Annotated in this window: 55 protein-coding genes and 1 tRNA gene (1 of these 56 cut by a window edge); 24 read left to right on the top strand and 32 right to left on the bottom strand. The window is 63.8% G+C overall.

The window, feature by feature from the left end; genetic code table 11:
* The 3 genes from AWB67_RS16930 to AWB67_RS16940 all read left to right on the top strand — a co-directional run.
* Nucleotides 1-25, top strand: the end of a protein-coding gene (locus AWB67_RS16930; RefSeq protein ID WP_087657404.1) for an ATPase domain-containing protein. The gene continues 1487 nt to the left of window position 1, outside the view; only the last 25 of its 1512 coding nucleotides appear in the window; the start codon falls outside the window, past its left edge; the stop codon is at nt 23-25.
* Nucleotides 22-378: a response regulator gene (locus AWB67_RS16935; RefSeq protein ID WP_087657405.1), complete on the top strand. Its 357-nt coding sequence runs from the start codon at nt 22-24 to the stop codon at nt 376-378. The genes AWB67_RS16930 and AWB67_RS16935 overlap by 4 nt, the downstream gene beginning before the upstream one ends.
* Before the next feature lie 106 nt (nt 379-484).
* Nucleotides 485-739 carry a CsbD family protein gene (locus tag AWB67_RS16940; RefSeq protein WP_087657406.1) on the top strand — a complete coding sequence of 85 codons (255 nt, stop codon included), beginning with the start codon at nt 485-487 and terminating at the stop codon, nt 737-739.
* A 60-nt stretch (nt 740-799) separates the two neighbouring features.
* Here AWB67_RS16940 and AWB67_RS16945 read toward each other — a convergent pair whose 3' ends face one another.
* Genes AWB67_RS16945 through frc form a run of 3 tightly spaced genes read right to left on the bottom strand, consistent with a single transcriptional unit; the run spans nt 800 to nt 3574 of the window.
* Nucleotides 800-1510: a hypothetical protein gene (locus AWB67_RS16945; protein WP_087657407.1), complete on the bottom strand. Its 711-nt coding sequence runs from the start codon at nt 1508-1510 to the stop codon at nt 800-802.
* Nucleotides 1511-1512: 2 nt separating this feature from the next.
* Nucleotides 1513-2292, bottom strand: coding sequence for a fumarylacetoacetate hydrolase family protein (locus AWB67_RS16950; protein ID WP_087657408.1), 780 nt, complete (start codon nt 2290-2292; stop codon nt 1513-1515).
* A 34-nt stretch (nt 2293-2326) separates the two neighbouring features.
* Complete coding sequence (gene frc / locus AWB67_RS16955) at nt 2327-3574, bottom strand: formyl-CoA transferase (protein ID WP_087657409.1); 1248 nt, start codon at nt 3572-3574, stop codon at nt 2327-2329.
* 412 nt (nt 3575-3986) lie between these two features.
* Between frc and sucC the strand changes: the two genes are divergently transcribed.
* Entirely contained in the window at nt 3987-5186 is a 1200-nt protein-coding gene (sucC, locus tag AWB67_RS16960; RefSeq protein ID WP_087657410.1) for an ADP-forming succinate--CoA ligase subunit beta, read from the top strand.
* Nucleotides 5187-5198: 12 nt separating this feature from the next.
* Nucleotides 5199-6071 carry a succinate--CoA ligase subunit alpha gene (gene sucD / locus AWB67_RS16965; protein WP_087657411.1) on the top strand — a complete coding sequence of 291 codons (873 nt, stop codon included), beginning with the start codon at nt 5199-5201 and terminating at the stop codon, nt 6069-6071.
* Nucleotides 6072-6140: 69 nt separating this feature from the next.
* Here the strand turns inward: sucD and AWB67_RS16970 are convergent, their stop codons facing one another.
* From AWB67_RS16970 to oxlT, 5 genes are all read right to left on the bottom strand, one after another.
* Nucleotides 6141-6872 (bottom strand): GntR family transcriptional regulator, encoded by a 732-nt coding sequence (locus tag AWB67_RS16970; RefSeq protein ID WP_087657412.1) that lies wholly within the window; start codon nt 6870-6872, stop codon nt 6141-6143.
* A complete protein-coding gene (locus AWB67_RS39545) occupies nt 6862-7083 on the bottom strand; it encodes a hypothetical protein (RefSeq protein ID WP_125477610.1) in 222 nt (73 codons plus the stop codon). Before AWB67_RS39545 ends, AWB67_RS16970 begins: the two co-directional genes overlap by 11 nt.
* 114 nt (nt 7084-7197) lie before the next feature.
* Nucleotides 7198-8211 (bottom strand): 2-dehydropantoate 2-reductase, encoded by a 1014-nt coding sequence (locus AWB67_RS16975; protein ID WP_087657413.1) that lies wholly within the window; start codon nt 8209-8211, stop codon nt 7198-7200.
* Nucleotides 8212-8379: 168 nt separating this feature from the next.
* Nucleotides 8380-9351, bottom strand: a complete 972-nt coding sequence (locus AWB67_RS16980) for a LysR family transcriptional regulator (protein ID WP_087657414.1) — start codon at nt 9349-9351, stop codon at nt 8380-8382.
* Between the two features lie 17 nt (nt 9352-9368).
* Nucleotides 9369-10721, bottom strand: a complete 1353-nt coding sequence (oxlT, locus tag AWB67_RS16985) for an oxalate/formate MFS antiporter (protein ID WP_087657415.1) — start codon at nt 10719-10721, stop codon at nt 9369-9371.
* A gap of 350 nt (nt 10722-11071) precedes the next feature.
* Here oxlT and AWB67_RS16990 point away from each other — a divergent pair, with 350 nt between their 5' ends.
* Nucleotides 11072-12016, top strand: a complete 945-nt coding sequence (locus AWB67_RS16990) for a LysR family transcriptional regulator (protein WP_087657416.1) — start codon at nt 11072-11074, stop codon at nt 12014-12016.
* A gap of 104 nt (nt 12017-12120) precedes the next feature.
* Complete coding sequence (locus AWB67_RS16995; protein WP_025527847.1) at nt 12121-12462, top strand: hypothetical protein; 342 nt, start codon at nt 12121-12123, stop codon at nt 12460-12462.
* A 92-nt stretch (nt 12463-12554) separates the two neighbouring features.
* On the opposite strand, the gene AWB67_RS17000 is transcribed toward AWB67_RS16995, so the two are convergent.
* From AWB67_RS17000 to AWB67_RS17025, 6 genes are all read right to left on the bottom strand, one after another.
* Nucleotides 12555-14006 (bottom strand): aldehyde dehydrogenase family protein, encoded by a 1452-nt coding sequence (locus AWB67_RS17000; RefSeq protein WP_087657417.1) that lies wholly within the window; start codon nt 14004-14006, stop codon nt 12555-12557.
* Nucleotides 14007-14211: 205 nt separating this feature from the next.
* Nucleotides 14212-14288, bottom strand: a tRNA-Ile gene (locus AWB67_RS17005).
* A gap of 121 nt (nt 14289-14409) precedes the next feature.
* A complete protein-coding gene (gene rpoD / locus AWB67_RS17010) occupies nt 14410-16461 on the bottom strand; it encodes an RNA polymerase sigma factor RpoD (RefSeq protein ID WP_374729826.1) in 2052 nt (683 codons plus the stop codon).
* A 573-nt stretch (nt 16462-17034) separates the two neighbouring features.
* Nucleotides 17035-18909, bottom strand: coding sequence for a DNA primase (gene dnaG / locus AWB67_RS17015; protein WP_087657419.1), 1875 nt, complete (start codon nt 18907-18909; stop codon nt 17035-17037).
* Nucleotides 18910-18922: 13 nt separating this feature from the next.
* Complete coding sequence (locus AWB67_RS17020) at nt 18923-19369, bottom strand: GatB/YqeY domain-containing protein (RefSeq protein ID WP_087657470.1); 447 nt, start codon at nt 19367-19369, stop codon at nt 18923-18925.
* 353 nt (nt 19370-19722) lie between these two features.
* Nucleotides 19723-20955, bottom strand: a complete 1233-nt coding sequence (locus AWB67_RS17025; protein ID WP_087657471.1) for a BaiN/RdsA family NAD(P)/FAD-dependent oxidoreductase — start codon at nt 20953-20955, stop codon at nt 19723-19725.
* Between the two features lie 99 nt (nt 20956-21054).
* On the opposite strand from AWB67_RS17025, the gene tsaD reads away from it, so the two are divergent.
* Nucleotides 21055-22083 (top strand): tRNA (adenosine(37)-N6)-threonylcarbamoyltransferase complex transferase subunit TsaD, encoded by a 1029-nt coding sequence (gene tsaD, locus AWB67_RS17030; protein WP_087657420.1) that lies wholly within the window; start codon nt 21055-21057, stop codon nt 22081-22083.
* Here tsaD and AWB67_RS17035 read toward each other — a convergent pair.
* Nucleotides 22080-22706: a glutathione S-transferase family protein gene (locus AWB67_RS17035; protein WP_087657421.1), complete on the bottom strand. Its 627-nt coding sequence runs from the start codon at nt 22704-22706 to the stop codon at nt 22080-22082. The genes tsaD and AWB67_RS17035 overlap by 4 nt on opposite strands.
* Nucleotides 22707-22741: 35 nt before the next feature.
* Nucleotides 22742-23971, bottom strand: coding sequence for an MFS transporter (locus tag AWB67_RS17040; RefSeq protein ID WP_087657472.1), 1230 nt, complete (start codon nt 23969-23971; stop codon nt 22742-22744).
* A 103-nt stretch (nt 23972-24074) separates the two neighbouring features.
* Here AWB67_RS17040 and AWB67_RS17045 point away from each other — a divergent pair, with 103 nt between their 5' ends.
* The gene (locus AWB67_RS17045; RefSeq protein ID WP_087657422.1) at nt 24075-24959 is read left to right on the top strand and encodes a LysR substrate-binding domain-containing protein; all 885 of its coding nucleotides are present in this window, start codon (nt 24075-24077) and stop codon (nt 24957-24959) included.
* Between the two features lie 54 nt (nt 24960-25013).
* Here the strand turns inward: AWB67_RS17045 and folE2 are convergent, their stop codons facing one another.
* The 4 genes from folE2 to AWB67_RS17065 all read right to left on the bottom strand — a co-directional run bounded on the left by folE2 (nt 25014) and on the right by AWB67_RS17065 (nt 29167).
* On the bottom strand, nt 25014-25817 hold the full coding sequence (gene folE2 / locus AWB67_RS17050; RefSeq protein ID WP_087657423.1) for a GTP cyclohydrolase FolE2: 804 nt from the start codon (nt 25815-25817) through the stop codon (nt 25014-25016).
* 164 nt (nt 25818-25981) lie between these two features.
* Nucleotides 25982-27901: a 1-deoxy-D-xylulose-5-phosphate synthase gene (gene dxs / locus AWB67_RS17055; protein WP_087657424.1), complete on the bottom strand. Its 1920-nt coding sequence runs from the start codon at nt 27899-27901 to the stop codon at nt 25982-25984.
* Between the two features lie 79 nt (nt 27902-27980).
* Nucleotides 27981-28868 carry a polyprenyl synthetase family protein gene (locus AWB67_RS17060; protein ID WP_087657425.1) on the bottom strand — a complete coding sequence of 296 codons (888 nt, stop codon included), beginning with the start codon at nt 28866-28868 and terminating at the stop codon, nt 27981-27983.
* Nucleotides 28865-29167, bottom strand: coding sequence for an exodeoxyribonuclease VII small subunit (locus AWB67_RS17065; protein WP_087657426.1), 303 nt, complete (start codon nt 29165-29167; stop codon nt 28865-28867). The genes AWB67_RS17060 and AWB67_RS17065 overlap by 4 nt, the downstream gene beginning before the upstream one ends.
* 307 nt (nt 29168-29474) lie before the next feature.
* On the opposite strand from AWB67_RS17065, the gene AWB67_RS17070 reads away from it, so the two are divergent.
* On the top strand, nt 29475-30581 hold the full coding sequence (locus AWB67_RS17070) for an aromatic ring-hydroxylating oxygenase subunit alpha (protein ID WP_087657427.1): 1107 nt from the start codon (nt 29475-29477) through the stop codon (nt 30579-30581).
* A 125-nt stretch (nt 30582-30706) separates the two neighbouring features.
* Nucleotides 30707-31576, top strand: coding sequence for a sulfurtransferase (locus AWB67_RS17075; protein ID WP_087657428.1), 870 nt, complete (start codon nt 30707-30709; stop codon nt 31574-31576).
* Between the two features lie 12 nt (nt 31577-31588).
* On the opposite strand, the gene AWB67_RS17080 is transcribed toward AWB67_RS17075, so the two are convergent.
* The 3 genes from AWB67_RS17080 to polA form a co-directional block, all read right to left on the bottom strand.
* Nucleotides 31589-32464 (bottom strand): dienelactone hydrolase family protein, encoded by an 876-nt coding sequence (locus AWB67_RS17080; RefSeq protein WP_087657429.1) that lies wholly within the window; start codon nt 32462-32464, stop codon nt 31589-31591.
* Between the two features lie 230 nt (nt 32465-32694).
* Nucleotides 32695-34032, bottom strand: a complete 1338-nt coding sequence (locus tag AWB67_RS17085) for an NAD(P)/FAD-dependent oxidoreductase (protein ID WP_087657430.1) — start codon at nt 34030-34032, stop codon at nt 32695-32697.
* 141 nt (nt 34033-34173) lie between these two features.
* Nucleotides 34174-36912 (bottom strand): DNA polymerase I, encoded by a 2739-nt coding sequence (gene polA, locus AWB67_RS17090; protein ID WP_087657431.1) that lies wholly within the window; start codon nt 36910-36912, stop codon nt 34174-34176.
* A 1-nt stretch (nt 36913) separates the two neighbouring features.
* Between polA and AWB67_RS17095 the strand changes: the two genes are divergently transcribed.
* Nucleotides 36914-37663 carry an LOG family protein gene (locus AWB67_RS17095; protein WP_087657432.1) on the top strand — a complete coding sequence of 250 codons (750 nt, stop codon included), beginning with the start codon at nt 36914-36916 and terminating at the stop codon, nt 37661-37663.
* Between the two features lie 66 nt (nt 37664-37729).
* On the opposite strand, the gene AWB67_RS17100 is transcribed toward AWB67_RS17095, so the two are convergent.
* Entirely contained in the window at nt 37730-39259 is a 1530-nt protein-coding gene (locus AWB67_RS17100; protein WP_087657433.1) for an AMP nucleosidase, read from the bottom strand.
* A 199-nt stretch (nt 39260-39458) separates the two neighbouring features.
* Here AWB67_RS17100 and AWB67_RS17105 point away from each other — a divergent pair, with 199 nt between their 5' ends.
* From AWB67_RS17105 to AWB67_RS17125, 5 genes are all read left to right on the top strand, one after another.
* Complete coding sequence (locus AWB67_RS17105; protein ID WP_087657434.1) at nt 39459-39857, top strand: hypothetical protein; 399 nt, start codon at nt 39459-39461, stop codon at nt 39855-39857.
* Between the two features lie 118 nt (nt 39858-39975).
* Entirely contained in the window at nt 39976-40947 is a 972-nt protein-coding gene (locus AWB67_RS17110) for a homoserine kinase (RefSeq protein ID WP_087657435.1), read from the top strand.
* A gap of 8 nt (nt 40948-40955) precedes the next feature.
* Entirely contained in the window at nt 40956-41771 is an 816-nt protein-coding gene (locus AWB67_RS17115; protein ID WP_087657436.1) for a BPSS1780 family membrane protein, read from the top strand.
* A gap of 126 nt (nt 41772-41897) precedes the next feature.
* Entirely contained in the window at nt 41898-42350 is a 453-nt protein-coding gene (locus tag AWB67_RS17120) for a MarR family winged helix-turn-helix transcriptional regulator (protein WP_087657437.1), read from the top strand.
* Between the two features lie 113 nt (nt 42351-42463).
* Nucleotides 42464-42883 carry an organic hydroperoxide resistance protein gene (locus AWB67_RS17125; RefSeq protein WP_087657438.1) on the top strand — a complete coding sequence of 140 codons (420 nt, stop codon included), beginning with the start codon at nt 42464-42466 and terminating at the stop codon, nt 42881-42883.
* Between the two features lie 120 nt (nt 42884-43003).
* On the opposite strand, the gene AWB67_RS17130 is transcribed toward AWB67_RS17125, so the two are convergent.
* Together AWB67_RS17130 and AWB67_RS17135 are read right to left on the bottom strand one after the other, a co-directional pair.
* Nucleotides 43004-43177: a DUF3563 family protein gene (locus AWB67_RS17130; protein ID WP_087657439.1), complete on the bottom strand. Its 174-nt coding sequence runs from the start codon at nt 43175-43177 to the stop codon at nt 43004-43006.
* A gap of 137 nt (nt 43178-43314) precedes the next feature.
* The gene (locus tag AWB67_RS17135; protein WP_087657440.1) at nt 43315-44475 is read right to left on the bottom strand and encodes an extracellular catalytic domain type 1 short-chain-length polyhydroxyalkanoate depolymerase; all 1161 of its coding nucleotides are present in this window, start codon (nt 44473-44475) and stop codon (nt 43315-43317) included.
* A gap of 336 nt (nt 44476-44811) precedes the next feature.
* On the opposite strand from AWB67_RS17135, the gene AWB67_RS17140 reads away from it, so the two are divergent.
* Nucleotides 44812-45495 carry a phosphatase PAP2 family protein gene (locus AWB67_RS17140; protein ID WP_087657441.1) on the top strand — a complete coding sequence of 228 codons (684 nt, stop codon included), beginning with the start codon at nt 44812-44814 and terminating at the stop codon, nt 45493-45495.
* Between the two features lie 70 nt (nt 45496-45565).
* Here the strand turns inward: AWB67_RS17140 and AWB67_RS17145 are convergent, their stop codons facing one another.
* Both AWB67_RS17145 and AWB67_RS17150 read right to left on the bottom strand, forming a co-directional pair.
* Complete coding sequence (locus tag AWB67_RS17145; RefSeq protein WP_087657442.1) at nt 45566-46369, bottom strand: TOBE domain-containing protein; 804 nt, start codon at nt 46367-46369, stop codon at nt 45566-45568.
* Nucleotides 46366-47811, bottom strand: coding sequence for a CHAD domain-containing protein (locus AWB67_RS17150; RefSeq protein ID WP_087657443.1), 1446 nt, complete (start codon nt 47809-47811; stop codon nt 46366-46368). The genes AWB67_RS17145 and AWB67_RS17150 overlap by 4 nt, the downstream gene beginning before the upstream one ends.
* Before the next feature lie 150 nt (nt 47812-47961).
* Between AWB67_RS17150 and AWB67_RS17155 the strand changes: the two genes are divergently transcribed.
* The 3 genes from AWB67_RS17155 (at nt 47962) to AWB67_RS17165 (ending at nt 50891) form a co-directional block, all read left to right on the top strand.
* Entirely contained in the window at nt 47962-49548 is a 1587-nt protein-coding gene (locus AWB67_RS17155) for an inorganic phosphate transporter (RefSeq protein ID WP_087657444.1), read from the top strand.
* A gap of 268 nt (nt 49549-49816) precedes the next feature.
* Nucleotides 49817-49975: a DUF3309 family protein gene (locus AWB67_RS17160; RefSeq protein WP_087657445.1), complete on the top strand. Its 159-nt coding sequence runs from the start codon at nt 49817-49819 to the stop codon at nt 49973-49975.
* Between the two features lie 127 nt (nt 49976-50102).
* Nucleotides 50103-50891: an SDR family NAD(P)-dependent oxidoreductase gene (locus AWB67_RS17165; RefSeq protein WP_087657446.1), complete on the top strand. Its 789-nt coding sequence runs from the start codon at nt 50103-50105 to the stop codon at nt 50889-50891.
* 143 nt (nt 50892-51034) lie between these two features.
* Here AWB67_RS17165 and AWB67_RS17170 read toward each other — a convergent pair whose 3' ends face one another.
* Both AWB67_RS17170 and AWB67_RS17175 read right to left on the bottom strand, forming a co-directional pair.
* Nucleotides 51035-51373, bottom strand: a complete 339-nt coding sequence (locus tag AWB67_RS17170) for a hypothetical protein (protein ID WP_087657447.1) — start codon at nt 51371-51373, stop codon at nt 51035-51037.
* An 18-nt stretch (nt 51374-51391) separates the two neighbouring features.
* On the bottom strand, nt 51392-51619 hold the full coding sequence (locus AWB67_RS17175) for a hypothetical protein (RefSeq protein ID WP_235025201.1): 228 nt from the start codon (nt 51617-51619) through the stop codon (nt 51392-51394).
* A 217-nt stretch (nt 51620-51836) separates the two neighbouring features.
* On the opposite strand from AWB67_RS17175, the gene AWB67_RS17180 reads away from it, so the two are divergent.
* The 3 genes from AWB67_RS17180 to AWB67_RS17190 all read left to right on the top strand — a co-directional run bounded on the left by AWB67_RS17180 (nt 51837) and on the right by AWB67_RS17190 (nt 53332).
* On the top strand, nt 51837-52094 hold the full coding sequence (locus AWB67_RS17180) for a DUF2866 domain-containing protein (RefSeq protein WP_087657449.1): 258 nt from the start codon (nt 51837-51839) through the stop codon (nt 52092-52094).
* Nucleotides 52095-52175: 81 nt separating this feature from the next.
* A complete protein-coding gene (locus AWB67_RS17185; protein ID WP_087657450.1) occupies nt 52176-52610 on the top strand; it encodes an MbcA/ParS/Xre antitoxin family protein in 435 nt (144 codons plus the stop codon).
* Nucleotides 52601-53332 (top strand): RES family NAD+ phosphorylase, encoded by a 732-nt coding sequence (locus AWB67_RS17190; RefSeq protein ID WP_087657451.1) that lies wholly within the window; start codon nt 52601-52603, stop codon nt 53330-53332. Before AWB67_RS17185 ends, AWB67_RS17190 begins: the two co-directional genes overlap by 10 nt.
* Before the next feature lie 7 nt (nt 53333-53339).
* Here the strand turns inward: AWB67_RS17190 and AWB67_RS17195 are convergent, their stop codons facing one another.
* Nucleotides 53340-54632: a DNA topoisomerase IB gene (locus AWB67_RS17195; RefSeq protein ID WP_087657452.1), complete on the bottom strand. Its 1293-nt coding sequence runs from the start codon at nt 54630-54632 to the stop codon at nt 53340-53342.
* Nucleotides 54633-54701: 69 nt separating this feature from the next.
* Nucleotides 54702-55439, bottom strand: a complete 738-nt coding sequence (locus AWB67_RS17200) for a metallophosphoesterase (RefSeq protein WP_087657453.1) — start codon at nt 55437-55439, stop codon at nt 54702-54704.
* Nucleotides 55440-55663: the final 224 nt, after the last annotated feature.

A 55663-nucleotide genomic window follows, 5' to 3' on the forward strand; every position in this document is an offset into this window, starting at 1 on the left:
GTCCGATGCCGGCGCGCGGACATGAAAAAAATCCTCGTTGTCGATGACGAATTCGACATCCTCACCACCTGGCGCCTCGTGCTGGAGATGGAGGGGTATGAAATCGTCACGGCATCAAACGGCATCCTGGCGCTCGACGCCGCGCGCGCGCACGTCCCTGACCTGATCATCACCGACTGGATGATGCCGCGCATGGACGGCGTCGCGCTGATCGGTGCGCTCACGCTCGACGCGGCGCTTTCAAGCGTGCCGGTCGTGTTGATGAGCGCGGCCGCGAAGGCGCCGCGCCTGGAACACGACGGCGTGGAATTCCATCGCAAGCCGGTTTCCATCGACGATTTGCTGGCTATCGTCGTACGCTTGATCGGGGCGGCTTGATTTTCCCGGCCAGCGCTCGACGCGCTGGGCATGAACCGTGCTGTAACTAGCGTTCCGGAGACACCGGACAACTTTGAACACGCAATCATCCAGAACGGGAGGCACCATGGTGCAGGATCAGGTAGAAGGCGCGGCGCAGAACGTCGTGGGCAAGGTGCAGGACGCCGTCGGCGCCATTACCGGCGATGCCTCGACCCAGGTCGAAGGCAAGGCGCGCCAGGCACTCGGCTCGCTTCAGCAGAGCTACGGCCAGACCATCGACAACGTCCGTACAGCCGTCGTCAGCCAGCCGATCAACGGCGTGCTGATCGCGGCGGCGGTCGGCTTCGTGCTCGGTGCGCTGTGGAATCGGGATCGTTGACGATTTGTTGTCGAATGTAAAAACGGCGGTCCTTTTGAATGCGGACCGCCGTTTTGCTTTTTATTTCGACAGATAGGGCCCACGCGACTCAATCGCGCTCGCGTGCGACGCGGCGCAGCCGATCGCGAGCGCCACGCCCGTTACCAGCAGCGCGCCGTTGCCCGTGACGACTCCGGCTGCGACCACGGAACACGCGGCGATGCCGTTCATCGTCGAGACGAGTGCGGGCCAGGCCGTGCCGGCGAGCGCCATCGTCAGGTGGAAGGCGATCAGCGCGGCCATCGCGATGACGATCATGACCGCCAGCACGCCCTGCTCGTGCCCTGCCACATAGCCGATCACCGCGCACACGCCCGCGCACGCGAAATGCAGCGAGTCGTTTGGGGCGAAGCGACGAGCCCGGGCGAGTGCCGCCACGCCCGCCAGCGCACCTGCCGCGCCCAGGACAGCGAAAAGCGGTGTGTCCGACGGCCCGAAAAGCGTCGAGGCGAGCGCCGCCGCCGCGATTGGGCCCTGCAAGTGCGTCAGACGCGGCGCGCGGTCCAACCCGAGGTGCCGGCACACCGCCGCCGCGCACCCCGCGATAGCAAGCGCGACGATCACCGACAGCACCGCACTCTCGCTCCCGCCAAGCGCTTGCGCCACGACGACGCCCGCGCCCAGCGCGCCGATTTCCCACAGCACGCGCCGCCGCGCCGTCGAGAGGCGAAGCGCCTCCATCGTCGCGACGACCGCCAGAACGCACACCACGCCGCCGGCAGCTTCGAACATGGCTAGATCGCGAGCCGGTTCGTGAGCGTGCCTATACCGTCGATCGATACATCGACGCTTGCGCCGTCCTTGATCGAGCCGACGCCGATCGACGTGCCGCACATGATCACGTCGCCGGGGACGAGCGTCATGTCGGCGGAGATCATCGCAACCTGTTGGGCGGGTGTGAAGATCATGTCGTCGAGCGGATAGTTCTGGCGCTCGACGCCGTCGACCTTCGTCACGACGTGCGCGCCGCGCCAGTCGAAACCCGTCACGATCGACGGTCCGAGGCAACTGAACGTGTCGAAACCCTTCGAACGGCACCACTGCGCGAAATTCGGGTCTTCCTGCAACAGTTCGACCGCGGTGACGTCGTTCACGCAGGTGTAGCCGAAGATCGCGGCCTCGGCTTCTTCGGGCGTGGCGTTGCTGCACGTCTTGCCGATCACGATGCCAAGTTCGCCCTCATACGCGATCTTGCCCTGATAACTCTTCGGCCGGCGAATGTCCGCGCCCGGCCCGATCACCGACATCGGCGGCTTGATCAGGAAAAGCGGATGCTGCGGCGGCGCCTTGTCGAGCTTCTGCGACAACGCGTAATAGTTGTTCCAGAGCGCGATGATTTTCGTCGGCTCGCACGGCGCGAGCAGCGTCATTTCCTTCACCGGGAACGAGTGGTTCGTCGGCTTGGGTTTGTCAAAAATGTTGCCGTCGTATTGCAGGACGCGGGTGGCGTGCTGATCGAGCGTGCCGAAGCCGATGCGGCCCTCGGCGTCGCGAAAGCGAATCCAGTTGGTCACGAAGAAATCCTCGAAGGTGAAATAGGAAACGTGCTCAGATCGCGCCCAGGCTCTTGAGCGTCGCGATCTGGTCGGCGTTGTAGCCGAGTTCGGCCATCACCTCGTCGGTATGCTCGCCGAGCAGCGGCGAACGCGTGACCTCGGTCGGGCTGTCGGAGAGCTTGATCGGGTTGCCGACCGTCAGATACTTGCCGCGCACCGGATGATCCACTTCGACGATCGTCCCCGTCTTGCGCAGCGATTCGTCCTCCGCGATTTCCTTCATCGACAGGATCGGGCCGCACGGAATGTCGTGCTTGTTGAGGATTTCCATCGCCTGGAACTTGGTCTTCGACATCGTCCAGCGCTCGATTTCCGCGAAAATGTCCTTCAGGTGCGGCAGGCGCGCGGCGGGCGTCTTGTAGTCGGGATGGTCGATCCATTCCTCCTTGCCGATCACCTTGCAGATTTCGCCCCACACCGGCGCCTGCGTGATGAAGTAGATGTACGCGTTCGGATCGGTTTCCCAGCCCTTGCACTTCAGAATCCAGCCCGGCTGGCCGCCGCCCGACGCATTGCCGGCGCGCGGCACGGCGTCGCCGAAGGTGCCGTTCGGGAACTGCGGATATTCCTTCATGACGCCCGTGCGCTCGAGCCGCTGCTGGTCGCGCAGTTTCACGCGGCAGAGGTTGAGCACGCCGTCCTGCATCGCGGCCAGTACTTTCTGGCCGCGACCGGTGGTGTTGCGCTGAAAGAGCGCCGCGACGATACCGAGCGCGAGATGCAGCCCCGTGCCCGAATCGCCGATCTGCGCGCCGGAGACGACGGGCGGGCCGTCGTCGAACCCCGTCGTCGATGCCGCGCCGCCCGCGCACTGCGCGACGTTCTCATAGACCTTGCAGTCCTCGTACGGGCCGGGGCCGAAGCCCTTCACTGATGCCACGATCATCTTCGGATTCAGTTCCTGGATGCGCTCCCACGTGAAGCCCATGCGATCGAGCGCGCCCGGCGCGAAGTTCTCGACCAGCACGTCGCACTTTTTCACGAGCGATTCGAGAACCTTCTTGCCTTCCGGATTCTTCGTATCGATGGTGATCGAACGCTTGTTGTGGTTGAGCATCGTGAAATAGAGGCTGTCGGCGTCGGGGATATCGCGCAACTGCTCGCGCGTGATATCGCCCGCGCCCGCGCGCTCGACCTTGATCACATCCGCGCCGAACCACGCAAGCAACTGCGTGCAGGTCGGACCCGATTGAACGTGCGTGAAATCGAGGATGCGCACACCATCCAGTGCCTTGCTCATAACCGTCTCCCTATCGTTTTTGCACATTCGTCGGCGCCGTTGCGACAGCGCGTGGACAGCTTTCTTTGGCCCCTGGCCTTGTCAAGCTGCCTCACAGTTGTGATATACAATATTCCAGACACAGTATTAGTCAAGCGTTCGACGCATCTCGGAAACCCTGTATTGCGATGCAGCACGTCGCTCAGGCTTATGCTTGCTAGGTTCTCTTGCGACGATCCTGCATTGCAACAACGTAGTCTGAGCCACATATCTCCTTATCTTCGCGCTAAGCGTCCGCTTACATCTTCTAGCCTTCTTCTCTTGCCCAAAACCGTTTTTGGCGTTCGTGAAATGTGATATATCATATTTCAGCGCAAGACTTCGGCTTCTTCGACAGCTCGCGCTCATTCCCATCAGAGGATCAGGAGACGCAATGAACATCCACGAATATCAGGCGAAAACGCTGCTGCGAAAGTACGGCGTGGCGGTGCCGGACGGCCGCGTCGCGTTTTCAGCGCAGGAAGCCGCCGACGCCGCGCACGCGCTCGGCGGCTCGGTCTGGGTCGTCAAATCGCAGATTCACGCAGGCGGGCGCGGCGCCGGCCGCTTCACCAACGACCCCGACGGCAAAGGCGGCGTGCGTGTCGTCAAATCGGTCGAGGACGTGAGCGCGAACGCGCAGAAAATGCTGTCGTCGGTGCTCGTCACGAAGCAGACCGGCCCGGCGGGCAAGGAGGTCAAGCGCCTCTACGTCGAGCAAGGCTGCGACATCGCGCGCGAGCTGTATCTCGGCATGCTCGTCGATCGCGCGACGTCGCGCATCACGATCATGGCGTCGACCGAAGGCGGCATGGAAATCGAGGAGGTCGCGCATCACTCGCCTGAGAAGATTCTGAAGGTCGCGATCGATCCGGCCACGGGACTGCAGCCGTTCCACGCGCGCCAGGTGGCGTTCGGGCTCGGGCTGACGGGCAAGCAAATCGGCGCGGCGTCGAAGTTCATCGGCGCGCTGTATCAGGCGTTCGTCGAGTTGGATGCGTCGGTCGTCGAGGTAAATCCGCTCGTCGTGACGAGTGCGGGCGACGTGATCGCGCTCGACGCCAAGCTTAATTTCGACGACAACGCCCTCTACCGTCATCCCGATATCGAAGCCCTGCGCGACGAGGACGAGGAAGAGCCGACCGAAATCGAGGCGGCGAAACACGGCCTGAACTACGTGAAGCTCGACGGCAACATCGGCTGCATGGTGAACGGCGCCGGCCTCGCGATGGCGACGATGGACATCATCAAGCTCTACGGCGGCGAGCCCGCCAATTTCCTGGATGTCGGCGGCGGCGCGACGCGCGAGCGCGTCTCGACGGCATTCAAGCTGATCCTGCGCGATCCGAAAGTCGAAGGGATTCTGGTCAACATCTTCGGCGGCATCATGCGCTGCGACGTGATCGCCGAGGGCGTGGTCGCGGCGGCGCGCGAAGTGAGCCTGTGCGTACCGCTCGTCGTGCGCCTCGCCGGCACGAACGTGGACGCGGGCCGCGAGATCCTGAGCGCCTCAGGCCTCACGATCATTCCCGCCGACAACCTCGCCGACGGCGCTGACAAGATCGTCAGCGCCGTCGCCGCCGCACGCCATTGAAGGGGACAGCACATGAGCGTTCTGATCGACAAAAACACGCGGGTGATCTGCCAGGGCTTCACCGGCGCGCAGGGCACGTTCCATTCGGAGCAGGCGATCGCGTACGGCACACGGATGGTCGGCGGCGTGACGCCGGGTAAGGGCGGCACGACGCATCTCGATTTACCCGTCTTCGATACCGTCGCGGATGCCGTCGCGAAAACCGGCGCCGAGGCGTCGGTGATCTACGTGCCACCGCCCTTCGCCGCCGACGCGATCCTCGAAGCGATCGACGCCGGGGTGCCGTTCATTGTCTGCATCACCGAGGGCATACCGGTGCTCGACATGCTGCGCGTGAAGCGCGCGCTGGCTGGATCGGCGAGCCGGCTCGTCGGGCCGAACTGTCCGGGCGTCATTACGCCGGGCGAGTGCAAGATCGGCATCATGCCGGGGCACATCCACCGGCCGGGGAAGATCGGCGTGGTGTCGCGCTCGGGGACGCTGACCTACGAAGCCGTGGCGCAGACGACGGCGGCCGGGCTCGGGCAGACGACGTGCATCGGCATCGGCGGCGATCCGGTGAACGGGACGAATTTCATCGATTGCCTGTCCCTTTTCATCGACGACGATGCGACCGAGGGGATCATCATGATCGGCGAGATCGGCGGATCGGCCGAGGAGGAAGCGGCGCAGTTTCTGAAGGATTCCGGGACGAAGAAGCCGGTTGTCGGATTCATCGCGGGGACGACGGCGCCGCCCGGGCGGCGGATGGGACACGCGGGCGCGATTATCTCGGGCGGATCAGGGACGGCGAGCGCGAAGATCGACGCGATGAAGGCGGCGGGGATTCTCGTTGCAGATTCGCCGGCGGCGCTGGGTGAGACGATGTGGAAGGCGATGGGCTAAAAACAAAGGCCGCCCGGCGATTTGATTCACCGGGCGGCCTTGATCGTTCAAGCGCGTCTAACTAACGCGTCAATCCAAAAAATCGCAATTAGCTTCAACAAACGCGGCCAAATCGAGCGAATGCTGCCGAACGAGCCGCTCGACCAGCTCCGTATCGCGCTTCTCCAGCGCCTCGATGATCCGCATGTGATCGACGATCGAGCGCGACGCGCGGTCGCTCTGCGAAATCGTCATCTTCCGGATCGCGCGGACGTGCACAAAAATGTTCTTGATCGTATCGAAAATGATCTGCGACTTGCCTAGCTGCACGATCGCCTGATGGAACGCGATGTTCGCTTCCGAATACTCGTCGATGTGCTCGGCGGGCGTCGCGTCGCGAAAATTGTCGAACATGTGGCGCAGGCGGGCGATTTCCTCGTCCGTCGCGCGCTGCGTGGCCAAGCGCGCCGCCATGCTCTCGAGCGCCGCCCACATATGAATCATCTCGACGATTTCACGCTTCGTCTTGCGCAATATGTATACGCCCCGGCGCGGCACCGTGCGGAGGAAACCCTCCTGCTCGAGCAGCGTCATCGCTTCGCGGATCGGCGTGCGGCTGACGCCGAGCGCTTCGGTCAGCTCTTTTTCGTCGAGCCGAATCTCTTCGCGAGAACGATAGATGTCCGCTTCGGCGATCGCCTGCCGCAATTTCGCGTACGCCTGGTCGCGCAGCGAAACCGTGGCATTGATCGGTTCCAGCGAAAGCGTCAGTCCATGCGGACGGACGTCGGGTCTGTCTACAGATTGAGTATCAGATGGCATTGATGGTTCGATTTCCCAAGTGCGGCTGGCCGGCCGAGACACGCTTGCCCGAGCCGCCGTTCTGATCGTCCGCCGCCAAGCCGGCAAAGCGACCGTGATCCTGTGCGCGCTGCAACATCGCTTGCGGCACTGCCGATGCAATCATAAACGTAACGCCGACACCCATGGCTACCAATGCGATTCCCAAGATGACTACAAGTGCGATGCTCATTTCAAGGCTCCGGGTAAGTACTTAAGAGCCTTCAGTATATGTTGCGTCGCAGCAGGACGCAACATATTTTGCATCTTGTATATCACAAACAACAGTGACGGCTTAATACCCAGTTTAGGCCGCTTTCTGCGTTTCGACAGGCGCTCGTGGCTTGGCTGTGCCCTGATTCACGCCTTCGCGCAGCTTGATCAATGCGAGAACCGCATCGAGCATCGGCGTCTCGACGTGGACCAAGCGGCCGATTTCCTGCACGACGGTCATCAGCGGATCGATTTCCATCGGACGGCCGGCTTCGCAGTCCATCAGCATCGATGTCTTGTGCGCGCCCACCGCGCCCGCTCCGTTGATGCGCTTCTCGACATCGACGCGGAAGTTCACGCCGATCTTGTCGCCGATCGCCTTGGCTTCCAGCATCATCGCCTTCGACAGCGCGCGGGTGCCCGGGTCGCTCGTCAGGACGTCGAGCGTGGCGTGCGTCAGTGCGCTGATCGGGTTGAAGCAGAGGTTGCCCCAAAGCTTCAGCCAGATTTCGTCGCGGATGTTGTCGCGCATCGGCGCTTCCATGTCGGCGGCGGCCATGATGTCGTGGAACGCCTGCAGGCGCGGCGTGATCTCGCCGCTCGGCTCGCCGATCGGGAATTTCTTTCCGTAGACGTGCTTGATCACGCCCGGCTCGGCGATCTCGGCGGCCGGCAGCAGCACGCAGCCGATCGCGCGTTCCGGTCCGAGCACGTTCCATTGCTTGCCGCCCGGGTCGACGCTTTGCAGCGTCGTGCCGGCGAGCGCGCCGCCGTGGTTGTAGAAGTACCAGTACGGCAAGCCGTTAACCGCGGTGACGACCGACGTGTTCGGCCCGAGCAGCGGCGGCATCAGATCGACGACGCTCGGCACCGAATGCGCCTTCAAAGCGATGATTACGTAGTCCTGCGGCCCGAGTTCTGCGGGGTTATTCGTGCAGCGCACCTTGACGGTGTGCTCCTCGCCGTCGATTTGCAGGCGTACGCCGTTCGCCTGCATCGCCGCGAGGTGCGGCCCGCGTGCGACGAAACTGACATCCGCTCCGGCACGCGCGAGCTGCGCGCCCATGTAGCCACCGATTGCACCCGCTCCGTAAACGCAGATCTTCATGCTCGTCTCCTTAGGATGATTTTGCCTTCTGATATACAACATACTACATTCCACATAGCCTCATAACAAGGCGAATCGTGAGGGTTGGGGTACGCCAAAACCCGCATGTTTCGCGGGTTTTGCGTAGAAGTTCAGGTGTGAAGCGAGGCGGTCGCGCCTCGAGGAAAATCAGGCTTCGACAGCCTGCGGCACGGACGCGCCCGAACGCTGCGCCGTCGATGACGCCACGAAATGCGCCCACAGATTCGCCGCGCCCGGCCGCAGCGCGCGGCTTTGCCGGCGCACGAGCATGACGGTGCGCGACACGGCGGGCGCGAGCGCGATCGCCTGCACGCCGCGCCCGGTCGACGCGCACGCGTGCATCGGCAGGACGCCAATGCCGAGCCCCGCTTCGACCATCCGCGCGACCGATGCTGCTTGCGCGAGCAGCTGACGCGTCACATCAGCGACTTCGTGCAGTGCGAGCGCGCGGTCGATGGCGGCCTGGCTGCCGGTATCGTCGTCGAGGGTGAGGAGCGATGCGCCGCGCAGCATCCGCCAGTTCGCGCTCGTCTGCGCGGCGAGCGGATGCCGCGCTGGCACGAGCGCGCATAGCGGATCGTGGAAGAGCGGCTCGGCGACGAGTTCATCGAAGTTTTGCGACTCTTCGCCCACGATCACGATTCCCAGGTCCGCCTCGCCCGCGCGCACGAGTTGCAGCACCGTGCCCTGCGGCCGATCCACAAGCGCAATCGACAATTCGGGATAGCGCGCCTGACACGAGGCGAAAAGCGCGGGCAGCACGCTCGCCGTCAGGCTCGAACTGCTCGCGAGCTGCACGACGCCCGCTTCGCTCTCGTCGTCGAAACCGGGGCGCAACGCCGCTTCGAGTTCTTCGACGAGCGGCGCCACGCGCGCGAGCAGCCTGCGCCCGGCATCGGTCAGTGCGACCTGGCGGGTCGTCCGATCAAAAAGCCGCAGCGCGATTTCGTCCTCGAGTTCGCGGATGCTGCGACTCACTGCCGACTGCGTGATGCCGTATTCGTCGCCCGCGCGGGTGAAGCTGCGATGCCGCGCGAGCGTGATGAAAAGCCGCAATTGATGCATCGACACGCTGAGCGATTTCGGGACATGCGCGACATCGGACGGCACATCACGCATGTCATACCCCTCGACACTCATTGCGCGGACGACTTGCTCGGCGTATCCACCCAGGCGGCCTTGAACGACGCATCCATCGAACCGGACGACGACGTCTGCGCGACCGTGTTCTCGATCCAGCGCTTTCTCATCGGCGCGAGCACGAATTTCGCGCACAGGCCCGCCGCAATCGAAATCACGGCCGCCGTGATGAACACCGCGTTCCACGAGCCGATCGCGGAGAGCACCGAGGCGAGCGGCACCAGCATCGACGCCGTGCCTTTCGCCGTGTACAGCGTGCCGGCGTTGGCCGCTGCGTACTTGCTGCCGAAGGTGTCGGCGCAGGTCGCCGGGAAGATCGAGAAGATTTCGCCCCAGCAGAGGAACGTCATCGCCGCGAAGAAGATGAACAGATACGGGTTGTGACCGAACTCCATCAGGCCGAGCAGCGCGAGCCCTTCACCGATGAAGATAAAGAACATCGTGTTTTCGCGACCGATCTTGTCCGAGATGAAGCCGCACAGCGGACGCGTGAAGCCGTTGCAGAGGTTGTCGATGGAGAGCGCCATCGTGAGGAGCGGCAGCGTCACACCGAGCAGGTTCACCGGCATCGTCGCGAAGCCGTATTCCTTCGCGATCGGTCCGAGCTGCGCGGTCGCGATCACGCCGCCCGCCGCGACGAACACGAACATCAGGTACAGCACCCAGAAGAGCGGCGAGCGCACCATTTGACCCGTCGTGTAGTCGATTTTCGTCGCGACGATGCGCTTCGCCGGCGCCGCGAAAGCGGGCGGATTCGGCCGCACGAGCATCAGCGCGAGCAGGAAAATGCACACGCCCTGGAAGATGCCGAAGAACATGAACGCCTGCTCGTAGCCCGAGCTCTGGATCATGTTGGAGATCGGAATCACGGTGACGGCCGCGCCCGCGCCAAAGCCAGCGGCCGTGAGGCCAGCGGCGAGGCCGCGCTTGTCCGGGAACCACTTGAGCGCCGTGCCGACGCAGGTGCCGTACACGCAGCCCGCGCCCACGCCCGCCACGACCGCGCCGATATAGAGATGCACGAGGCTCGTCGCGTGGGCGTCGATGATCCAGCCGAGCGCCGCGCAGATCGATCCGCCGATCACGACGGGACGCGGCCCGAACTTGTCGACGAGCCAGCCTTCGACGGGAACGAGCCAGGTTTCGGTGACGATGAAGATGGTGAACGCGGTCTGGATCGCCGCCTGTCCCCAGTGGTGCTTGGCGTCCATCGGAATGACGAAGAGCGTCCAAGCGTATTGCAGATTGGCGACGAGCCCCATGCAGATGATGCCGATCGCCAGTTGAATCCATCGATTGTGGTGACGGCCGAGCGAATGCCCGGGCGTGACTGTGCCTGCGTTTGCCATGTCTGTCTCCGATTTTCGTTTTCAGCGCTCGTGCGGCGCTTGATTTGATGCAGGATCACCGGCGTATTTTTGCCGATGCAGCAGCGGTCGGTCTGTCAGGGGAAATGCTAAAGCCATGCGGCGCAGGCTGGCGGCGCACGTCGGACGCAGTCGTTTTGCTGCACTGCCCACATCGCTCGTGGTTTACGTGTGCTCGGGGCAAAGCACGGCTTTCCACGCCGATGAACGACGGTCCGCTTACAACTTGCGCGGAACGTGAAAGCATCGTGGGGGAGAAAAACGATTAGGGAAAGTTAGAAAAATTTATTGTATAAGTTAGCCATCGTGTATGGATGGAGGGCTTCGCCGTGATGCGCAATGCCACGCTGCGACAGTTGAAGATCTTCGAAACCGTCGCGCGCCGCCTGAGTTTTTCGCGGGCGGCCGAGGAGCTCTACCTTACGCAGCCTGCCGTTTCGACCCAGGTCAAGCAGTTGGAGGAGCACGCGGGTCTGCCGCTTTTCGAGCAACTCGGCAAGAAAATCTATCTGACGCCGGCTGGCAATGAAATGCTTCATTACAGCCGCGCCATTCTCGAACAGTTCCGCGAAGCTGACGACGCGATGGCGCGGCTGAAAGGCATTTCCGGCGGCACGCTGAACGTCGCGGTGATCAGCGCCGGCGATTATTTTTTCCCGCGCCTGCTCGCCGCCTTCACGAAGCGCAACACCGACGTGCGCCTCAATCTCGCAGTGCACAATCGCGAGGAACTGCTACATCAGTTGACGGACAATCTGACCGATCTCGCGATCATGGTCCGTCCGCCGAAGGACATGGACACGGCGAACGTTTCGTTTGCGCCGCATCCGTACGTGATCGTCGCGCCGCCGGATCACCCGCTCGTCGGCAAGACGAATATTCCGCTCGAAGCGCTTGCGGAGGAGCCGTTTATCGTCCGCGAGAAGGGATCGGATACGTGGAATTCGATGGAGGAAGGCTTCGCCGGGCGGCTGCCGAACCTGAATATCGCGATGGAAATCACCAGTACCGAGACGATCAAGCAGGCCGTGATCGCGGGCATGGGCATCAGCTTTCTATCGGCGCACACGATCAGCATGGAACTACAGGTCGGCAAACTCGCCGTGCTCGATGTCGCGGGCTTTCCCGTGATGCTCAACTGGTTCGTCGTGCACCGGAACAACAAGCGCCTGCCGCCGGTCGCGCTGGCGTTCAAGGAATTCCTCATCGAAGAAGGCGCGGCGCAGATCGAGGAAATCACCCATATCGGTGCAGAAACCGGCAGGCCGAATTCATAAAGTTTTACTTATCGTTATTCGAAAAAACTTTAACTGTCGTATATGGATCGAACTTCTTATCCTGCATGTAACCCCTCACGGCCAAACAGGAACAGGAGACGACCATGATCCACGCCACTCACAGCGACGACCGCGAAATCCAGGCGCAACTCTGCGCGTACAACAACGCCTTCGAAGAACTCGACCTCATGTTCCGCTGGGACGCCGACACCTATCGCGCCCTCGCCGCCGCCGACAGCGATTACGTCCGGATTGCGCAGTACATCGAGTCGCACTGCCCGCATTTGTTGACGGCCTACAGCGCCGATTTCCTGTGCCAGGCGATCGTCGACAGGAAGAACGCGGTGCTGGAAGCGTGCCGGGCGAACACCGTGAAGAACGACGACAGCGCCCGCCGCGCGCGGCTCTGGCGTTCGCGCAACGAGCAATCGGTTGCGCATGCCTGAAGCGTTTGATTGCATTTGATCAAAAAAGCCGTTCACGTTTGAACGGCTTTTTTGCGATTCTGAGCGGCCCGCGGGCCGCTCCTTGCTTAGGTTCAAGGCGTCAGCGACACCCAGATCGCCTTTGGCTCGGTGAAGTTTTCGATGGCAACATCGCCATGTTCGCGCCCGAAACCCGAATCGCCGGAGCCGCCCCACGGCAGGCGCACGTCCGTGTAGCCGTACGTGTTGACCCAGACGGTGCCCGCCTTCAGCTCCGCCGCCATCCGGTGCACGCGGCCGATGTCCGCGCTCCACACGCCCGCCGCGAGGCTGTAGGCGGTGCCGTTGGCGATGCGCAGGGCGTCGGCTTCGTCGTCGAAGGGAATCACGCTTACCACCGGGCCGAAGATTTCCTCCTGCGAGATGCGCATTTCGTGCGCGACGTTCGCGAACACTGTCGGCTCGACGAAATAGCCGCGCTCGCCGGTGCGCCGTCCGCCCGTCACGAGCGACGCACCCTCGCCCTTGCCGATATCGACGTAATCGAGCACCGTCTTCATCTGTTTCGACGAAATCAGCGGGCCCATGGTGGTCTCGCGCTGCGACGGATCGCCGAGCTTGATCGACTTGGCGCGCTGCGCCAGCATCTCGACGACGTCGTCGTAGACCGCGCGCTGCACCAGCACGCGCGAGCCCGCCGAGCACACCTGCCCCGCGTTGAAGAATATGCCGGAGGCGGCGGCGCGGGTGGCGGCGTCGAGGTTGGCATCGGCGAAAATCACGTTCGCCGACTTGCCGCCGAGTTCCAGCGTCACGCGCTTGAAGTTGCTCGCGGCGCCCTGCAGAATGCCGCGCCCCACTGACGGCGACCCGGTGAACGTGATTTTGTCGACGCCCGGATGCGCTACGAGCGCGTCGCCGACCACCGATCCCTTGCCGGTGACGATATTCAGCACGCCCGGCAGGACGCCCGCTTCGAGCGCGAGCTTGCCGATCATCAGCGCCGAGAGCGGCGTGATTTCGGCCGGTTTCACGATCAGCGTGCAGCCGCAGGCGAGCGCCGGCGCGATCTTCCACATGCCGATCATCAGCGGGAAGTTCCACGGGACGATCGCCGCGACCACGCCGACCGGCTCGCGCACCGTGTAAGTGAGCGCGTCGGGGCGCGCCGGCACGACCTGGCCGTTGATCTTGTCGCACCAGCCGGCGTAGTAGGCGAGCGTATCGATGGCGGCGGGCACGTCCTGACGCTGCACGCCCGCGATCGGCTTACCGCAGTCGAGGCTCTCGACGGCGGCGATTTCCTCCTGGTTCTGACGCAGCAATTCGGCGAAGCGCATCAGGATGCGGCCGCGCTCGCTTGCGCGGATCGCGTTCCACGGCTTGAGCGCGGCGCGCGCGGCAGCAACCGCGCGATCGACGTCGGCGGCAGTGCCCTGCGCGACGCGCGCGATCGGCTGCTCGGTCGCGGGATCGAGATTGATCGAGTAGTCACCGCCGCTCGGCGGCACGGATTCCCCGCCGATCAACAGGTCGTAGCGCTTCAAGTCTGCTGTGTTTTCCATTTGTCTCACTCCTTTTGCACTCGTAGGTCCAATCATGCTGGACCAGATCATTCATAAACGATAGCAAAACATTCTTATCTGATTCATTCAGATGGCCTTATGTTTCGGCGATAAAGACCGCGTCCGCTGACAAGAATTCTAGTGTGCGCTCGTTGCGCGAGAGGGGCACAGCGGCGGCGAAGCGCCGGGGGCACAGGGACGAGAATGGTGGGCCGGGTGGGACTCGAACCCACTATCGGTCGATTATGAGTCGACAGCTTATACCAATTAAGCTTCCGGCCCTTTTGAGGAAAAAGGGCAAAAAGAAAGCGCCGGGCGGCGCTTTTTCGTTACATCGGAACAATGCGCCCGCTCTGCGAGGGTTGCGAGTTTGCCTCACAACGCCTCACAAAACAAGGGCCTTTCAGTTCCCTTCGAGGAACGACTTGAGCTTGTCCGAACGGCTCGGATGACGCAGCTTGCGCAGCGCTTTCGCCTCGATCTGACGGATCCGCTCACGCGTCACGTCGAACTGCTTGCCGACTTCCTCGAGCGTATGGTCCGTGCTCATTTCGATGCCGAAACGCATGCGCAGCACCTTCGCCTCGCGCGGCGTCAGCGAATCGAGCACGTCCTTCACGACGTCGCGCATGCTGGCGTGCAGCGCGGCATCGGCCGGGGCGACCGTGTTGGTGTCCTCGATGAAATCGCCGAGATGCGAATCGTCGTCGTCGCCGATGGGCGTTTCCATCGAGATCGGCTCCTTCGCGATCTTCATGATCTTGCGGATCTTGTCTTCCGGCATCTCCATCTTCTCGGCAAGCGTCGCCGGATCCGGCTCGAGACCGGTTTCCTGCAAAATCTGCCGCGAAATCCGGTTCATCTTGTTGATCGTTTCGATCATGTGAACCGGAATCCGGATGGTGCGTGCCTGGTCCGCAATCGACCGCGTAATCGCCTGACGAATCCACCACGTCGCGTACGTCGAGAACTTGTAACCGCGACGATATTCGAACTTGTCCACCGCCTTCATCAGGCCGATGTTGCCTTCCTGGATCAGGTCGAGGAACTGCAGGCCGCGGTTCGTGTATTTCTTCGCAATCGAAATCACGAGACGCAGGTTGGCCTCGGTCATTTCGCGTTTCGCCTGACGCGCCTTCAGTTCGCCCGCCGCCATCTGGCGGTTGGTTTCCTTCAGGTCCTTCAAAGGCAACACGACGCGCGCCTGCAAATCGAGCAGACGCTGCTGCTGCTCGCGGATCGCCGGAACGTTGCGCTCGAGGATCGCGCTGTAGCCGTGCCCTTCCGCGACAACCTTTTCCGACCAGTCGAGATCCGTCTCATTGCCCGGGAAACGGGCGATGAATTCGGCGCGCGGCATGCCGCACTTGTCCACGACGGTATGCAGAATCTGCCGCTCGACCTGACGCACTTCGTCGACCTGCGCGCGCAGCGTATCGCACAGACGCTCGACGGTGCGCGCCGTGAAGCGGATCGACATCAGCTCGGTCTGGATGGCTTCCTGCGCCTTCAGATACGCCTTCGACTTGTAACCTTCCTTCTCGTAGGCGCGACGCATCTTGTCGAACCATTCGCTGATCAGCGAAAACTTCTCCAGCGACGCGCGTTTGAGCGCTTCGAGCTGAGCCGCGTTGGCATTCGCTTGCGCGGTGCTTTCGTCCTCTTCCTCCTCGTCGTCGCTCTCTTCCTCGGTCGCCTCTTCCTCGTCCTCGCTTTCGATCGCTTCCGCTTCCTGCTCGGAGAAACCGTCGGCGTCGGCGGCGTTCGGATCGATCAGGCCGTCGACGAGTTCGTCCACGCGCGTCTCTTCGTTCTGCACGCGCTCGGCCATCGCGAGGATATCGGCGATGGTCGTCGGGCAGGCGGAGATCGCCATGACCATGTGCTTCAGGCCGTCTTCGATCCGCTTCGCGATCTCGATTTCGCCTTCGCGCGTCAGCAACTCGACCGTACCCATTTCGCGCATGTACATGCGCACGGGATCGGTCGTGCGGCCGAATTCGGAATCGACGGTGGACAGCGCGACTTCCGCTTCTTCCTCGACTTCGTCGTCGGTGGAGGCGGCGGGCGCGTTGTCGTTCAGGAGCAGCGTCTCGGCATCGGGCGCCTGCTCGTAGACGGCGACGCCCATGTCGTTGAACGTGCTGATGATCCCTTCGATCGCTTCCGTTTCCGTGAAGTTGTCGGGCAGGTGATCGTTGATTTCCGCGTACGTCAGGAAGCCGCGCTCCTTGCCGAGCTTGATCAGCGCGCGCAGTTTCGAACGGCGCTCCTCGAGTTCTTCGAGCGTGCCGGGCGCGGCGGAAGCGAACGCGTCTTTCAGCAGCGCTTTTTCCTTCGCGCGGCGATCGCGTGCCTTCACCTTTTCCACCTTGGCCGGCGGAGCGGCGACGGCGGGCTCTGCGTTTTGCGTTGCGTCGTCTTCGACGGGTACTTCGTTCAGCTTTTTCGTCATGGAATTCGCCGTGCCGGCTTTAGTCTCGACTCGCGGCTGCTGGACGGCAGCCGATGGAACCGTGGAATCTGAATGTGCGCGCGCTACTTCGTCCCGCGTGCCCTGCCCGGGGTCGTGCCGCGGGCCATCGCGTTCGCGATGACTTCGACCCTCGCTCCGTCCCTCAATAGCAGCCGCTTCCCTTATGCCCGTCTGTTCGTCTGCGATCGTATCCGCCCGGCCGGGGTCCTCCGGAGCACGCACGGCCTTCACCGACGTAGCGGACGCCTTCTTCCCAGCCAGTTCAGCCAGCGCCCTCTTCCTCGAACGCGCCTCGTCGCGCGGTTCGGCACGGGCCTTCGATTCACCGGAGGAGGAAGTTGACGCACCGGGAACCCCCGTGGGGGCCACTGCCCGGTCCGGCTCCGTCGAGCCGCCGTGTCCTGTCACTTTCTTCCCGCTCGTAGTCTTTGCCATTTGCCTTTTTCGCCTGTGCCCTTAACACATCTTCAAGCTGATATGCGGGCGCCGTACAAGGAAAACAAACTCAGAAAAAACAACTTGCTGAAAACCTGAAATTATAGCATCGCCGGTCTAGCTATCCCGGCTCACAACCCGCGCCGCCTTGATCTGTGCAGCCTTGGCCGAGAGCTCGCTGAACTCGGCAACTTCCTCCGCCGACAGCGTCGCCTGCCGCGCCAGCTGGTCCAGTCGCGCGCGATAGCTGTCGTGGCGCAGCTTGATAACCGTCGCCTGCAGCTCTTCGGCGAGCAGTTTCTTCTGTTCCTGGACCCTTTCGGACGCGCTTTCGTCCGCCGGATCGATCATCAAATCCCGTCCATTTTCATCATAGGCGAGAATTTCCTGAAAGATATCTTCGTACGTGGGCGCATTCGGACCGTTTTGCAGGAGATCCTTGAGCACCGGAAACTCCGCGTCCGCCCCGAGTTCGCGTGCATGGCCGATCACTTCGCCGAACAGCTCGCCATGCTCGGTCATCAAGACGAGCGTCTGCTCGCTCTCCTGGTCGAGCGCTTTCGCGATGCTCGGATACATCACCAGATTGCGCAGCGCCCGCTGCTCCTGGCCCGTCACGCGCCGACGCTCGCTCTTCGGCACCGCGCGGCGCGCGACCGCCGCCGCGCGCGAATCGATGTCGCAGAGCGCGGCGATTTCCGCAAATGGCGTCGAGAGCCGGTCTGCCAGCATGTGCAATATCTGCACCCGCAGCGCGTTCGCCGGCAGCGCCTGCAGAAGCGGCTTCGCGTCGAACAGCGCCTTCGCGCGGCCTTCCGGCTGATCCAGCTCCTTATCGTTCAGCACTTCGTTGAGCAGAAACTGCGACAGCGGCATCGCCCGGTCGACCTGTTCGCCGAAACCATCCGCGCCGAATTCGCGCACGTAACTGTCCGGATCGTGCTCCTTCGGCAGGAACAGGAAACGGATCGTGCGGTTGTCGGCGGCGTGCGGCAGGCACGCTTCAAGCGCACGGCGGGCGGCGCGCCGTCCGGCCGAATCGCCGTCGAAACTGAAGACGACCGTCTCCGTCTGCCGGAACAGCTTCTGGACATGGACCGGCGTGCACGCGGTGCCAAGCGTCGCGACGGCGTTCGCGAACCCGAGTTGCGCGAGCGCCACGACGTCCATATACCCTTCGACGACCAGCACATAGCCCAGTTCGCGGATCGCGAGACGCGCCTCGAACAGCCCGTAAAGCTCGCTGCCCTTGCTAAATAGCGGCGTTTCGGGCGAATTCAAATACTTGGGCTCGCCGCTGTCGAGAATGCGCCCGCCGAAGCCGATCACGTTCCCCTTCACGTTGCGGATCGGGAACATCACGCGTTCGCGGAAACGGTCGTATCGACGGGATTGGCCCTGCGCGTCGTTCTTCTCGCTGACGATCACAAGTCCCGCCTCGACCAAATTGTCGCTGCGGTAGTCGGGGAATGCGGTTTCGAGGTTCTGCCAGCCGTCGGGCGCGTAGCCGAGGCCGAAGCGCGCGGCGATCTCGCCCGTCAGCCCGCGCTTTTTGAGGTACGCGATCGCATTCGGCGCGCCGCGCAACTGCTTGCGATAAAAATCGCAGGCAGCCTGCATGACTTCGGTCAGCGCGACGCTCACGGCCTTGCTCGGCCCGGGCGCGTAGCCTTCGCCGCTGCCGCCCCTGAACGAAGACGGTTCCTGCGGCACGGTCAGCCCGCACGATTGCGCGAGTTCCTTGACGGCTTCCGGGAACGTGAGGCCGGTGTGATCCATGAGAAAGCTGATCGCCGTGCCGTGCGCGCCGCAACCGAAGCAGTGATAGAACTGCTTGGTCGGGCTGACCGTGAACGACGGGCTTTTCTCGTTGTGGAACGGACAAAGCCCCATGAAATTCGCGCCGCCCTTCTTCAACTGGACGAAGCGGCCCACCACGTCGACGATATCGACGCGGTTGAGCAGGTCCTGCAGGAAAGCGTGCGGAATCACCGTGGAAACGCGCTTACTTCGTCAGCGCCGCTTTCACCTGCGCCGAGACGGCCGTCATGTCGGCCTTGCCCGCGAGCTTCGGCTTCAGCACGCCCATCACCTTGCCCATGTCTTGCGGGCCGGCGGCGCCCGTCGCGGCGACGGCGGCCGCGACTTCCGCCGCGATCGCTTCCGCCGAGAGTTGCTCCGGCATGTAGGCGGCGAGCACGGTCAGCTCGGCGCTTTCCTTTGCGACCAGATCGTCGCGGCCGGCGGCCTGGAACTGGCTGATCGAGTCCTTGCGCTGCTTCATCATCTTGTCGATGACGGCGGTCACGGCGGCGTCGTCAAGGGTGACGCGCTCGTCGACCTCACGCTGCTTGATCGCGGCGAGCAACAGGCGAATAGTTCCGAGGCGCTCGGTTTCCCGCGCGCGCATCGCGTTTTTCATGTCGTCGCTGATCTGGTCCTTGAGGCTCATCATTTACCCGTGCAATTGCAATTTTTGAAAAGATTGGGCCGGCGGCTTTTGCTTCGAACGCTTGGAAAAACCGCGCGAAATAAAGCAAAAACCCGCTTGGGATGCTTCCTCAAGCGGGACCGTGGAGTGGCGAACAGGCCGGCTGGTGCGAAACAAATGGAGCTTCCTTGTCGCGTTTCAATGTGACTGTTCGCTTCGCGTCTCCTGATTCGCGCGTTCGGGCATTTTTACGCTTCGTATTCAGCCCGCGCCGATCGACCCGATGGTTCAATCGAGTATAGCAGTTCGATAGTGCCGTTTCGAGATAGCGGCAAACCCTGCAAGCGCCGCGCCGCAAGGCTCGTAGCGCTGCTCTATACGGAGTCGCGCAACGCCTGTTCGCGGGCGAATTCGGCGGCGGCTTGCCCCGCCACCACGCCCGATGCCCACGCCCACTGGAAGTTGTAGCCGCCAAGCCAGCCGGTAACGTCTACCGCCTCGCCGATGAAATAGAGGCCGGGGACGCGCGCGCTCATCATCGTCGCAGAAGAAAGCTCGCGCGTATCGACACCGCCGCGCGTCACTTCCGCCTTGCGATAGCCTTCGGTGCCGTTCGGGGTGAGCGTCCAGCGCGACAACGACTCACCGATCGCCTTGAGCGTGCGGTCGGGGAGATCGGCCAGGCGCGCGTCGGCGGGCACGCGTTGCGCTTCGAGCCACGTATGCGCGAGGCGCGCCGGTACGTGCTCGGACAGAAATGTGCCAATCTGCTTTTTCGAGCCGGCCTTTGCAACGACCAGCGTTTCAGCCGGATCGAGGCCCGGCAGCAGGTCGATGTGAATTGGCTCAGAAGGATTCCAGTAGCTCGAAATCTGCAGCACGCCGGGGCCGGAGAGCCCGCGATGGGTGAGCAGCAGATCCTCGGAGAACTCACCGCGCGTCTTGCCCTTGCCCGTGCTCAACTCCACCGCCACCGACAGCCCCGACAGCGCCGAGAACGGCGCCCAGTCGTCGGCGGCGAAGGTAAGCGGGACGAGTGCCGGACGCGTATCGATGAGCTTGTGGCCGAACTGCTTCGCGACGCGATAGCCGAAATCCGTCGCGCCGATCTTCGGGATCGACAGGCCGCCGGTCGCGATGATCAACGCGGCGGCGTCGATCGTGCCGGCGGTCGTGTCCAGCGCGAAGCGCTCGCCGTCGCGGCGGATCGCATCGACCGTCACCGGACGGCGCCACGCCACCTGGCCGCCGTCGCACTCGCTTTTCAGGACGTCGATGACCGATTCGCTGGAGTCGTCGCAAAAAAGCTGGCCCTTGTGCTTCTCGTGCCAACTGACGCGGTACTTCTTGAGCAGCGCCAGAAAATCGCGTGGCGTGTAGCGCGCGAGCGCCGAGCGGCAAAAATGCGGATTCGCCGACAAAAAGTTCGCCGGTCCCGCGTTGATGTTCGTGAAGTTGCAGCGCCCGCCGCCCGAGATGCGGATTTTTTCGGCGAGACGCTCGGCGTGGTCGATCAGCACGACGCGGCGGCCGCTTTGTGCTGCGACCGCGGCGCTCATCATGCCCGCCGCGCCGGCGCCGATGACGGCGATATCGAAGGATTTCATGGCGCGCATTGTAACCGGGGCGCCCTCGCCAAGCCCTTGACCGGAAACGCGCAAAGGGCCCCGCTGCTATACTTTGACGTTACCCTGACCCCCAATCCCATGCTAGTTCTCGGCATCGAAAGCTCCTGCGACGAAACCGGCCTCGCGCTCTACGACACCGAGCGCGGCCTGCTTTCGCACGCGCTGCACTCGCAGATCGCGATGCATCGCGAATACGGCGGCGTCGTGCCCGAACTCGCGTCGCGCGATCACATCCGGCGGGCACTGCCGCTGCTCGAACAGGTGATGGCCGAAGCGGGCACGGCGCGCGGCGACATCGACGCCATTGCGTTCACGCAGGGCCCGGGCCTCGCGGGCGCGCTGCTGGTGGGCGCGAGCATCGCGAATTCGCTCGCGATGGCGTGGGACAAACCGACCGTCGGCATCCATCATCTCGAAGGGCATCTGCTCTCGCCGCTCCTGGTGGATGAACCGCCGCCGTTTCCATTCGTCGCGCTGCTGGTGTCGGGCGGGCACACGCAACTGATGCGCGTGACCGACGTCGGCGAGTACGAAACGCTCGGCGAAACGCTTGACGACGCCGCTGGCGAAGCCTTCGACAAAACCGCCAAGCTGCTCGGCCTGGGCTACCCGGGTGGCCCCGAAGTCTCACGGATGGCGGAATTCGGCACGCCGGGCGCCATCACGCTGCCGCGCCCGATGCTGCATTCCGGCGACCTCGATTTCAGCTTCAGCGGCCTGAAAACCGCCGTCCTCACGCAGAGTCGCAAGCTCGGCGCGAACGTCTGCGAGCAGGCGAAGGCGGATCTGGCACGCGGTTTCGTCGATGCCGCCGTCGACGTGCTCGTCGCGAAATCGCTCGCGGCGCTGAAGCGCACGGGGCTGAATCGCCTCGTGGTGGCGGGCGGCGTGGGTGCCAACCGGCAGCTGCGCGAGGCGCTCTCGGCGGCGGCGAAAAAGCGCCGCTTCGACGTCCACTATCCCGATCTGTCGCTCTGCACCGACAACGGCGCGATGATCGCGCTCGCCGGCGCGCTGCGTCTCACGCGCTGGCCCGAGCAGGCCGTGCGCGACTACGCGTTCACCGTCAAGCCGCGCTGGGACCTCACTTCGCTCGCGACCGCCTAACTCGGCGGATTGAACGGCTGCACGATCGCCTTGAACGCGGGCAGCGCCTCGCACTTGTCCGCGTGCGCGATCAGCGTCGGCCAGCGGGTCGGCGTAAAGAGCGCCGGATGCGCCTCGCGAGCAAAACGCAGCGCGCAGGCCACCGCGATATCCGCGTGGCCGATCGCATCGCCGAACCAGTACGGCGTCGCGCGCGGGGCACGGTCGGCTTCGAGCACGTCCAGCACGCGCTCCACTTGCCCCGTGCAACGTTTCACCCACACTTCCGACTCTTCCTTGTGCAGCACACGCTCATAGACGAGCGCGACGGCCTTGTCGCCGAGACCCGTCGCGAGCGCGCAGATCTTCTGCGCCTGACGCCGCGCCGGGCCTGATGCCGCCATCATTCGTTTCGCTTCGCCCGCTTCTTCATCGAGATAGTCGAGGATCATCGCGCTTTCGATCAACACCTCGCCCGAATCGAGGACGAGCGTCGGCACGCGGACGAGCGGATTGAACGGCGCGACCTTGTCGGCATCGCCGAAGACGGACCACGGCTTGTGCTCGAAGGGCATCCCGTAAAGCGTCAACGCGATGGCGACGCGCCGCACGAACGGTGAATCGTATTGGCCGATCAGGATCACGGCATGGCTCCGCTTTTTATTTTGGGACAGCCAGTTTAAGGTCGCGCGGGCCTCGGAAACAATGGCCATGCGGCGAGCGCGACGGCGCTTGCGACGAACCATACCGTGCCCCACGAGCCCACAGCGAGCACATGCGGAATCGCGAGCGGCGTAAGGAACAGTCCGAAGTAGACCGCTGTGTTCGCCATGCCGAGCGCGGTGCCGGCGCGTTCGGTACCGGCGAGCGTCGCGAGTTCGGTGTACGCGACGCCGTGCCACGCCGACACGCAAATCCCGGCGAACGCGACGAGTGCCATCAGCAGCGCGCCCGACGCGTGTCCGAACGCAAACGCGAGTGCCAGCACGATGAACGAAGCGGCGGCGACGATCGTCGAGCCGCGCAGATACGCGCGCCGGTTCCCGCGACGATCGGTTAAACGCCCGCTCCAGACACGCATCGCCATCGCGCCGATCTGGACGGCGGCCATCGTCCCGCTGATCGCCGCGATGCCGAGGTGCGCGGCGTCGTGCAGAAAGACGGTCGCGAAGGTCAGCACGGCCATCTGCGGCGAGCACAGAATGCCGATGCCGAGCACGATGCGCCAGATCCGCCGGTCGCGCAGGGGCTCGCCGCCTTTTCTGGCGCCCGGTGCGGCTTGTGAATAAGGCGCTTCGTGCAGCCAGCGCCACGCAAACCCTGCCGATACCGCGCACATCGCCGCGAGCACGCCGTACACGGCCGCGAATCCGGACGAAGCCGCGAGCCACGGCAGCAAAAGTGCGCCGAGCCCGCCGCCGAGCGGTACGGCCGTCTGGCGGATGCTCATCGCGAGGCCGCGCTCGCCTTCGCGGAACCACGCCATCACCGCGCGCCCGCTCGACCCGTTGACGCTCCCGCCGACCAACCCCGTCACGCACATCGCGGCGACGAGCCAGCCGAGCGCGGGCACCGCGTCCCCCGCCGACGGCGCGAGAAACAACGCCATCGCAAAAAGTGCGGCGGCGGTGGCCGCGAGGCCGGAGAGCAACACGGGGCGGTCGCCCCAGCGGTCAGTGAGCATGCCCCACGGCAGTTCCGACAGCGCGACGCCCAGCCCCATCGCGCCGAGCACGAGGCCGAGTTCCGCATTGCCGAGGTGATACGCCGAGCGCAGCCAGATGGCGGTCGTCGGGATGCCGGCTGCCGCCGCCGAGAAACTCGCGTTGGCCGCGACGCCGACGGCCAGCACTTTCCAGCGATGCCCTTCGTCGTGCGCGTTCGACTGCCATGTCAGCGATGTCGCCATGATCCTGTTCTCCTGAAATTGACCGGAGCAGTGTCGCGCGTTAGGATCGTCCTGAATATCGGAAATTTTGGTATCGATAGTTCGATAAAACAGGACGTTGACCATGAACCAAGTGTCATTCGATCTCGCGGTGCTGCGCAGCTTTGTCGCGGGGATGGATTTGGGGAGTTTCGCGAAGGCGGCGGATCGCGTCGGCCGCTCGACGTCGGCGGTAAGCGCGCAGATCCGCAAGCTCGAGGAGCAGGCGGGCACGACGCTTTTTCGCAAATCAGGCCGCGGTCTGGCGCTGACCGAAGCCGGCGAGATCATGCTGCGATACGCGCGGCGGCTCGTCGAACTGAACGACGAAGCCGTCGTCGCGATGCGCGGCGTCGATCTGGAGGGCTGGATTCGGCTCGGCTTGCAGGAGGATTTCGGCGAGGTCGTGCTGCCGGACGTGCTCGGGCGCTTTGCGCGGGCGCATCCGAAGGTGCGGATCGAAGCGCGGGTCGCGCGTAATGCCGAACTGATGGAGCGCATCGAGACGAATCAGCTCGATCTTGCGCTTGTCTGGGGCGGTTCGACGGAGCCGATCGCGGTGCCGCCGATGTGCTGGATCGGCTCGTCAGCGGTGCCGTTTTCGCGCGATGCGGGTGAGCCGCTGCCGCTCGTCGCGTTCGACCGGCAGTGTCTCTTTTTCAGCGCCGCGACCGCTGCGCTCGATCGCGCGGGGATCGAATGGCGCGTGGCGTTCACGAGTCCGAGTCTCGCCGGATTGTGGGCCGCGGCGGCCGCGGGGCTCGGGGTGACGGTGCGCACGCGTTACGGTTTGCCGTCGACCGTGCGCGCCCTCGATTCGCAGGAGTCCGGCCTCCCATCGCTGCCAACGATCCCGCTGACGCTCGAACGCGCCTCGGCGACGGCGCCCGCGCCGATCGAACGGCTCGCGTCGATTTTGCTCGACGCGGTGCGCGGCGGGCCGTCGGCGCTTGAGAGGATCACGGCGTAAACGAATAAGCCGATCTCGCGACCGGCTTTTCTTTCTGCGTCAAAGCGAGGGATTTCAGCCGCGCTTGTCCCGCTCAATCACCGCATACGCGCTGTGATTGTGAATCGACTCGAAATTCTCGGCTTCCAGCACATAAGCGACGATCCGCGCGTCTTCGTTCAGCCGCGTCGCGACATCGCGCACCAGATCCTCGACGAACTTCGGATTCTCATACGCCCGCTCGGTGACGAACTTCTCGTCGGGCCGCTTGAGCATGCCCCACAACTCGCACGACGCCTCTTCCTCCGCGACCCGGATCAAATCCTCCACGGGCATATCGCTGGCGAGTTCAGCGGAAATCGTCACGTGGGAGCGCTGATTGTGCGCACCGTACTGCGAAATCTTCTTCGAGCACGGGCACAGGCTCGTGACCGGAACGAGCACCTTCAGCGACATACGCGTCTCGCCGTCGCGCAATTCGCCCGTCAGCGTCACCTCGTAGTCCATCAGGCTCTCGACGCCCGACACCGGCGCCGTCTTCATCACGAAATACGGAAACGACACCTCGATGCGCCCCGCCTGCGCTTCCAGCTTCGCCAGCATCGAAGCAAGCATCGTGCCGAACGCGGCCTGATCGAGCGGCGCGCGATGTTCGTCGAGCAGCGCGACAAATCGCGACATATGCGTGCCCTTCTGCTCGGCGGGCAGGTGAACGTCGAGATTCCACACGCCGATGCTCGGCTGCAGTTCGCCGCTTTGCGTGCGCACGGTCAGCGGATAGCGCACGCCCTTCACGCCGACGCGCTGGATCGGAATCTGGCGGGTGTCGGGCGTGCTTTGCACGTCGGGCATCACGAAGGCGGGATTCATCTGATTCATGTTCTTATGTCCTGATCCGCCGCGCGCTTGAGTCCGGGGCGACGCGCGGCGTGAAATCGGTAAGGCGGACTTCGCGGGGCGAAGTCGCTTTGTAGTGACTGTCGTATTCGATGTGACGAGCGAGGCGCGCGTTCCCCGGACGCGCCTTTCACATCGTGTTGCAGTTACGCGACGCGCTTGGTCAGCTTGCCCGGCACGGCTTCGACGGCGGCGACGTTCAGAAACCGCTCGCGAATCGACTTGGCGATACCCGCGCCGTCCAGCCCGACGCTCGCCAGGAGCTTCACCGGATCGCCGTGATCGATGAAGACGTCGGGCAGACCGAGCTGCAACACCGGCTTGATGACCTGCTGCGCGAGCAGCGCCTCGACGCACGCCGAACCCGCACCGCCCATGATCGCGCCCTCTTCGACCGTCACGAGCACATCGTGCGTCGCGGCGAGTTCGCGCAGCAAGTCGGCGTCGATCGGCTTCACGAAGCGCATGTTGGCGACGGTAGCGTCCAGCTCCGCGCCGGCCGCAAGCGACGGCGCGACCATCGTGCCGAACGCGAGGATCGCAATGCGCTGGCCGGAGCCGAGCTTTTGCGACGATTCGCGACGAATTTCGCCCTTGCCGAGCGGAATCTCGGTCATCTGCTTGACCGTCGCGACGCCCGTGCCGGCGCCGCGCGGATATCGCACGGCGGTCGGATTCGGCTGCTGGAGCGCGGTGTAGAGCATCTGGCGGCATTCGTTTTCGTCGGATGCGGCCATCACCGTCATGTTCGGGATGCAGCGCAGGAACGCGAGGTCGTAGTTGCCCGCGTGCGTCGCGCCGTCCGCGCCGACGAGACCCGCGCGGTCGATCGCGAACACGACCGGCAGATTCTGCAGCGCGACGTCGTGGATCAACTGATCGTAGGCGCGTTGCAGGAACGTCGAATAGATCGCGACGACCGGCTTCATGCCGTCAGCGGCGAGCCCGCCCGCGAAGGTCACCGCATGTTGCTCGGCGATGCCGACGTCGAAATACCGGTCCGGGAAGCGCTTTTCGAACTCCACCATGCCGGAGCCCTCGCGCATGGCCGGCGTGATGCCGACGACGCGCGAATCCTGCGCGGCGGCGTCGCACAGCCACTCGCCGAACACCTGCGTGTAGGTTTTCTTCGAAGGCGCCGTCGACGGCTTGATGCCTTCGGCCGGATTGAACTTGCCCGGGCCGTGGTACAGCACCGGATCGGCCTCGGCGAGCTTGTAGCCCTGTCCCTTTTTCGTCACGACGTGCAGGAATTGCGGGCCGCGCAGTTCCTTGATGTTCTGCAGCGTCGGGATCAGCGAATCGAGATCGTGGCCGTCAATCGGGCCGATGTAGTTGAAGCCGAATTCCTCGAAAAGCGTGGCCGGCACGATCATGCCCTTTGCGTGCTCCTCGAGCTTGCGGGCGAGATCGAGCATGGGCGGCGCGACGCGCAGCACGCGCTCGACGCCCGCGCGCGCCGCCGCGTAGAAACGCCCCGACATCAGTCGCGCGAGATGGCGATTCAGCGCGCCGACCGGCGGCGAAATCGACATGTCGTTGTCGTTCAGGATCACGAGGAGCGGCACGTCGTCTTCCACGCCCGCGTTGTTCATCGCCTCGAAGGCCATGCCGGCGGTCATTGCGCCGTCGCCGATCACGGCGATCGAGTAGCGGTTCTCGCCCTGCAGCTTGCTCGCGATCGCCATGCCGAGCGCCGCCGAAATCGACGTGCTCGAATGCGCCGTGCCGAACGTGTCGTACTCGGACTCGCTGCGGCGCGGGAAGCCGGAAATGCCACCGAGCTGGCGCAGCGTGGGCATCTGGTCGCGGCGGCCGGTCAGGATCTTGTGCGGATACGTCTGATGACCGACGTCCCAGACGATGCGGTCACCGGGGGTGTCGAATACATAGTGCAGCGCGATCGTCAGCTCGACCGTGCCGAGATTCGACGACAGATGACCGCCCGTTTGCGACACGCTGTCGAGCACGTAAGCCCGCAGTTCGTCGGCAAGCGGTTGCAGTTGGCGGCGATCGAGGGCGCGCAGGGCGGCCGGATCGTCGATGGTTTTCAGCAAGTCGTACATCGTCGTCCCATTTTAGGAAAACTGGCGTGGTTCCGTGGCGCGCATTTTGCACTCACGCGCGGGATCACGCATTCAACGTTCAGTGCACCCGGTTCACGACCAGGTCGGCAAGCTCGGCCAGGCGCTGGGCGCGCGCGCCGAACGGTTCGAGCGCGGCGTGCGCGTCGCGGCGCAGTTGCGCGGCGAGTTCGCGCGAGGCGTCGAGTCCGATGATGGAAACGTAGGTGGGTTTATCGTCCTTCGCGTCCTTGCCCGCGGTTTTGCCGAGGGTGGCGGAGTCGGCGGTGACGTCGAGGATGTCGTCCACCACCTGGAATGCAAGGCCTACAGCAGCCGAGTAATCGTCGAGCGCCTTGAGCGCCGCCGCGTCGGGCGTGGCGCCGGCAAGCGCGCCCATGCGTACCGAGGCGCGCAGCAATGCGCCCGTCTTCTTCCGATGCATCGTTTCGAGCTCCGGCCGCGACAGCTTGCGCCCGACGCTTTCAAGGTCGATCGCCTGCCCGCCCGCCATGCCGATCGAACCGCTCGCCAGCGCCAGTTCGCGCACGAGCGCGGCCTGCTGGGCATCGTTCAGACCATTGCCGGCGGTCGTCAACGCGATGAACGCCTGCGATTGCAGCGCATCGCCGACGAGCAGTGCCGTCGCTTCGTCATATTGGACGTGTACCGTAGGCTTTCCGCGACGCAGTGCGTCGTCGTCCATTGCGGGCATGTCGTCATGCACGAGCGAATACACGTGGATCATTTCGAGCGCGGCGCTCGCCGTCTCCACCGCCTGCGCGCTCGCGCCGGTCAGTTCACCCGCGGCCTGGCACAGAAGCGGGCGAACCCGCTTGCCGCCGCCGAGAACCGCGTAGCGCATCGCGTCATGCAGCTTCGCCGGGGCGATGTCCGTGCCCGGCAGGTAGTGTTCCAAGGCCGTCTCGACCCGGTCAAGACTTTCGCGCATCCATTTTTCGAATGTCATAGATCGTCCCCGTTGCCTTGGGCCAAGCGTGCCGCATCGGCGGGCAGGGCCTTGAGCGTCTCGCCATCGAGCACGCGAACCTGTTGCTCGACCTTTTCGAGCTGCTGCTGGCAGAAGCCCACGAGCGCGGCGCCGCGGCGATACGCCGCAAGCGACGCCTCGAGACTCAGCGCCCCGCCTTCCATGTGCGAGACGAGTCCTTCGAGTTCGGTCAGCGCCGCTTCGTAATTCTCCGGAAGCGTCGTGCTATCGGCGTCCGGCGCGCTGGCGGCGGCTTCCTCTATTGCGGTTTTCGCCATGAATCGTTGGTGTGGAATCGAATTTTGGGAACAAGTCGCACATTCTACGGCAAAAGCCGGTTTTCCGACCCTCACCCCGTCCCCACCTTCTGCCCGTTAGCCCACCGGCCAAGGGGGCGGTGTCCGAAAACGCCGCCAATCGTCCAGCCTGCCTTCCCGCGGGATGCGGAACTCCCCGCGCGAATTCGACCCCAAAAGAGACCTTGGCGCCCCGAAAACGGGGTTTTCGGTATAATCGCGGGCTCCCTAAATCGAATTTTCGATGGTTGGGTTGTTCACTGCTTTCACGTTTTCATCGGGAGTGGGAATGTCCAATCTGAGCAATGCATTGCAGCTGAAGGCTGTCCACAGCCAGTTGCCAGTCACGGCTTACTTTGACGAAGCGCTTCTTACGCGCGAAATCGACACACTTTTCAAGCAGGGTCCTCGCTACATCGGGCACGAACTCATGGTGCCCGATGCGGGAAGCTATTTCGCGCTTCCAGGTGAAGGCGAAGGGCGCGTGCTCGTGCGCAACCAGCAATCGCAGATCGAATTGCTGTCGAACGTCTGCCGCCATCGGCAGGCGATCATGCTCAACGGCCGCGGCCGGGCGGACAACATCGTCTGTCCCCTGCATCGCTGGACCTACGATCTCAACGGCCAGTTGCTCGGCGCGCCGCATTTCGCCGACAACCCGTGCCTGAATCTCGGCGCCACGCCGCTGCAGAACTGGCAGGGCCTGCTCTTCGAATCGCAGGGCCGCAACGTCGCGGCGGATCTCGCGCGCCTCGGCACGGCGAAACACTTCGACTTCTCGGGCTTCATGTTCGATCACGTTGAGGTGCATGAGTGCAACTACAACTGGAAGTCCTTCATCGAGGTGTATCTGGAGGATTACCACGTCGCGCCGTTCCATCCGGGCCTCGGCAGCTTCGTCTCGTGCGACGACCTGACCTGGGAATTCGGCGACTGGTACAGCGTCCAGACGGTCGGCGTGCACAAGAATCTCGAGAAGCCGGGCAGCCCGACTTACCGGAAGTGGCACGACCAGGTGCTCAAGTTCCGTAACGGCACGCCGCCTGAATTCGGCGCGATCTGGATGGTGTATTACCCGGGCCTGATGATCGAGTGGTATCCGCACGTGCTGGTCGTGTCATGGCTGATTCCGCGCGGGGCGCAGAAGACGACGAATATCGTCGAGTTCTATTACCCGGAGGAAATTGCGCTGTTCGAGCGCGGGTTCATCGAGGCCGAGCGCGCCGCATATATGGAAACCGCGCGCGAGGACGATGAAATCGCCGAACGCATGGATGCCGGGCGGCGCGCACTGATGTCGCGCGGGGAATCGCAGGTCGGGCCGTATCAGAGTCCGATGGAATCAGGGATGCAGCACTTCCACGAGTTCCTGCGGCATCAGTTGGGCGAGATCTGAGCGGCACGGATCGATCAAAAGACGGGCGTTGAGCCCGTCTTTTTTTGTTTAGACTTAGTCAATCCACTACTCGAAAGCCCAAGCCCTTCCCGCCGATCGGCACATCGGGCGCATCAGGAGCCGCCATGCCGCACACCCGCTACACCACACTCATTTCCGCCGCCAACCTCGCCAGCCGGCTCGACGCCGCCCCAGGCAGCGTGCTTATCTTCGATTGTCGCTTCGACCTCGCCGCGCCCGAATCCGGCGAATCCGAGTACACGGCGGGCCATCTGCCGGGCGCGCATTATCTGCATCTGGATCGCGATCTGTCGGGCACGAAGAACGGCACGAACGGGCGGCATCCGCTGCCGGATCGTGCGGCGCTCGTCGCGACGCTCGCTGCTTTCGGGCTGAACGACGGTCAGCAAGTCGTCGCGTACGACGCGCAGGGCGGCATGTACGCCGCGCGGCTCTGGTGGTTGCTGCGCTGGCTGGGCCACGATTCAGCGGCGCTCCTCGACGGCGGCCTGCAGGCGTGGAAAGCCACCGGCAAGCAGCTTGAAGCCGGCGCGCCCGCGAAGACGCCCGGGAATTTCAAGGCGGCGGCGCCGCTTGCGGTGACCGTCGATGTCCAGGCGGTCGAGCGCAATCTGACAACGCGCGATCACGTCCTGATCGACGCGCGCGCCAACGACCGCTATCGCGGCGAGAACGAGACGATCGACCGGGTCGGCGGGCACATTCCGGGCGCGCTCAATCATTTCTTCAAGGACAACCTGAACGCCGAGGGGCGCTTCAAGACCGCCCACGAACTGCGCGACGCCTACGGCGCGCTGCTTGGCACGACGCCGCCGGATCGCGTCGTGCTGCAATGCGGCTCGGGCGTGACAGCGTGTCACAACGCGCTCGCGATGGAAATCGCCGGTCTGCACGGCGCGGCGCTCTATCCGGGCTCCTGGAGCGAGTGGAGCGCAAACCCCGCACGGCCCGTGGCGACGGGCCCGGCGGCCTGAGAACGCCCTGCGTTACTTCACGCCGTGCTCCTTGAACCACGCAATGGCACGGCGCCAGCCGTCCTCGGCATCCGCCTTCCGGTAGCTCGGGCGATAGTCGGCGAAGAACGCGTGCGGCGCGTCGTCGTACACGACAAATTGCGAGCCGCGCGCACTAGGCGGGCCGTTCGCGATCGCCTGCTTCATCGCCTCGATCGTGTCTTGCGGGATGCTCTGGTCCTGCCGTCCGTACAGACCGAGCACCGGCACCTTCAATTGCGCCGCGTTGTCGATCGGGAAGCTCGGCTTGTTGGCTGTCTTCGGGCCGGTGAGCTGGCCGTACCACGCGACGGCCGCCTTTACGCGCGGATTGTGCTCGGCATAGAGCCACGCGATCCGCCCGCCCAAGCAAAATCCAGTAATGCCGAGCTTGTTCACATCGCCGCCATGCTCGCCTGCCCAGGCGACGGCCGCGTCGACATCGGACAGCACTTGCGAGTCCGGCACCTTCGACGCAATCTGGTCGTTTATCTGCTGAATCGACGGGACAGTCGCCGGGTCGCCTTGACGGATGAAGAACTGCGGAGCGATCGCCAGATAGCCGAGCTTGGCGAAGCGGCGGCAGATATCGGCGATATGTTCGTGCACGCCGAAAATCTCATGCACGACGATGATTACCGGCAGCTTCGTTTTGCCCTTCGGCTGCGCGCGATATGCGGGCACGAGCGTGCCGTCGGCGGCGCGGATGCCGATCGCGCCGGCCTCCAGCCCTTCGGTGTCGGTGGTGATGGTTTGCGCCGAGACGGGCAGCACGGCGGCGGCGAAGCCGGTGCCGATCGTGGCCTTGATGAAGGTGCGGCGGTCGAACGGGACGTGCGGGACGAGGCTGTCGACTTCAGGCTTAAGCATGCGAACTCCTGCGGCAAAGGCCGCCAAGGGCCGCCGGCTGCGCGTAGACGCGCCGGGCGACGCTGATTCGGAGACCGCGCGTCGTGAATCACAAGCCTCGCCACGCGCGGCGCTGCACTGCGGAAAGAGCGCGGCTCAACGTCGCAAGCTGCGTCTTCGGACTGCACGCGCCAGAAGGCGCGCCAGCCATTCTAAACAGCTTTCGCGCGTGCCTGCACGGGTGCCAAACCTCAGTGCAGCTTGACGCGCGGCGCGGTGGAGCGCCGCAGCCAGTGCGCGAAGGTATCGAGCACCATGCGCGGATAGCCGTGCAGCGCGGCGATATGCAGCCGGTACAGCGACATGTACATGAAACGCGCAAAGAGCCCTTCGATCAACATGTTCCCACCGATCAGCCCGCCCATCAGGTTGCCGACCGCGCTGTAATGCCCGAGCGACACCAGCGAGCCGAAGTCGCGATACGTATATTCCGGCAGCGCTTTGCCTTCGAGCCGCCGCGCGAGCGACTTCATCAGGAAGCTCGCCTGCTGGTGCGCGGCCTGCGCGCGCGGCGGCACGTTGCGCTCGTTGCCCGGCCACGCGCACGCGGCGCAATCGCCGATGGCGAAGATGTTGTCGTCGATTTCGGTTTGCAGCGTGCGCCGCACGACGAGCTGACCGAGCCGGTTGGTCGGCAGGCCGTCGAGGTTCGCGAGCACCGCCGGCGCCTTGATGCCGGCCGCCCACACGGTCAAGTCGGCGCGAATGATCTTGCCACTCGCCGTGCGGATCGAATCGCGCGACACTTCGGCCACCGTCTCGCCCGTCATCAGCCTGACGCCGACCTTATTGAGCAACTCGGCGGTCGCCGTCGATACACGCTCCTGCAGCGCCGGCAGAATGCGCGGCCCGGCTTCGATCAGCGCGATGCCGATATCGTGCTTCGGATCGAGCTTGTGCAGCCCGTAGGCGGAAAGCACCTGCGCCGTGTTGCGCAATTCCGCCGACAATTCGACGCCCGTCGCGCCCGCCCCGACGATCGCCACCTGAATGCGCGGCTGCTCCGGCTGTCCTTCGATCACCGGGTCCGGCGCCCGATGCTCCGCGCGCATGCACGCGGCGATCAGGCGTTTGCGAAACAGCTCGGCCTGGCCGACGGTATCGAGCGCGATCGAATTTTCCTGCGCGCCCGCAACGCCGAAGAAGTGTGTCGTGCTGCCGATGGAGATGACGAGCGTGTCGTAGTCGAATTCGCGTTGCGGGATCAGCTCTCCGGCTTCGTCGTCGAGAAGCGGGCCGATCGTGACGCGCTTCGCGGCCCGGTCCAGCCCGATCAATTCGCCCTGCGCGAACTCGAAGCCGTGCCAGAGCGCCTGCGCAGCGTATTCGAGTTCCTGCGTGAACGGGTCCATGCTGCCCGCCGCGACTTCGTGCAGGAGCGGCTTCCAGATGTGCGTCGGGTTGCGGTCGATCAGCGTGATCTGCGCTTGCGGCGTCTTCTTGGGATCGGTCGAACCGTAGCGGTCGCCGAGACGCGTCGCCAGTTCAAGCCCTCCGGCCCCGCCGCCTACGATGATGAAGCGATGCATTGAACTCTCCCTGTGCCGTTACTTGGACTCGTCGATTCTTCGGACATTGGCTTCCTGCTCGCCTCGACAGGCATTGTGCGCGCCCTCCCCATCCGCTCACAAGCCCGTGTTCCGCATGCGCGACATGCGGCTCATGGAAAATCAGTGTGCTTCTTCCCAGTTCGCGCCCGCGCCGACTTCAGCCACGAGCGGCACCTTAAGCGACGCCACGCCGCACATCAGTTCCGGCAGCCGCTTGCGCACTTCCGACAATTCGTCCTCCGGCACTTCGAGCACGAGTTCATCGTGGACCTGCATGATCATCTTCGCCTTGACGTTCGAAGCCTCGATCCAGTCCTGCACCGCGATCATCGAGAGCTTGATGAGGTCGGCTGCGGTGCCCTGCATCGGCGCGTTGATTGCGGCGCGCTCGGCGGCCTGACGGCGCGGTCCGCTGCCTCCATTGATCTCGGGCAACCACAAACGCCTGCCGAAGACGGTCTCGACGAAGCCATCGCGCTTCGCACTCGTGCGCGTGTTCTCCATGTACGCCGCGACGCCCGGATAGCGCGCGAAATAGCGGTCGATGTAGAGCTTTGCGGCATCGCGCGTGATGCCGAGGTTCGACGCAAGGCCGAACGAGCTCATGCCGTAGATCAGCCCGAAGTTGATGACCTTCGCGATGCGCCGCTGATCGCTCGATACTTCGATCGGCGTGACGCTGAAGATCTCCGATGCGGTCGCGCGATGCACGTCCTCGCCCTCGGCGAACGAGCGCATCAGCGATGCGTCGCCGGAGATGTGGGCCATGATGCGCAACTCGATCTGCGAGTAATCCGCCGATACGATCCTGCTGCCCGGCGGCGCGATGAACGCCTCGCGAATGCGCCGCCCTTCGCCCGTGCGCACCGGGATGTTCTGCAAGTTCGGCTCGTTCGACGACAGCCGCCCCGTCACCGCCACAGCCTGCGCATAGTTCGTATGCACGCGTCCCGTCGATGCGTTGACCATGCGGGGCAGCTTGTCGGTGTACGTCGACTTGAGCTTCGACAAGCCGCGATGTTCGAGCAGGATCTTCGGCAGCGGATAGTCTTCGGCGAGTTTCTGAAGTACTTCTTCATCGGTCGATGGCGCGCCGCTCGGCGTCTTCTTGACCACCGGCAATTGCAGCTTCTCAAAGAAGATCTGCCCGATCTGCTTCGGCGAGCCGAGGTTGAATTCGCCGCCCGCGAGTTCATACGCCTCGCCTTCGAGCTGGATCAGGCGCGTCGCGATCTCGCTGCTTTGCTTCTGCAATTTCTCGCGATCGATCAGCACGCCGTTGCGCTCCATCTTGCGCAACACACGCGCCGTCGGCAGTTCGATGTCACGATAGACGTGCAGCAAGCCGTCTTCATTCGCGACTTGCGGATAGAGCGCCTGATGCAATCGCAGCGTGATGTCCGCGTCTTCGGCAGCGTACTCGGCCGCCTTGTCGAGCGCGACTTCATCGAAGCCGATCTGCGATGCGCCCTTGCCCGCCACCTCTTCATACTTGATGGTTTTGACGCCGAGATGGCGCAGCGCGAGGTTGTCCATGTCGTGCGGACGATGCGACTCCAGCACATACGACTGCAACAACGTATCGTGCTCGACGCCCCTGAGTTCGATGCCATAGTTAGCGAGCACCTGCTCGTCGTACTTCAAATGCTGGCCGACCTTCTTCTTCGATGCATCCTCGAGCCACGGCTTGAGCTTCTGCAGAACTTCATCGCGCGGCAACTGCTCGGGTGCATCCGGCCCGCGATGCGCGACCGGAACATAAGCCGCATGCCCCGGCTCGACCGACACCGACAAGCCCACCAGTTGCGCGACCATCGGATCGAGCGCGGTCGTCTCGGTATCGAACGAAGTCAGTTCGGCCGCGTTGATCTTCGCGAGCCATGCGTCGAGTTGCTCCCACGTCTGCACGGTGTCGTAGTGATGGACGATCTCGGTGGCTTCGGCGGGCGGTGTATCGGTCGGGCCCTCCACCGCATCGGCGATCTCGACTTCGCGCAGCCACGTCTTGAAGCCGTGGCGCGTGAAGAGATCGCGCAGTTCATCGCGCGCTTCGGGGCAGCTCGGCAACGTTGCCTGGATCGATTCGATTTGCGAACTCAGGTCGCATTCCGTGTCCACGGTGACGAGTTTTTTCGCCAGCGGCAGGAAGTCGAGAGCCTTGCGCAGATTGTCTCCTACCGCACCTTTGATCTCGCCCGCGTGTGCGACGATGCCATCGAGGGTGTCGTATTGCGTGAGCCACTTCAATGCCGTCTTGGGCCCGCATTTCTCGACGCCCGGCACGTTGTCGACCGTATCGCCGATGAGCGACAGGTAATCGACGATCCGCTCCGGCGGCACGCCGAACTTCCCCAGCACGCCGGCACGATCGAGCGTCTCGTTCGTCATCGTATTGATGAGGGTGACATGATCAGTCACGAGCTGTGCCAAATCCTTGTCGCCCGTCGACACGATCACCTTCATGCCGCGCTTCTCGGCAGCGACGGCCAGCGTACCGATGACGTCATCCGCTTCCACGCCCTCGATCATGACGAGCGGCCAGCCGAGCGCGCGCACGGTCACGTGAATGGGTTCGATCTGACGCGAGAGATCGTCGGGCATCGATGGCCGGTTGGCCTTGTAGTCCGCATACCAGTCGTCGCGAAACGTCTTGCCTTTGGCGTCGAATACGCACGCGCTATACTCTGCATTGATCTCGCGCCGCAAGCGGCGCAACATGTTGATCATCCCATACAGCGCGCCCGTCGGCCCGCCATCGGGTCCGCGTAAATCCGGCATCGCGTGATAAGCACGGTAGAGATAGCTGGATCCGTCGACCAATAGCAGGGTCTTACCTTCAAGACTTAGTTCTTCAGGCATTATGAACAAGAGAAAAGTGATTCCGAGTCTGCGATCGCTCGCAGATCAAGAGCGCGCGACGGCCAAGAAGGCTCGCGCATCGTGGCAGATGTTCACGATTATGGCAGAGTTTATCGAGGCGACCGAGTACCTCTCGGAGATCCGCCCGGCCATCAGCATCTATGGTTCGGCGCGTCTGAAACCCGAGTCGCCTTACTACAAACTCACGATCGAGATCGCCCAAAGATTCTCCGATGCGGGCTTCGCCGTCATCTCCGGCGGTGGCCCCGGCATCATGGAAGCGGCCAATAAAGGCGCGCACGCGGGCAAGTCTCCGTCGGTCGGGCTGAACATCGAGTTGCCGCACGAGCAGTCGGGCAACCAGTGGCAGGACATCTCGCTGCGCTTCCGGCATTTCTTCACGCGCAAGGTCACGTTCGTGAAGAATTCGGATGCGGTCGTGGTGATGCCCGGCGGCTTCGGCACGCTCGACGAACTCGCCGAAGTGCTCACGCTCATTCAGACGAAGAAGTCGCGCCACGTGCCGATCGTTCTGGTGGGCGCGGAGTTCTGGGCGGGTCTCCTCGACTGGTTCAAGACCACGCTGCTCACGAACGGTGTGATCGGCGAGAAGGACCTGAACCTGATGCAGGTGATCGACGATCCGGACCAGGTGCTCGAAGCGGTGCTGAAGTTCTACGAAGACCGCGAGGACGCGGGCGAACAGCCGGCCGAAGGCAAGTCCGACGAAGACCGGATGTTCTATCTCTGATAACGCGATGCGGGCGGCTTTTCGAAGCCGCCCGTTTTCGTTTCGGGCAGGGTTTTCTTCGCAGACTTACTGAAACGCGACTTCCGCGAAGCTGCGCAGCTTGCGGCTGTGGAGCTTCGAGAGCCCGTTCATGCGCAAGAGCTCCATCGCCTTCACGCCGATCTGCAAGTGCTGATCGACTTGCGCGCGATAGAACTGGTCGGCCATGCCGGGCAACTTCAGTTCGCCGTGCAGCGGCTTGTCGGAGACGCACAAGAGCGTGCCGTAGGGAACGCGAAAGCGAAAGCCGTTCGCGGCGATCGTCGCGCTTTCCATGTCGAGCGCAATGGCACGGCTTTGCGACAACCGCTGCACTGGCTCGCGATGATCGCGCAGTTCCCAGTTGCGGTTGTCGACGCTCGCCACCGTTCCCGTACGCATCACGCGCTTCAATTCGACGCCTTCGAGTTGCGTCACCTGCGCGACCGCTTTTTCCAGCGCGACCTGCACTTCGGCCAGCGCCGGAATCGGCACCCAGAGCGGCAGGTCGGCATCGAGAACGTGGTCTTCGCGCACGTAGCCGTGCGCGAGCACATAGTCGCCGAGACGTTGCGTGTTGCGCAGCCCCGCGCAGTGCCCGAGCATGATCCACGCGTGCGGGCGCAGCACGGCGATGTGATCGGTGATCGTCTTGGCATTCGATGGTCCGACGCCGATGTTCACCATCGTGATGCCGCTGCCGTCGGCGCGTTTCAGGTGGTACGCGGGCATCTGCGGCAGACGGGCGGGCTGCGTGCCTTCGTCCTCGAACTGCTCGCTCAGGTTCGCGTTGTAGGTGATCACGTCACCCGGTTCGACGAACGACGAATACTCACTGCGATACGCGCGCGTTTCTTCATCGTCGGCACGCGACATGATCGTGCGGCCGAGCTTCACGAACTCGTCGATATAGAACTGGTAGTTCGTGTAGAGCACGTAGTTCTGGAAATGCGTCGGGAGCGTGGCGGTGTAATGCCGCAGCCGATGCAGCGAGAAATCCACGCGCGCCGCCGTGAAAAGCGCCAGCGGATGCGGCTCGCCCGCTGCCGGCTCGTACGTGCCGTTGACGATGCGATCGTCGAGCAGCGCGAGATCCGGCGTATCGAAGATGTTGCGCATTGCGAGCAGCCGATCGCGATCCAGATCGCCTTCGAGATGGATGCCCTCGGCGAACGCGAAGTGAATCGGGATCGGTTGCGCTGAAACGCCCACTTCGATGCCGACGTGATGGTTCTTCGCCAAAAGCCGCAACTGCTCGCGATAGTAGTCACCGAAGAGATCGGGACGCGTGAGCGTCGTCTCGAAGATGCCGGGCCCCGCGACGAATCCATACGAGCGGCGCGAGTCGATCTGTGTGTTGAGCTCGGTGCGCACGCGCACGAACGGATAGCACGCGCGCACGCGATGCGTGAAGTGCTCGTTCCTCCGATAACGCGCGAAGGCATCGCGCAGGAACGCGGTATTCGCTTCATAAATCGCGTTGACGCGCGAGACGGCGGCGCCGGGATCGTCGAAGGATTCCGTCGGGAAATCGTTGGCGGGTGTGGCCTGGGTGCTCTGAGTCCGGTCGTTTGTCATGATCTTGCGCGCTCTTGTGATGAATCGACATTACCACGGAAGAACGCCAGAACCATGAAGCCCATGCTCGCTGCGTGCGCGCTGCAACACCTTTATGACGCGGCATCGAATTCCGCAAAAGCGGCGCAAAATAAGGCTTTGCACGGCCCTGTGGCGGGTACGGTTTGCTAGAATCCGGCCACATATTTGGAGAATCATCATGAAGCCGCTTCTTTTCGCCGCCGTCGCGGCAGTCCTCGCCGCCGGCAGCATGAGCGCGATCGCGCAGCCGTCGAGCGCGGCGGACCAGCCCCCGGCGCAAAAGATGTCGCCAGAAGAAGCTGCCGGCCTGCCGGACCTGAAGGCCATCAACCGCCCGCCCGCAACGGCGAGCTCGAAGGTCGAGATTTCGCCGCCGCGCCTGCCGAGCTATCACGAACTCAGCACGAACGGCACGGAAATCACCGAGTATCGCGACAAGGGCAAGCCCGTCGAGATCAACGTGCAGTCGAACTTCGGCACGCGCTATCAGATGAGCGCGCCGGCCGACACGTCGCCCGCCGTGCGCGACAACGGCAAGGCAAGCACGCGCCTGCCGTCGGTGAATTTGCGCTACTGATCGTCGAGCCCGCGCTACCCTTGTTCCCGCCTGGGCCACCGCGCGCACGTCGCGCGGCGCCGCCCGACTGGCTGCGTTCAGAGCGCGCCAGCCGTCCAACCCGACCGACGTTCCCCGCATGGCCGTATTCACTCCTGTCACCGCTTCCCAGCTCGAAGACTGGCTGCAAAACTACGATCTCGGCGACGTCGTCGAATTTCGCGGCATCCAGTCGGGCATTGAAAACAGCAACTTCTTTCTGACCACGACGCACGGCCAGTACGTCCTCACGATCTTCGAGAAGCTCACGGCCGAGCAACTGCCGTTCTACCTCGACCTGATGCGGCATCTCGCGTCGCATCGCGTGCCGGTTCCCGATCCGATGCCGCGCCGCGACGGCTCGCTCTTCGCCGAGTTGAACGGCAAGCCCGCGACCATCGTGACGAAGCTCGAAGGCGCGCCCGAACTCGCGCCGACGCCCGCGCACTGCATCGAAGTCGGCCAGATGCTCGCGCGCCTTCATCTCGCCGGGCGCGACTTCGGGCAGCATCAGCACAACCTGCGCAGTCTCGCGTGGTGGCAGGAGAACGTGCCCGCGATCCTGCCTTTCCTCACCGACAGCCAGCGCGCGCTGATCGAAGACGAACTCGCGCATCAGTCAGCGTTCTTCGGCTCAGCCGATTACGCGTCGTTGCCCGAAGGCCCGTGCCACTGCGACCTCTTCCGCGACAACGTACTCTTCTCGCACACGGCGGACCACGCGCGCCTTGGCGGCTTCTTCGACTTCTATTTCGCCGGCGTCGACAAGTGGCTCTTCGACGTCGCCGTCTGCGTGAACGACTGGTGCATCGACCTCGAGACGGGCGTGCTCGACCGCGCACGCGTCGACGCGATGCTGCGCGCCTATCAGACGGTGCGGCCGTTCACGCCGGCCGAAGAGCGCCACTGGAACGACATGCTGCGCGCCGGCGCGTTGCGCTTCTGGGTGTCGCGCCTGTACGACTTCCACCGTCCGCGCGAGGCCGAAATGCTCAAGCCGCACGACCCGGGCCATTTCGAACGCATTCTGTGCGAGCGCGTCAAAGCCGCTGCTCCTTCCGCCACCCGGTAAGCCAATTTATGCAACTGATCGAAGTCCCCGCCAAAACCGGTTACGTGTGGTTCCGCCAGGGAATCTGGCTGTTCAGACGCAATCCGCTTGCGTTTCTCACGGTGTTCTTCGCATATCTGTTCATCATGACGCTGATTTCGCGCATTCCGCTGATCGGCCCGTTCCTGCCGCTGGTGCTGATTCCGGGCGTCGCCGTCGGTTTCATGGCCGCGTGCCGCAACACGATCGCGGGCAAGCCCGTCTGGCCGACCGTCCTCGTCGACGGCTTTCGCTCCTATGGCAGCGTCGTCTCGCGGCGGCTGCTGGTGCTCGGCGCGCTGTATGTCCTCGCGATGGGGGCGATTTTCGCGCTATCGGCGCTCGTCGACGGCGGCATCCTGCTCTCGATGATGCTCGGCAGCGGCCCGACCGGTGACCCGGAGACCGTCGCGGCCAGCTTCAGCCCGCTGGCCGTGCTCGTCGCGATGGCGGGCTACCTGCCCGTCGCGATGCTCTTCTGGTTCGCGCCGATCCTCGTCGCGTGGCACGACGTGCCGCCCGCAAAAGCGCTCTTTTTTAGCTTCGTCGGCTGCTGGCGCAATCGCGGCGCGTTCATCTTCTACGGCGTACTGTGGATCGCAATCGCGATCACGGTGTCGTTCGGGCTGACCGCGCTGATGCAGGCGCTTGGCGCGGGACAGGAAGTGGCGCTCGCGGTGCTGATGCCCGCATCGATTCTCGTCACGACCGCGCTTTACTGCTCGTTCTACGCCACCTATCGCGGCTGTTTCGGCGTGCAATCGCCCGATACGCCGGATATTCCGACTGCAACGCCGGGCGTCTGACGCGGTCGAATGCTGGATTCCGGGCGCCTCGTAGCGCCCGTTTTCATTTCCGCGATCGGTTTCATTCGTGCGCGAAGGAATTCCGTACACTAGCGCTATCGGCCACTCGCGCTTTGGGCTTCCGCCATGAACACGCCGCAGAATTTTCCGCTCGAACTCGATCAGCAACTCTGTTTCGCACTCTATTCCACATCGCTCGCGATGACGAAGGCGTACAAGCCGCTGCTCGAAAATCTCGGGCTGACCTATCCGCAATACCTCGCGATGCTCGTCCTGTGGGAAAGCGACGACCTCACCGTCAAGGAAATGGCGGCGCGCCTGAGCCTCGATTCCGCGACGATGACGCCGCTCCTCAAGCGTCTCGAGGCGCAGGGTTACGTTGAACGGCTGCGCGGCGTCGAGGACGAGCGGCAGGTTCATATCCGCTTGACCGACACCGGTCGCGAACTGAAGCAGTCAGCGCGCGCGATTCCCGGCGAGATCTACTGCGCGGCCGGCAGCGATGCCGACCGCCTGATTAAGCTGCGCGATTCGTTGGTACAACTGCGCGCGTCGCTGAACGAATACATCGGTGCCTGATAGACGGAATCAAACGCGCCGATCATAATAATTTATTTTGCGCACTAATGATTAGCGCGATATATTTCAACCCGTGGTTGGCGCTTCACAACTCAACACCCAGGAGAATCCAAATGAGCATCCTCTACAAGGCAACGGCAACGAGCAACGGCGGCCGCGACGGCCGGGCGGTATCGTTGGATCAGCAACTCGACGTGAAACTGAGCGCGCCGAAGGAACTCGGCGGCACGGGCGCACCGGGCACGAACCCGGAACAACTGTTCGCCGCTGGCTATTCGGCGTGTTTTTTGAGCGCAATGAAGTTCGTCGCGGGCCAGCAAAAGCGCATCATCCCCGCCGATACGACCGTCACCGCTGACGTCGGCGTCGGCCCGAACGACAACGGCGGCTTCAAGCTCGACATCGAACTGCGCGTCACCCTGCCGGGCCTGCCGGCTGGCGAAGCGCAACAACTCGTCGATGCCGCGCACCAGGTCTGCCCGTACTCGAACGCTACGCGCGGCAACGTCGACGTTCGCGTGAAACTCGTCTGAAGCATCAACGCCCGAGCACAACCCGGGCGTCAAAAAGCAAATGCCGGCTGGGAAGCCGGCATTTGTGTTTGCTGCTTGCGCGCGGTTGTTGCGCGCTGCGCCTTCTACGGCGCCCCGCTCTTACTGAGCGAGCCACGACGGATGACGCTTCGAACCACGGCGATCCAGATTCTTCATACGATATTCGAGATCGTAGATGTCAGTGGCTTCGGCGAGGTAAGCGTCGTCGCGTTCACGATCGCGCTGGTCGGGAGACTTCGTCAGGAACAGGAAAAGGCGGCTGAGCAGATACATGGTAGGGCCTCGAAAGATTAGGGTATTTACCTATGACAGAATCGATTATAGGGTAATCCCTAGCAAAACACCAGTGTGCATCTATAGAACTTTGATCCTAAAGACTTTTTTGCGACATATGAAACGTCCGATGGCCGTCAGGCAAGCAGTTCGTCGTTGACGGAGTGCCGCTCGACGCGCCGCTGATGCTTGAAGAACTCCCACATCAGCGCCGACGAATCCGGCCCCTTTGACGAATGGAATGCGACTGTATCGTCGCCGCCGGCCCACGAATGGCCGAGCCCGCGCACGATGCAGGTCTTCACGACGCGGCGTCCGCTCTTCACGAAGTCGCGCACGACGCCGTCCGGCTGCTTTTCTTCTCGCGTTTCGCCTGCACGCCGCGCGCCAGCGGCATCGATAAAGCCGTTCAGCCGCAGGAATTGCGTGGTCAGTTGCTCGGCGTTCGTCGCCGAAACGACGGAATCGAGCTCGCCATGCACGATGACGGCCGGCATTCCCGGAAAGGCGCGCACGTTGACGCTGGCGTCGATCAGCGCGACCGGGTCGCTGCGGCTGCCACGGCGCATCACGTCCATCGCGGCGATAGCCGAGCGCGCCTCGCCGAATACGACGCCCGAGTGCAGGCCGACCGCCGCGAACACCGACGGGTAGCGGATCGCGAGCAGCGCAGCGAGCCCCGCGCCCGCCGACATCCCCCCGACATAGACGCGCTCGCTATCCAGCCGATGCTCCGCGACCACCGACTGCACCAGCGACACGACCGATGCCGCCTCGCCGCCGCCCGCGTTGCTCGCATCGTCATACCAGCGCCAGCAACGGTGCGCGTGGTCATGCTTGGACTGCTCGGGGTAAAGAACGGCAAAGCCGTAGCGGTCGGCGAGCAGATTGAGGCGCGTGCCTTGGGCGAATTCGTCGGCGTTTTGCTTACAGCCGTGCAGCATCACCACCAGAGGCATACGCCCGAGCGCCACGCCCGGCGGAAGATACAGCGCGTACGACATGTGATTGACGAAGCGGCCGGCCGTCGGGGGCGCGGAATGGAACGAGCGTTCCCATTTGCCACCCGCCCAGGCCGAAGCGCGGGGACGCACGCGCGACTCGCGCACCGGAGAACGCACAGCGATGCGCGGCGGCGGTGCGGCCTTGATCGGTGTCGGGGCTTTCGCCTTCTGGACGGTCGCAGCGCGCTTTTGCTTGGCGGGCGAGCGCGGCTTGGGCGCACGAGCCGGTTCGGGCTGACCGGCAATCAGGCGGCGCAGTCCGCGCAGCCAGAGATTGGTGAGACTTTTGGGCATCGAATGGGACCTCCACAGCATGCAGTTTGATCCGGCGCGACGGGGGGCGCGCAGCGGAAGTTGTTGCGATGCACAATAACATCGATCGCGACGGCATGTGTGTAATAGGATGTTTAAAAACCTACCTATTTCCGTCTGATCATGTATTTAATCCGACTTTAGACGAACTTGATGCATTTTAGCCGCACGAACACCGCAGCCGGACGGTAAAATTCAGCAATATCTTGTACGGGTATACTCTTAATAAGCCTACAAATAACGTTCGTTGCGCCGCCCGGTCGCGGGCTTGGCTTCCGCGTTGCAGCAACCATCGTTCCACCTGCTAAAAAAAATTCGATGCCTATTTTTTCCCCTTCGCTCTGGTCTTCGATTACCGCGCTCGGCAGTGTCGGCGTGATGACTCCGCTCGCGCTCGCCGTCGCCTTGTGGCTCGCGCTGGGCTATCCGCGCCGTTACGCGCTTGGCTGGCTCGGACTGCTCGCGGGCGCAGTCGGGCTCGTGTTTCTCAGCAAGATCGCGTTCATCGGATGGGGCATGGGCGTGCGCGGCTGGGATTTCACCGGCATCAGCGGGCACGCGATGGTCGCGACCGCGGTGCTTCCCGTGGCGCTCTTCGTCGCGTTTGTGCCCACGCGCGGTGCATGGCGCGCGGCCGGCGTGTCGATTGGGCTCGTGGCGGGGATCGTCGTCGGAGTGTCGCGCGTTGTGCTGGGTGCGCATTCGGCGTCGGAGGTGATTGCCGGTTGTGCGCTTGGTGCCGTGGTCGCGGTCGGGTTCGCGCGGATGGCCTGGCGCGCGGAGGCTGGACGGCTGTCGCCGGCGCCGGTCGCGACGAGCCTCGCGGTGGTGGCGATCACGCTGCACGGCGTGCCGGTGCCGAGCCATCAGTGGATCACACAGATCGCGCTGCAGTTGTCGGGCCACGAGCGGCCGTACGTGCGCGCGCGCTGGAAAGCGGGGCGCTACGACGCGCCGATGCGGCGTACCGAGGTCGTCGTGCCCCGCGCTGCAGACGCCTGAAGGCGCAAGCCGTTTGCCTGTCGCGGCGGCCGATCGAAGGCTTGCTTCGCCAGAGTCGTTGGAGCAGTTCCTAGTCGTCCACGCCGAGAATCACGCTCGATCCCTTGATGACCGCTACCGCAGTTTCCCCCGGCGCAAGTCCGAGCGCATCGACGCTCTGATTAGTAATGATCGCCGTGATCGTGCTCGACCCGCCGATCGCGAGCGATACCTCCGCATTCACCGCCCCGCGCGTCACGCGCTCGATGGTGCCCTTCAGCTGATTGCGCGCCGAGATCCGCACCGGTTCGTCGGCCATCAGCATGACCCACGACGCCTTGATCAGCGCCACCGCGTCGCGCCCGGGCGTGAGTCCAAGCACCTCCGCGCTCTCATGCGTGACGACCGCGACGATCGATTGGCCGCCCGGCAACGCGAGTTCCACCTCGTCGTTGACTGAGCCGCGCGTGACTCTCGTCACCTTTCCCGCCAGTTGGTTGCGCGCGCTCGTCTTCATGCCGATTCTCCCGATCAACGGCCAGTTTTCGGCAAATCCGTCGATTGCCGCGCCCGCCTGCTCCAGAAACTTGCGATGCTCGCGCTCGATGGCGCGAAACGTATCGATGAGACGCAGCGCCGCGGGCGTCAGCGTCGTGCCACCGCCGCCCTTGCCGCCGCTCGCGCGCACGACGAGCGGCTCGCCGGCGAGATTGTTCATCGCGTCGATGGCGTCCCACGCCGCCTTGTAGCTCATGCCGACCGCTTTCGCCGCGCCTGTGATGGATCCTGTCTCGCGGATCGCCGCCAGGAGGCCGATGCGTGCCGCGCCGCCGAGCGTCTGCTCGCCGCTTCGCAGCCACACGGACCCGTCGACGTCGAGCGATTCATCCTTCATTCGTGCGCCCCCGTTTTTTTGAGACGCGGTTTTTCGATCGATCGCAGAATGCGCTCGCCCTCCTCCGCATCCTTATGCTCCGATACCGCCGCCCACGCGCGCGCGAAGCCGCGCTGGTAGTCGCTGGCCTCGGGGAGCGCCGAGAGACGCTCGGCGGCCACCGCGGCGTCGTTACCTTCGCCGAGCACGGTCTGCAGTCGCGACAGCTTTTTCGCTGTGTCACCGCGCGCTTGCCGCGTCGTCAGCGAGCGCAGGAATTCGAGCGCATAGCGCAGCCGCTTCGCATGAATTCGCACGCGATGCCGCGTGCGTACGTCGAGCGTCGTCAGGTCAGGCACGTTGACGATTTTCCGGTAATTCTTGCGGATTCGTTTCTTCGCAAAGTCGGCGAGCGCGACGGGCGCGTCGTCCGGACGCAGCCCGATTCGCGCCAGCCATTCGATGAACGCAAGCGAAAGCCGCGCATAGCGCTTCGCGTGCAGCGCATGGGCGAGCCTCGTGCGCGCGGCGTGGCGCTTGGCGTCTGCGGCGTCGATCACGGCCTGCCACGACGGGCCGCCCGCGTCCGCGGCGGCATAGGCTGGAAGCGTGGTATCCGTGAAAACGTCCCAGTCGCGGGCGTCGCCTAGCAATTCGCCGAACCATTTCAGATCGGGCGCGATGGTTTCGTTCCATACGGCGTCGACGTCGTCGGGGAAAAGCTTGAGCAGCGTCTTCAGCCGCCGCTGCGCGACGCGCAACTGATGCACGCGTTCGACTTCGAGCGAATGGCGCGCGCCGGCGTCGTTGCCGAACCAGTGCATCGCGATCGATGCCGCGATAGTCACAAACGCCTCGCGGGCCGTCGATTCCAGCGGCAAATCGATCTTCGATGCATGGACTTCCGGCGCTTCGGGCGATTCGTCGCCGACGGCCAGCAGAGAGAACGGCGCGGCATCTACCGCTTCGCGCGCCAGGCGGAACACGGCATCGAGCACGGTTTCATCGTCGCCGGGGGCGGACAGGCATAGCGTCGGGCGTTCGTCGTCTTGCGCGGCAAGCGTGGCCAGCACGTCGCCGATGCGCCATTCGATGCGCCGCGATTCGCGTGCAGGGCCGGCGTCCAGCGCGATGCCCTTGAGCGCCGAGAGCGCGTGGCCGGAGTCGGCGAGTTCGTCGAGCGTGGCGGAGACGTCGCCCGGGGCGGGCCGCGCGAACTTGCGGCAGCGCGTGAGGCCCGGCAGCACAGGCGCCAGGATTTCGACCGCGTGCAGCGTGCCCGCGCCGTCCTGCGTCTCGATCCAGAGACACCAGCCGTGTGCGTCGCTTTCGAGTTCCTGCAGGACGGCACGCGAGCGCGCCGCCTCGACCTCCGCGAACGACGGCAGCGCCGCCACCGCCCTCGCCAGTTGGTCGAACGTCTTTTCCTGCGAGCCCAGCGCCAGTTCCACCCAAGCCGTCATAAATCCCTCGCACGTTACGCACGCCGCCCCGCGTCAGATCAGACGATTTCGGGCACGGCGTGCGGTCATCAAAGCGACACAAAGCGCATGCAACCATGCTGGATCGTCAGCAGTTCAGCCTACCTCGCCACGCCCAATCAAGGACGCATCATGACTGATCTCGCCTTTCCACAATCAAGAGCAGGCCGCTCGCCCGGTCAGCGGCTCGCGCTGCTGCTCTTCGTCATCGTTATCGTGGCGGGCGCGATTTACTGCGTCACGCACCTGCTGAGCGATCTCGAATCCGTGCAGCAGTCGTCGGTTATGCCGTACGTGCTGCTCGGCGTTGCGCTCCTGATCGCGCTCGGTTTCGAATTCGTCAACGGTTTCCACGATACCGCCAACGCGGTCGCCACGGTCATCTACACGCACTCGCTCACGCCGAATCTCGCGGTCGTCTGGTCCGGTGCCTGGAACTTCATCGGCGTCCTGGTTTCGAGCGGCGCCGTCGCGTTCGGCATCCTGCAATTGTTGCCCGTCGAGCTGATCATCGGCGTCGGGTCGTCGCAGGGCTTCGCGATGGTCTTCGCGCTCCTCATCGCCGCAATCATCTGGAATCTTGGCACGTGGGCCCTCGGCCTTCCTTCTTCGAGTTCCCATACGCTGATCGGTTCGGTGATCGGGGTCGGATTGATGAACCAGATGTTGCACGGGACCAACGGCACGTCGGGCGTCGACTGGAGCCAGGCGCTTTCGGTCGGCAAGTCGCTGCTGTTTTCGCCGTTGATCGGCTTCGTGGCCGCGGGCTTTTTGCTCTACGTGCTCAAGCTCGTCGTGAAGATTCCCGCGCTCTACAAGGAGCCGGAAAAGAACACGCCGCCGCCGTTCTGGATCCGCTGCCTGCTGATCCTGACGTGCACGGGCGTGTCGTTCGCGCACGGCTCCAATGACGGCCAGAAGGGTATGGGTCTCATCATGCTGATCCTGATCGGTACGGTGCCGACCGCCTACGCGCTTAACAAGGCCGTAACCACCGGCGAAACGCAGACGTTCCTGTCGGTCAGCCACCACGCGTCGGAAACGCTGCAGCGCTACAGCAACGGCGCGGCGCCCGTCGCCGATCCGCGCGCCGACGTCCAGCATTACGTGCAGACGAAGACGCTCGCGCCGAATACGGTCGTCGCGGTGAAACAGGTGGTCGATCTCATCGATTCGCAGGTGCGCCCGAACGGCTCAATCTCGGCGCTGCCGCAGGGCATCGTCAACAACGTGCGCAACAACATGTACATCGTGTCCGAGGCGCTGCGCCTGATGGAAAAGCAGAAATCGCCCGCGTTCGCGGCCGTCGACGTCGCCGTCCTTGAAAACTACAAGCATCAGCTCGACCACGCGACCAAGTTCATCCCGACGTGGGTGAAGGTGGCGGTCGCCGTCGCGCTTGGCCTCGGGACGATGGTCGGCTGGAAGCGCATCGTGGTGACGGTCGGCGAGCGCATCGGCAAGACGCATCTGACGTATGGACAAGGCGCATCGGCGGAACTCGTCGCGATGCTGACGATCGGCGCCGCCGACGTCTACGGCCTGCCGGTAAGTACGACGCACGTGCTGTCGTCGGGCGTCGCGGGGACGATGGCCGCCAACGGCTCCGGGCTGCAATGGCGCACGGTGCGCAGCCTCGCGCTCGCGTGGATTCTGACGCTGCCGGTCTCGATCGCGCTGGCGGGCGGCCTCTTCTGGGCGTTCCGCGGCATCTTCTGAAGCGCGCTTACAAAAACGCGCGGACGAGTGTGCAACTTTTTCCGACCGCACTCGTTTGCGACGTGACTGCGTCGGTCGTGGCGCGGTCCAGACTCCTTATGGCGCAAGGCCTTCGCATAAGTGGCACGCACTTTGCTGAAAGCCTAGTGTCGATCGCAATCCACCAAGGGAATCGCGGCGGCGGGACATCCGCCGCGTGACGCGCCGTTGTCCGACGTGCGCGCAGTGCCCGCCAAATCCTGCGATCTTTGAATAAGGAGAAGTCGAAATGACGATCGGAACCATCTTGCTGATCATCCTGATCCTGATGCTCGTCGGGGCCATTCCGTCGTGGCCGCATAGCCGCAGCTGGGGCTATGGGCCGAGCGGTATCCTCGGTGTCGTGCTGGTCGTGGTGATCGTGCTGCTGCTCATGGGACGTTTATAAGAACACTCTGACGCTATCTGCGTTTTGATTTGAACGGTGCTAAGTTTCTGATCTTGGCCCGTTCGATACGACTCGGTTGACGGGCTGCCCTCTGGCCCGTCAACCGTTTTTTTTGGGAGACCCACCGATGGACTTGCACCTCGACAACAAGCTCGCACTCGTATCCGGATCGACGAAGGGGATCGGCCACGCGATCGCGGTGAGCCTCGCGCGCGAAGGCGCGCGCGTGATCGTGAACGGCCGCACGCAGGCCTCCGTCGACGATGCGCTCGCGAAACTGCGCGAGCAGGTGCCTGGCGCGAAGGCCGAGGGTTTCGCCGGCAACCTTGCGGAGCGCGAGCAGGTGGACGCGATCGTCGCGCGCTATCCGGCGGTCGACGTGCTCGTGAACAACCTCGGCATCTTCGATCCGAAACCGTTCGACGAGATCCCCGACGAGGACTGGCAACACTTTTTCGAGACGAACGTGATGTCGGGCGTGCGGCTTTCGCGCGCGTATCTGCCGAAGATGAAGGAGAAGAACTGGGGGCGCGTGGTGTTCATCAGCAGCGAGAGCGGCATCCAGATTCCGGTCGAGATGATTCACTACGGCGTGACGAAGACGGCGCAGCTCGGGTTGTCGCGTGGACTCGCCGAGAGTTGCGCGGGAACCGGCGTGACGGTCAACGCGGTGCTGCCGGGGCCGACGCATTCCGATGGCGTCGAGGAAATGGCGCGGAAGATGGGCGGCGGGAAGTCGTTCGCGGAGTTCGAGAAGGAGTTTTTCGAGACGGCGCGGGCGAGTTCGCTGATCAAGCGCTTCGCGACGACGGAAGAGGTCGCGAACATGGTGGTGTATGTGTGCTCGGAGGCGTCGTCGGCAACGAACGGGGCGGCGCTGAGGGTCGATGGAGGGGTGGTCAAGTCGGCGTTTTGATGCTCCGCGCGCGCGACGCTATAATCGCGCGCCAATAGGTCGGGATCAGCGTCGGCAGCTATCTACGGATGGGCGGACCCCCGGCTTTCCACATACAAGAAGGGCGCTCATTCGAGCGCCCTTCTTCATTTTGATCAGCCTTTTTATCGCGCCGGATAACCCACGCGCATCACCAGCCCATCCGGCCCGATCTTGCGCGGCAATTGCGGGATCGGATCGACAGCCGGATTCGGCTTCGGTGCCTGCTTCACGCGCGGCAAGGCAGGCGTCTGCGCTACTGAAGTCTTATCGGCGACTTTCTTCACCGTCGTCACGTTCTTGCGCTTCTTCTTGGCCTGCACCGGCACGACATTGCGCGCCTTCGCCTTGCTCTTCGAAGCGGCGCTTGCTTCCGGCGGATTCCAGACTTCGGTGTAGCGTTCGGCCGAAAACGCCGTCGACGATGCCACCAACAGCAAAACAGTGAGGAATACAGGCTTCAAGACAGTCGCTCCATGAATTTAGTGATCGACAGCGCGCGAGAGTATAGCGTCAAGCGTTTGTTCCGAGGTTTCCAGTTCCTGCAGCGCCGCGTCGAGCCTGGCAAGCGCCCGAGCCACCGACTTCGAGCCGCGTTGGAAGACCGGCTCGCCGCGCGTGGCGTCGAATGCCGCCGATACCGCTCGCGTCGCGCGCATGAAGCGTTCGAGCGCGGCCGCCTCCGAGGAACCATTGCGAGCATTCATCATTCGATGTGCCTCCGATGTGCTTCTTCTTGCAATTGGACTGTATGAATATACAGTGAAAGCAGGTAGCGGAAAAGCGCGCTCAAAAAACCGTCGCAAAAATGCCAAACGTTTCCGTCCGATCGATTTAAGTCGCGCTTAATTCTCGCTCGCCACACTCATGTCAACAAAATCTGCCGCCGACGCCGGGTCGGCGGTCCCAACGTGAGTGAGGACAGTCATGTCTGCCAAGGCATTGGTAAGGAATCTCGCATCGGAGATGAAGTCCCAGCATGCGCTGACGCTGCGCGAATGCCGCGTCTCCGCGCCCTTCGACCAGCCGTTCGGGCCGCCGTATCGGCTCGTCGAATGGGTTCTGAAGAACGATCCGTGCATCCAGCGCCGCGTCGTTCCGGCCGATTGCACGACCTCGCAGATCGCCGACGTGCTTCGGACCCACATCCCCGGCAAGCGCTATGGCCCTGCGGATAACGATTGACCCTATCCGCTTGACAAATCGCTTGACCGAATCCAGATATGGACTATTATAAAAATCAAGTTCCACTGGAGACTAATCGACATGAACAACGCCGCCCGTGTAACTTCAGCGGCTCCCGAAGAGGCGCCGCGTCTCGCGCCCGGCATCGGTGACCTATCGGCGGCCGGGTTGCGCGCTTTCTTCAACATCGCGCGCGACTGGTCGCTCTCCGCCGACGAGCAGATCATCCTCCTCGGTGAGCCGGGCCGCTCCACGTTTTTCAAGTGGAAAGCGCAGCCGCATACCGCGCGCCTCGGCCGCGACACGCTCGAGCGACTATCGCTGATTCTCGGCATCTACAAGGCGCTTCAGATTCTTCTGCCCCAACCCGAAGCCGCCGATACCTGGGTCAAGCGCGCGAACAGCGCCCCGCCGTTTGGCGGACGCACGGCGCTCGACCGCATGCTGGCGGGCAATGTCAGCGATCTCGTCGCCGTCCGGCAATATCTCGATGCCATGCGAGGCGGATGGGCGTGACAGAAAGGAATGCTGCAAACACCTGGCGCGAGCTCTGGCCGCACAGCAAACTCGACTGGTCGCCCGCGTATCGTGTGATTCCCACTCGTTTTCCCGCCGTGAACCTGTTCGACCGCGTCGCGTCACCGGACGACTTCGAGGCGCTTTACGCGCTCGAAGCGATGACCAACGACCGCCTGCGCAACGAAGTCGGCGAACTGGATCTCGTGCCGGCCGAGGAGCGCTGTTTCGGCGCGGGCTGCGGCCCGATCATGGCGGCGTTCACGCACCTGAACCCGAGCGGTAGCCGTTTCTCCGACGGCAGCTACGGCGTGTTCTATTGCGCGCGCGAGCGGCGGACGGCGATCGCGGAGACGCGCTATCACTCGGCGCTCTTTCTCGCCGCGACGAACGAAGCGCCACTGCGGCAGCAGATGCGTTTGTACACGGTGATGGCGCACGGCGATGTGGTGGATCTGCGCGGGGCGTTGCTGGCGGAAGCGTCGCTGGACCCGCGCATCCTCGATCCCGACGATTACGGCCCCGGCAAGGCGATCGGCCGCGCGGCGCGCAAGGCGGGAGCGTGGGGAATCGCGTATCCGTCGGTGCGGGATGCCGAGGGGGAATGTCTCGCCGCGTTCCGCACGATGCTGCTGCGCGATTGCCGCCATGCAGCGCATCTCGAATACAACTGGAACGGCGAGACGATCGACTACGTGCTGGAGATGAATCAGGTCGGCTGAAGCGCGCTCACCCAATCGCCAGCGCGGTCGGCGACCGGGTACGCGCCAGCTTTTTCGTCGCCGGCCGCGCCGCCTTCGGCGCGCTCTTGCGCGCGGCGCTTTCCAGAGCCTGCGCCGCGACATCCTTCCCGCTCCCCTTCAGCGCCCCCGCGCGCGCCTTCCGGCTCGACTTGGCGAGGAGACCGGTCAGTTGCATATCCGTCGCCGCCGCACCGTTCCTGCTCTTGCGCACCGCTTCACGCGCCCGGCGCTTCGCGTCCTTTTCGAGAAAGATCGCGAGTGCGGCTTCGTCGGCTTTCAGGCCGTGGCGGCGCGACGCGGGCATCGCATCCGCGAGCGCGCCCGCCTCGAACGCCTCGATCACCGCCGGATGCACGTAGCACTTGCGGCACACGGCGGGCGTATTGCGCAGCAGTTGCGACACCTCCTTGATCGTCCCGACGACGTGCTTCCTCGCCTCCGTGACGGTTTCCCACGTCAGCCGCCGCAGCGACGCCAGCGCGAACACGCTGCCCGCCCAAGTGCGGTAATCCTTCGCGGTGAAATCTGCGCCGGTGATTTCGCGCAGATAGTCGTTGATGTCGGATGAACTGACCGAATGACGCGCGCCGTCGGCGTCGAGGTACTGGAAGAGATCCTGTCCCGCGAGATCCATGCAGCGCTTGACGATTTTCGCGACGCGCGCATCGTTCACCGATACGTCGTGCTCGATGCCGCTCTTGCCGCGAAACTGGAATCGCAGCGTGCCGGCCGTCATCTTCAGATGTTTCTTACGCAGCGTGGTCAGCCCATAAGAGCGATTCTCGCGCGCGTATTCCTCGCTGCCGACGCGGATCAGCGTCGTATCGAGCAGCCGGACGACGGTCGCGAGCACCTTGTCGCGCGGCATGCCGTCGAGGGTGAGATCGCGCGTCACGCGGGCGCGCAGCTTCGGCAGCACGGCGCCGAACGCGAGCATGCGCTCGTACTTGGTGGCGTCGCGCGTCTCGCGCCATTGCGGGTGATAGCGATATTGCTTGCGGCCGCGCGCATCGCGGCCGGTCGCCTGCAGATGTCCGCGCGAATCGGGGCAGATCCAGACGTCGATGTAGGCTGGCGGGATCGCGAGAGCGTTCACGCGGCGGATTTCCGCGGCGTCGTCGATGCGTTTGCCTTGAGTGTTGAAGTAGGCGAAAGCGCCGTCGATCCACTGGCGCGTATAGCCGGGGCGCGAATCGTCGACGTAGCGCAGTCCGGGCGGAAGGTCTTCGGGGCAGCCTTGCGGGCCGCCATTACCGGTCGATGTGTCGTGTTGTGCCACTGCGCGCCTCGCCGTCCCGTTTCGATTTCCGACGAAACAAGCAAGCGACGTGCCGCTATGGCAACGGCATCACGGCAGCGTCAGTTCCCGCGCGCCTTCCGACGCCGCCCAGCGTTCTTTCACGGACCAGCGCCGGTCGGTGCCGGCTTCGACGATCGTCAGCCGTCCGTCGGACGAAAACGCGCCGGTATCGATGAAAACCTGCGAGCCGATGCTTTTCACGTTCTTGGTCGGCGTGTGGCCGCAGTACGTGAGCGACAAGCCCTGCTGACGCGAAGGGTCCGCGCTGCCGAGCGCGAGGCCGCGGCCCCACAGCAGCGTGTTGCGCGTTTCGGGCGCGAATTCGGCGACTTCGAGGTCGGCATCGGTGCCGAAGAATTCGGCGTGGAGCACGTTGAAGCGCTCGGTGCCGTCGCCGACGATGCGCACGAGCGGCAGCACCGACAGTCGCGCGGCGAGCGCGGCGAGCTGATCGTCGGCGAGGGTTTCGGCCCACGCGCCGCCGATTCCGTACCACGCCTGGCGGCGCATCCGGCCGGACGCGACCGCGATCAGCGCGTCCTCGTGATTGCCGAGCACCGGAAAGAACCACGGTTTGTCGATGAGATCGATGGCGGCGAGCGAGTCCGTGCCGCGATCGACGAGATCGCCGACGGAGAAAAGCCGGTCGCGCGCGCCGTCAAAGCCTATCTCCTGCAGGAGATAGCGCAACGAATCGACACAGCCGTGAATGTCGCCGACGACGAAGTCGCGACCCGCACGGTTGGCCGGATGTCGAAGTACGACAGGATGAGTAGGAGCATTCATGGGAATTATCTTAGCTCCGCAAAGGTCAAGCATGTGCGCGCTTGCTCTCTTTCGCAACGCAATTTGAGCGCAACTTTTTTGCGCGGGCGGAATGGCTCGCAAACGAAGGCATCGGCGGGTAAAACGCGGGCATCGTCCTCGACAAAATCCCATCAAGGCGGCAGTTATTGCGCGTTCCCCCGGCAGGCGATTGAAAGGCTCGTAGTCAATAATCAGCGCGCATC

The organism is Caballeronia terrestris (assembly GCF_001544515.1).
GTDB classification, from domain to species: domain Bacteria; phylum Pseudomonadota; class Gammaproteobacteria; order Burkholderiales; family Burkholderiaceae; genus Caballeronia; species Caballeronia terrestris.

Bases quoted from the DNA above. Each gene is read 5' to 3' on its own strand.
- AWB67_RS17175 (WP_235025201.1), bottom strand. From the start codon at position 51,619: ATGATGAATGCTCGCAATGGTTCCTCGGAGGCGGCCGCGCTCGAACGC.
- frc (WP_087657409.1), bottom strand. From the start codon at position 3,574: ATGAGCAAGGCACTGGATGGTGTGCGCATCCTCGATTTCACGCACGTT.
- AWB67_RS17155 (WP_087657444.1), top strand. From the start codon at position 47,962: ATGACTGATCTCGCCTTTCCACAATCAAGAGCAGGCCGCTCGCCCGGT.
- sucD (WP_087657411.1), top strand. From the start codon at position 5,199: ATGAGCGTTCTGATCGACAAAAACACGCGGGTGATCTGCCAGGGCTTC.
- AWB67_RS17095 (WP_087657432.1), top strand. From the start codon at position 36,914: ATGAACAAGAGAAAAGTGATTCCGAGTCTGCGATCGCTCGCAGATCAA.
- AWB67_RS17125 (WP_087657438.1), top strand. From the start codon at position 42,464: ATGAGCATCCTCTACAAGGCAACGGCAACGAGCAACGGCGGCCGCGAC.
- AWB67_RS17000 (WP_087657417.1), bottom strand. From the start codon at position 14,006: ATGGAAAACACAGCAGACTTGAAGCGCTACGACCTGTTGATCGGCGGG.
- AWB67_RS17165 (WP_087657446.1), top strand. From the start codon at position 50,103: ATGGACTTGCACCTCGACAACAAGCTCGCACTCGTATCCGGATCGACG.
- AWB67_RS17060 (WP_087657425.1), bottom strand. From the start codon at position 28,868: ATGACATTCGAAAAATGGATGCGCGAAAGTCTTGACCGGGTCGAGACG.
- oxlT (WP_087657415.1), bottom strand. From the start codon at position 10,721: ATGGCAAACGCAGGCACAGTCACGCCCGGGCATTCGCTCGGCCGTCAC.
- AWB67_RS17160 (WP_087657445.1), top strand. From the start codon at position 49,817: ATGACGATCGGAACCATCTTGCTGATCATCCTGATCCTGATGCTCGTC.
- folE2 (WP_087657423.1), bottom strand. From the start codon at position 25,817: ATGAATCAGATGAATCCCGCCTTCGTGATGCCCGACGTGCAAAGCACG.
- AWB67_RS17065 (WP_087657426.1), bottom strand. From the start codon at position 29,167: ATGGCGAAAACCGCAATAGAGGAAGCCGCCGCCAGCGCGCCGGACGCC.
- AWB67_RS17075 (WP_087657428.1), top strand. From the start codon at position 30,707: ATGCCGCACACCCGCTACACCACACTCATTTCCGCCGCCAACCTCGCC.
- AWB67_RS17085 (WP_087657430.1), bottom strand. From the start codon at position 34,032: ATGCATCGCTTCATCATCGTAGGCGGCGGGGCCGGAGGGCTTGAACTG.
- AWB67_RS17070 (WP_087657427.1), top strand. From the start codon at position 29,475: ATGTCCAATCTGAGCAATGCATTGCAGCTGAAGGCTGTCCACAGCCAG.
- tsaD (WP_087657420.1), top strand. From the start codon at position 21,055: ATGCTAGTTCTCGGCATCGAAAGCTCCTGCGACGAAACCGGCCTCGCG.
- AWB67_RS17135 (WP_087657440.1), bottom strand. From the start codon at position 44,475: ATGCCCAAAAGTCTCACCAATCTCTGGCTGCGCGGACTGCGCCGCCTG.
- AWB67_RS17190 (WP_087657451.1), top strand. From the start codon at position 52,601: ATGGGCGTGACAGAAAGGAATGCTGCAAACACCTGGCGCGAGCTCTGG.
- AWB67_RS16945 (WP_087657407.1), bottom strand. From the start codon at position 1,510: ATGTTCGAAGCTGCCGGCGGCGTGGTGTGCGTTCTGGCGGTCGTCGCG.
- AWB67_RS39545 (WP_125477610.1), bottom strand. From the start codon at position 7,083: ATGAGCATCGCACTTGTAGTCATCTTGGGAATCGCATTGGTAGCCATG.
- AWB67_RS16980 (WP_087657414.1), bottom strand. From the start codon at position 9,351: ATGCGTGATGTGCCGTCCGATGTCGCGCATGTCCCGAAATCGCTCAGC.
- AWB67_RS17130 (WP_087657439.1), bottom strand. From the start codon at position 43,177: ATGTATCTGCTCAGCCGCCTTTTCCTGTTCCTGACGAAGTCTCCCGAC.
- AWB67_RS17080 (WP_087657429.1), bottom strand. From the start codon at position 32,464: ATGCTTAAGCCTGAAGTCGACAGCCTCGTCCCGCACGTCCCGTTCGAC.
- dxs (WP_087657424.1), bottom strand. From the start codon at position 27,901: ATGTACGACTTGCTGAAAACCATCGACGATCCGGCCGCCCTGCGCGCC.
- AWB67_RS16995 (WP_025527847.1), top strand. From the start codon at position 12,121: ATGATCCACGCCACTCACAGCGACGACCGCGAAATCCAGGCGCAACTC.
- AWB67_RS17185 (WP_087657450.1), top strand. From the start codon at position 52,176: ATGAACAACGCCGCCCGTGTAACTTCAGCGGCTCCCGAAGAGGCGCCG.
- AWB67_RS17120 (WP_087657437.1), top strand. From the start codon at position 41,898: ATGAACACGCCGCAGAATTTTCCGCTCGAACTCGATCAGCAACTCTGT.
- AWB67_RS17140 (WP_087657441.1), top strand. From the start codon at position 44,812: ATGCCTATTTTTTCCCCTTCGCTCTGGTCTTCGATTACCGCGCTCGGC.
- AWB67_RS16975 (WP_087657413.1), bottom strand. From the start codon at position 8,211: ATGAAGATCTGCGTTTACGGAGCGGGTGCAATCGGTGGCTACATGGGC.
- sucC (WP_087657410.1), top strand. From the start codon at position 3,987: ATGAACATCCACGAATATCAGGCGAAAACGCTGCTGCGAAAGTACGGC.
- AWB67_RS17110 (WP_087657435.1), top strand. From the start codon at position 39,976: ATGGCCGTATTCACTCCTGTCACCGCTTCCCAGCTCGAAGACTGGCTG.
- AWB67_RS17040 (WP_087657472.1), bottom strand. From the start codon at position 23,971: ATGGCGACATCGCTGACATGGCAGTCGAACGCGCACGACGAAGGGCAT.
- AWB67_RS16935 (WP_087657405.1), top strand. From the start codon at position 22: ATGAAAAAAATCCTCGTTGTCGATGACGAATTCGACATCCTCACCACC.
- AWB67_RS17105 (WP_087657434.1), top strand. From the start codon at position 39,459: ATGAAGCCGCTTCTTTTCGCCGCCGTCGCGGCAGTCCTCGCCGCCGGC.
- AWB67_RS16990 (WP_087657416.1), top strand. From the start codon at position 11,072: ATGCGCAATGCCACGCTGCGACAGTTGAAGATCTTCGAAACCGTCGCG.
- AWB67_RS17045 (WP_087657422.1), top strand. From the start codon at position 24,075: ATGAACCAAGTGTCATTCGATCTCGCGGTGCTGCGCAGCTTTGTCGCG.
- AWB67_RS17020 (WP_087657470.1), bottom strand. From the start codon at position 19,369: ATGAGCCTCAAGGACCAGATCAGCGACGACATGAAAAACGCGATGCGC.
- polA (WP_087657431.1), bottom strand. From the start codon at position 36,912: ATGCCTGAAGAACTAAGTCTTGAAGGTAAGACCCTGCTATTGGTCGAC.
- AWB67_RS17200 (WP_087657453.1), bottom strand. From the start codon at position 55,439: ATGAATGCTCCTACTCATCCTGTCGTACTTCGACATCCGGCCAACCGT.
- AWB67_RS17150 (WP_087657443.1), bottom strand. From the start codon at position 47,811: ATGACGGCTTGGGTGGAACTGGCGCTGGGCTCGCAGGAAAAGACGTTC.
- AWB67_RS17100 (WP_087657433.1), bottom strand. From the start codon at position 39,259: ATGACAAACGACCGGACTCAGAGCACCCAGGCCACACCCGCCAACGAT.
- AWB67_RS17115 (WP_087657436.1), top strand. From the start codon at position 40,956: ATGCAACTGATCGAAGTCCCCGCCAAAACCGGTTACGTGTGGTTCCGC.
- AWB67_RS17145 (WP_087657442.1), bottom strand. From the start codon at position 46,369: ATGAAGGATGAATCGCTCGACGTCGACGGGTCCGTGTGGCTGCGAAGC.
- AWB67_RS17180 (WP_087657449.1), top strand. From the start codon at position 51,837: ATGTCTGCCAAGGCATTGGTAAGGAATCTCGCATCGGAGATGAAGTCC.
- rpoD (WP_374729826.1), bottom strand. From the start codon at position 16,461: ATGACGAAAAAGCTGAACGAAGTACCCGTCGAAGACGACGCAACGCAA.
- AWB67_RS16940 (WP_087657406.1), top strand. From the start codon at position 485: ATGGTGCAGGATCAGGTAGAAGGCGCGGCGCAGAACGTCGTGGGCAAG.
- AWB67_RS16970 (WP_087657412.1), bottom strand. From the start codon at position 6,872: ATGCCATCTGATACTCAATCTGTAGACAGACCCGACGTCCGTCCGCAT.
- AWB67_RS17025 (WP_087657471.1), bottom strand. From the start codon at position 20,955: ATGAAATCCTTCGATATCGCCGTCATCGGCGCCGGCGCGGCGGGCATG.